This is a genomic window from Streptosporangium sp. NPDC020145, from assembly GCF_040631275.1.
Classification (GTDB): Bacteria; Actinomycetota; Actinomycetes; order Streptosporangiales; family Streptosporangiaceae; genus Streptosporangium.
This window is the reverse complement of record NZ_JBEXZT010000001.1, coordinates 399563-457233: the sequence shown is the minus strand read 5'-3', so window position 1 is coordinate 457233 and position 57671 is coordinate 399563. Positions and strand designations below refer to the sequence as shown.

Genomic DNA, 57671 nt, shown 5'->3' with positions numbered 1-57671 from the left:
CCCCGCGTTCGCGCGCGGCCTCCTCCGACTCCAGCACCAGCGCGGCGGCGCCGTCGAACAGCGGCCCGACCAGGTGGGTCACCACCTCGTTGACCGGTTCGACGCCGACCACGAGCATCCGCCGCGCCCGCCCGGCGTCGATCATCATCCCGGCCCAGTACACCGCGTCCAGGCCGGAGGTGGGCCCGTTGCACAGGGTCAGGTTCACCCCGCGCAGTCCGAACGAGATCGCCAGCCACGAGGCCGTCACGTTGCTCGCGGTGGCGGGCAGCATCATGGGGCTGGTGGCGCCGTAACCGTGCTCGGCGATGGTGGACACCGTGGCGCACACCGTGTCCACGTTGCCGAAGTTGGAGCTGACCACCACGCCGATGCTCTCGCCCGGCACCGCGAGGCCCGGATCGAGCAGCAGGCCGGCGTCGGTGAGGGCGTCCCTGCCCGCACACAGCGCCAGCTTGGTCGCCCGGTCCTTGTACCGCAGGCCACGCCCGCTCAGCCCGGTGATCGGATCCTCTCCACCCGGCGTCGTCGTCAGCAACAGGTCCGCCGGCCGGGCCACCCCGCCGATCGCGGTTCCCACACCGGTGATCACCGTCATCGGTCCGCCGCCTTCTCCACAACGGCCACCGCGTTCAGGCCGCCGAACCCGAACGCGTTCACCTGGGCGAATCGCACCGCGGCGCGCACCGCCCGGTCGCGGACCAGGCGCAGTCCCGCCATCTCGTCCATGACGTCCGTGACACCGACCACCGGCGGCACGACCCCGGTCCGCATGGACTCCAGCGCGACGAGCAGGCTGTGCAGGCCGGAGGCCCCCGCGGTGTGCCCGGTCATCGACTTGATCGCCGTCATCCAGGGCGAAGGACGGACCTCGCCGAAGACCTCGCCGAGGCTGCGCGCCTCGGCCTCGTCGTTCAGCGGCGTCCCCGTACCGTGGAGCAGCAGCAGGTCGATGTCGCCCGGGGTCAGGCCCGCGCGCTCGTGCGCCTGCCGTACCGCCAGGGCGATGCTCTTGGCGTCGGGCGCGGAGGGGTGGTAGGCGTCGCAGTTCACCGCGACCGAGCGCACCAGCCCGTACACCTTCCCGGAGGTGGCCTGTGATGCCCGGCGCAGGACGACCGCGGCCGCCCCCTCGCCCTGGAGCATGCCCCTGCGTCCCTTGTCGAAGGGGCGCAGGGCGTCGGGCGGGTCGGAATAGCAGCGGTCGAGCAGGCCGTAGGTGCTCTCCGAGATGTTGTCGACGCCCGCCACGATCACCGCGTCGGCGGCGCCGGCGTTCAGCAGATCGGTGCCGAGCGCGAGCGCGTAGAGCGAGGCCGCGCAGGCGTTGGCGACCGTGAAGGTCTGGGAGGCGTTGAAGCGGCGGCGCAGCGCGGTGCCGAAGTGCAGCTCGTCGGTGTCGAAGGCGATGCCGTCGCGCCAGCTCAACTCGACCGAGCGCAGCTCGCGCAGGGTGGTTCCCACGAGGATCGGCACGTCACGCAGGTCCTCGCCCAGACCCGCGTCGCGGGCCGCGACCTCCACCACGTGCTCCAGCCACCTGGACGAGCGCAGCGGCACGTCACCGCCCTCTTCGGGCCGGTCGTCGATCTCGAAGGCGAGCTTGGTCCGGTACTTGCTCAGATCGAATCCGCGCGGCTCGGCCGCCGCTCCCCAGCCCCCGCACAGCGAGGCAAAGATCTCCTCCACGTCGACACCGGCACTGGCGACCGCGCCGACACCGCAGACGGCGACCATCACGCCCCCCGGTACTTGCCGAGGATGAGCACGGCGTTGTTGCCCCCGAAGGCGAGCGCGTTGTTCTGCACCACGTTCAGCTCCGCCGGGCGCGCCTGGTTGGGCACGCAGTCCAGCGCGCACTCCGGGTCCGTTTCGACGTGGTTGATCGTCGGCGGGATGAAGCCCTCGGTGATGGCCAGCGCGCACGCCGCCGCGGCGAGGGCGCTGGCCGCGCCCATCGAGTGCCCGATCATCGACTTGATCGAGACGGTGGCGGGCGGCCTGGTGCCGAACACCTGGTGGATGGCGCGCGCCTCGGTGATGTCGTTGGCCTTCGTCCCGGTACCGTGCGCCGAGATGAAGTCGATCTCCTCCGGCTTCACTCCTGCGTCCCGGTGGGCCAGGCGCATGCAGTCGGCGATGCTGTCCCGGTCGGGCGCGACCGGGTGGTGGGCGTCGCAGTTCAGCCCGAACCCGAGGATCTCCGCGTAGATGCGCGCGCCGCGGGCCAGCGCCGACTCCATGCTCTCCAGCAGGAGGATTCCCGCTCCCTCGCCGGTCAGGATGCCCTTGCGGCCTCGGTCGAACGGCTGGCAGACCTGGGGGGCGATCGTCCCCAGGCGGTAGAAGCCCGCGAAGGTCTTGCGGCACAGCGCGTCCGCGCCGCCGCACAAGGCGACGTCGACGTCGCCGCTCTGCACGGCGTCGAAGCCGTGGCCGATCGCGTAGTTGCCCGCCGCGCACGCGGTGGGCAGAGTGACGGCCTCGACGTCGGTCATGCCGAGCTCACGCGCGATGCTCGACGAGAGCCTTCCGGCACCGACGCGCCCGCTCAGCGCGGGATCGAGCCGGTCGAGGCCGCGGTCGATTCCCTGTCCGGCCAGGTTGTCGAAGTCCCGCCCCTCACCGTTGGTGGTGCCGACCGACACCAGCGCGCGTCGCGCGCGCAGTTCCCGCGGCTGCAGGCCTGCGTCCCGCACGGCCATCCCCGCCGCCGCCACCGACAGCTGACTGGCCCGGCCGAGCTCGGCCGGGTCGAGACGGTCGATCGACGCGGCCGGATCGAAATCGGTGACCTCGCATGCGTTGGCGTATTCGAACCCGGTCGTGTCGAACGCGGTGATGGGTTTGACCCCGCTACGCCCTTCTCGTAATCCGGAAAGGAATTCCTGCACGCCGATGCCGATACTGGTGATCGCACCGATACCGGTGACGACCACCCGTCTTCTGAAATGTTTATCCGTTCGCGGTCCGCTCATCAACGCCCTCCTGTCCAGCCGCCGTCAGAGGTGTTATCGGGCGGACGCCTCCGTGACGACGGTGTAGACGCCCTCAAGGTTGGTCATCCTGACCAGTTCCTCCTGGTCGATGCTGACCTTGAGGGTGCGCTCAAGGGCCGCGAGGATCTCGATGGCCCGCAGGGAGTCCGCGCCGTGGTCCTCGCTGAACAGGCTGGTTTCGGTGACCCCGTCCGGGTCGATCTCGAGGATCTCGCAAATGAGGCTCTTGATCTGGGCGCGTTGCGCAGGAGCCAGACCGGCGGGCACGTTGAGTTCGGTCATTGTTCCTCCATTAATGGCGTGAGCTCGCCGCCGCGGGCACATCGAACCGGTTAAGTGGAAGAAATATTCTGCGGACCGCTATACTTTTCCTATACAACCTCGGCTGCGGGAAATCATCGAGAATGCCGTCACGCGTCCGGGGCCACTGGAACACACTCCGGGTCGTCAGGCCGCCCGTCCGCTCAGCGGTCGCGGTACTCCCTGATCAGTTCGAGCAGCGCCGGGCCGGTCGGGCGCCTGCCCGGCCTCAGGTCGCAGGTGACGGCCTTGCCCTCCTGGATGTAGACGTTCGGGTCGAGCACGAGGGGCAGCAGGTCGTTGGCGGCGTCGCCGGTCACCAGCCCGCCCCCGCCCCATCCCCAGTGGTACGGCAGGCCGACCTGGTGGACCGTACGGCCCTGCAGCCGCAGCGGCCGGACGCGTCGGGTGACCAGGACCCGGGCCTCGATCGCGGTGCGGGTCGTCACGATCGTCGCCCAGCCGCCGTTGACCAGCCCGGTCAGTTCGGCCAGTTCCGGTGAGACCTCGCAGAACAGCGCCGGCTGCAACTCGGCCAGGTAGGGCAGCGGCCTGCTCATGGCGCCCGCCGTGTGGTGCTCGGTCAGCCGGTAGGTCGTCAGGACGTAGGGGAAACGTGGTGACTCAGGCGGGTTGTACGGGCTCTCCGGGCGGTCGTAGACGCGGCGGGCGGGGTTGGCCCGCCGGCCGTACAGGGGGTTGGGCAGCGGTGACTCGTGCGGCTCGTAGTGGGTGGGCAGCGGCCCGTCGGCCAGGCCGGCGGGGGCGAACAGCCAGCCCTTGCCGTCGGCCTGCATGATGAACGGGTCGGTCCCGGCCAGGGCGTCCTCGGCCTGCGCGCCCTGCGGCGGCAGGTAGCCGGGCGGCTTGGCCGGCTCGAAGTCGGGCACGTCGTGGCCGGTCCACTCGCCCTTTTCGGCGTCCCACCAGACGTAGGCCTTGCGTTCGCTCCACGGGCGGCCCTCGGGGTCGGCGGAGGCCCGGTTGTAGAGCACGCGCCGGTTGGCGGGCCAGGCCCAGCCCCACTCGGGCGCCACCCAGCTCTGCTCGTCGCCCGGTCTGCGCCGGGCGGCCTGGTTGACCTCGTCGGCGTAGACGCCGCAGTAGATCCAGCAGCCGCACCGGGTCGAGCCGTCCGCCTTGAGTTCGGTGTAGGCCGACAGCGTCCGCCCGTCGGGGCCGGTGCCGTTGATCTCCCGCAGCACGGCGGGCGCGGACGGCTCGGCGCGCTCGCCCTCCTCCGGGTAGTCCCAGGTCAGCTCGCGCAGCGGGCGGTCGATCTCGTCGCCGGTCAGCGCGGCCTTGATCCGCTTGCCGAGGTGGTAGTAGAACCACAGCTCGCTGCGGCAGTCCTCCGGCGCGTCGAGTGCCTTGTGCCGCCACTGCAGCAGCCGCTGGGTGTTGGTGAAGGTGCCCTCCTTCTCGACGTGGCTGGCGGCGGGCAGGAAGAACACCTCGGTCGCGATGTCCTCGGTGCGCATCTCCCCGGTGGCCAGTTCCGGGCCGTCCTTCCAGAACGTGGCGGTCTCGACGAGGGTCAGGTCCCGCACGACCAGCCAGTCGAGGTTGGCCAGCCCGAGCCGCTGCGCCCTGCCTCCCGAGGAACCGATGGCCGGGTTCTCCCCCACCACGAAGTAGCCCTTGACGGTGCCGTCGATCTGCCCCATCACGGTCGTGTAGTGGCCGTGGTCGCCGGTCAGGCGGGGCAGGTAATCGAAGCAGAAGTCGTTGTCCGGGCTGGCGTGCTCCCCCCACCACGCCTTGAGCAGGCTCACCATGTAGGAGCGTTTCCTGCCCCAGAAGCCCGTCTCCGCTCCGGCCCCCCGCAGGTAGTCGTCGAGGGTGTCGTGCCCGTGGGCGTTCGGCATCGGCAGGTAGCCGGGCAGGATGTTGAACAGCGTCGGGATGTCCGTCGAACCCTGGATGCTCGCGTGGCCGCGCAGAGCCATGATGCCGCCGCCCGGCCGTCCCATGTTGCCCAGCAGCAGCTGCAGGATCGAGGCGGTGCGGATGTACTGCGCGCCCACGGTGTGCTGGGTCCAGCCGACCGCGTACACCCAGGCGGTGGTGCGTTCCCTGCCGGAGTTCTCGGTGATCGCCCCGGCCAGTTCGGCGAAGTCCTCCCTGGAGACACCGCAGACCTGTTCGACCAGCTCCGGGGTGTAGCGGGCGAAGTGGCGCCGGAGGATCTGGTAGACGCAGCGCGGGTGGCGCAGCGTCGGATCGGCGGGCGGCCTGGCCTGTTCCCGCGCGCCGCCGGAGCCGTACTGGTCGGGACCGGCCACCTCTGCGTGGTAGGCCCCGCCTTCGAGCTGCTCGCCGCGCAGCCCGGCGGCGGGTTCCTCCTCGGTTCCCTCGTAGGCCCAGCTCGACGGGTCGTACTTACGGCTGTCGGGGTCGAAGCCGGAGAACAGCCCGTCGAGGTCCTCGGTGTCCCTGAAGTCCTCGGAGACGATCGCCGAGGCGTTGGTGTAGGCCAGCACGTACTCGCGGAAGTCCAGCTCGTTGACCAGCACGTGGTTGATCAGCGCGCCGAGCAGCACGATGTCGGTGCCCGCGCGGATCGGCAGGTGCCGGTCGGCCAGCGCGCTGGTGCGGGTGAAGCGCGGATCGACGTGGAACACCTTCGCGCCCCGCGCCTTGGCCTCGACCACCCACTGGAACCCGACCGGATGGCACTCGGCCATGTTCGAGCCCTGGATGACGATGCAGTCGGCGTTGACGAGGTCCTGCTGGAAATTCGTCGCGCCGCCGCGCCCGAAGCTGGTCCCCAGACCGGGGACGGTCGAGGAGTGTCAAATACGGGCCTGGTTCTCGACCTGGATCGCGCCGAGGGCGGTGTAGAGCTTCTTCATCAGGTAGTTCTCTTCGTTGTCCAGCGTCGCCCCGCCCAGGCTGGCGATGCCCATGGTGCGCCGGACCGTCCTGCCCTCCTCCTGCTGCTGCCAGGTCTCCCGGCGGGTACGGAGCACCCGCTCGGCGATCATGTCCATCGCGGTTTCGAGGTCGAGCGGCTCCCATTCGGTGCCGTGGGGGCGCCGGTAGAGCACGTGCCGCTGCCTGCCGGGGTGGGTGACGAGCTGTTTGCTCGCCGAGCCCTTCGGGCAGAGCCTGCCGCGCGAGATGGGCGAGTCGGGGTCGCCCTCGATCTGGGTGACGCGGCCGTCCTTGACGTAGATGAGCTGGCCGCATCCGACCGCGCAGTAGGGGCAGACGGACCTGGTGACGCTGTCGGCCAGCTCGGTCCTGGGGCGCAGCGCGTCGGTGCGCGCCGAACGGGCGGCGCGCGACCTGCCGTCTTCTCCCCTGAGCTGCCGGACAACCGGCCAGCGGGAGATCCATCCCCCCTGTGCCACGTGGCGGTCCTACCCGCCGATACGGTCACTAACCGCCATAACGGCCATCACGTCAGCGACGCCGTACCCCGTGGACGACCCGGCCGGGCTCGCCGCTGCCGCCGAACTCCCACGGCAGCCGCAACGTCCACAGCACCCGGTCGGCGTCGGCCTCCTCGACCGGCATGATCATCTGGGTTCCGCTGAGCCTGCCGCGCAACGCCCTGTCGTACGGCCTGCCGTCCAGGACGTCGGCCTTGCCGCCCGCGGCCCTGACCGCGTCGAGCACCAGGGCGCGGGAGCGCCGGTACCGTTCGGCCCACCAGCTGTCCGGCACGGGCAGCGGCAGCGGGAAGAACGAGGAGACGACCTCGTCGACCCAGGCCAGGTATCTGATCTCCAGGTCGCTGCCCGGCTGCAGCTCGTCGAGCTCCCGCAGCCTGGTCCACGCCCGCTCCCGGTACTGACGCCGGGTCTCGGCGTCCAGCCTGATCGGGGCCTGGGCGTCGCGCGCCATCTCGTCGAGACCGTGGTAGACGCCCGGGTCGAGCTCGGCGACGGCGAACATCTCCACCAGGATGTCGTACATCCTCTCGGTCCTCGCCGAACGCCAGTGGTCGCCGCCGGGCCCCTTGGGATCGCCGAGCCCGGGGAAGCCGATCGCCGGCAGCGCCGGGACGACGGCCTCGCCCGGCTCGCCGCCGAAGGTCCGCGCGAAGTGCTCGCGCTGGAACCTGGCGATGGCCTCGGGCAGCCGCAGGCAGGCCACGTGCAGGCCGATCCACAGCTCCTCGGCCGTCTCCGGGGCCTCGTCGGGTTCGCCCAGGTAGACGACGCTGTCCTGGTAGAGGCGGTCGTACTCGTCGCGCAGCCGTACGGTCAGGTCGCCGGGCCCCCTCCTGCCCGTCTCCTCGACGGGCGCCGCGACGGGGGCCGTGGGTTCCACGGACTCCACGGGCTCGGCCGGCTCCACAGCGGCCGGGGGTTCCCTGCGGGACTCCTGGTGCGGGGCGGGGTGCGTCAGGCCGAGCAGCACGCCGACCAGGCCGAGCACCAGGTCTCCGTCCGCCTCCTCCCGCTGCCGGGGGCCGTCCCTGTGCAGCAGGATGATCAGCTGTCCGGCCAGGTCGCCGAGCGCGCTCCACAGCGGCACCCGCAGCGGGCTGGCCGCGTCGTCCAGTTCGGCCTGCACCGCCCGGTGCACCTGCCTGCCCGGCACCCGGCAGACGGTGCGCAGCCGGCCGATCAGGTCCTGTCCCCGCAGGTAGAGGTCGGTCGGCACCTGCGCGGCCCGCTGGTCGAGGTGGGTGTCCAGGCGGGTGACGACGTCGCGCAGCAGGTCACGCAACGGCCCGGCGAACGGCGCCGGCCGCCCGTCCAGGCCGAGCAGGGGTTCGAGCAGATCGTCGAGCGTTCGCATGGAGTCGTCCTGTCGAAGGTCAGTGGTCACCGGTGAAGGGCTCCCACTCCGGTTTGCCGAACGGTTCCCCCGGCTCCATCGGGGAGGTGAACACCGCGCCGGGGTAGTCGGCCAGGTCGGTGAGACTGCGGGCGGCCAGGTAGCGGGGGTATCCGACGTGGATCCGCAGCCTCCCCAGGTGGTCGAGGGTGACGTGGTAGCGCACGTGCGCGTCCCTGCGGGGCGCGGACATCCGGAACAGCGGGGAGAGGTTGCCGCGCCCGTCCACCCAGAGGAACTCCCAGGTCGCCGCGCCGTACGCCTGGGCGGGCGGGGGCAGCCAGGCCGGGGAGATCGCCCCGCTGAACACCCGGCCGTCGCCTCCGCTCTCCAGCAGGTAGGAGCGCAGGTGCCGCCGGGTCTCCTCGCCCGGCGCCAGGATCGGGAACAGCTCGACGGTCGCCCTGTCGTCGAGCGCGTCCGGGGTCCTCCTGACGTGGATGGCGGCGGGCAGCCCCGTGGCCTCCAGCGGGACGCCCCGGCGTCCGCCGTTCAGCGCCGTCGCGACCTCGCCGTGGTCGCCGTCGACGAGGTAGACGGGGTTGCCGCCGTGGCACAGGTGGATGACCGGTTCCAGCTCCTGGTTGATCTCGATCTGGAAGCGGATCCTGCCCCAGTCGACGTTGGCCCTGGTGAGCCTGTCCTGCCTGCTGTCGAAGGTGAACCTGCCCCACTCGATGGACTCGCCCCGGTCGCCGCCCAGCTCGCGGTGGATGTGGATGTCCTCCTTCATCGGGCGCCAGGCCGTACGGACCGACAGTCTGCCGGTGCGGTCGGCGACGTCGAGCTGGTCGCCCGCGTTGAGCAGCATGCCGACCCGCGTGTCGGCGTTCTGCAGGGAGAAGTCGCACGGCAGGCTCTGGAACAGGTTGTCCACGGCGATGCCGACGACGTTCTGGCCCGCCCGCAGCCGTTCGCGGCCGTCCACGTGGCGTTCGGCCTCGCCCGAGGGTCCGCCCGTTTCCTCGCTCTCGATGTCGGCGTAACGGCTGAAGCTGTGCGCCCAGCACGCGCCGATCGAGGTGGCCTGCTTGGCGTAGCGGCGCTCGACGACCAGGCGGGGAACCGGGACGGCGTCCGTCCCGTCCGTGGCGTTCAGGGTCAGCTCGCGCAGCCGTCTGGCCACGATGCGTTCGACCAGGGGCATGGTGCTGGTCTTGCCGGACAGCGCGACGATGTCGATGGGCTCCTCGGGCTCCCGGCGGCGCTGCGCGCTGAAGGTGGTGAGCGCGATGTCGACGGCCGCGGTGATCACGGGTGTCGCCAGGTGCTCGAACTGCTCGGGCAGCAGGGTGACCACGGTGTGCCCGAGCCGTTCGACCAGCGCCGCGGGCGGCCTCGACCGGCCGTCGACGTTGTTGAGCACCTCCTGCAGCTTGTTCTTCGGCAGGGTGTACTCCCGGCCCGCGCCCAGCAGCCGTTTGGCCTGTTCGGCCTCCTGCCACAGCCGGAAGAACGCCCGCCCCGGCGCGGCGCGCCCGCCCGCCGCCAGCGCCGGGCTGTGCGTCGGCAGCAGTTCCCGCAACGCCGTCCAGACCCGCTCGGGTCTCGGCCCCGGATCGGGGTTGGCGATGAAGGCCGGGGCGATGGGGCGCGGCACACCGTCGGCGCCGACGTGGGAGGACGGCCAGTGCCCCAGCCACGCCTCCTCCTCTGCGCTCCCGGCGGCGGTGTCCCCGCCGCTGCGGGTGGTCAGGGCCATCAGGGCGTCGGCGATCTCCGCCTTCAGCCAGTGGAACACCCGCAGGGTCAGCAGGTCGCCGCCGAGCTGCGGGTGCCCGGTCGAGCCACGTACCTCGGGGCGGATCACGTAGTGGCGGCCGAAGAACTCCTCGGGGACGTCCTCGGCGGGCACCTGCCGGTCGAGCAGGTGCAGCGCGAACAGCGCGACGTCCGTCGTGCCCCCGCCGATGTCGATGACCAGCATGTTCTGCCGCCAGGCGGGGCGCCCCGGCCGTACCCGCCGTGACCTGGCGCGGAACGGTTCGACACCGGTGTCGGACTCGCCGCCGAAGTCGCGCATCACGAAGAACAGCGCGGCGGCGACGGCCTCGTCGAACGTCGTGGTCACCCTGGCCATCCTGAGACTGGACTGCGCCAGTTTCTCCAGCGCGCGACGCCCCGACGGCGGAAGTGTGGTCGGGTAGGTCAGCACGAGGTGGTTCAGCCCGCGGATGCCCCACTCCGCGGAACGTTTCTCGTTACCGTACTCGATGGTCTTGTCGACCAGGTCGTTGTAGGCGTGCATCAGCAACGTGTCCGTCGTCACCGGAGCCCCGCCCTCGCCGCGCAGTTCGGGCAGCTCACGGGGCCGGGAGAAGGCGCGCTTCAGCCCCGGGTAGGCGCGCGTCACCCGGTCGGCCCGGTCGCCGAGCACCGCCCGCAGCGGGGAGCCCTCAAGCACCTTGATCTCGCTGGAGATCTCCGGCGAGTCACCGTCGAAGACGACCTGGTGCAGGTACAGCGAGCCGAGCGCGGGCGTGCCGAAGGCGTCGGCGTAGCAGCCGTCGAGGCTCATGGCGTAGGCCGTGCCCAGCTTCTCGTCCATCCGGGAGATCGCCACGTCGAGCTCCTTGCAGAGCACGTCCCGGTAGCGGACCTTCGGCACCGGCAGGTGCTGGAAGCCCGGCTGGAGCACCTCAAGGCCCTCCCTGGTGACGGTGACCCGGACGGAGTCGCCGGTGCCCGACAGGCCGAGCAGCGAGTTCAGCCGGGTGGTCAGCCCGCGCACGATGTCCTCGCGCGCCTGCGCCCAGTCGGCCTCGTGCGTCCCGGCGGGGCCGTCGAGCAGCAGCCGGTCGAACCCGGCGAGCAGCACCTCGAACTGCTGCTCGTCCATCTCGACGCGTTTGCCGCCCGTCCTGTCGTACAGCGTGACGGTCGAGGAGGAGGTGCCGAAGTCGACCGCCGCGTGCCCGAAGAAGCTCACGTGCCGCCGGGGCTCGCCGATCGGGGCGACCCGCCGGGTCGCGTCCCGGTTGACGCCGCTCCTGGAGGGACGCGCCCCCGGCGGCATCAGCCGCAGTTCGAGCGTGAACTCCCTGGGTCCCGATCCCGCCTCGCCGATCCACCAGGCGATCCTGACGGTCCGCTCACCGCCGAGCCCGAGGTCGGCGGCCGGGAGGGCGGGCCCCTGGACGAGCAGGTAGCGTCCCGGCATCGGGCGCGGGCGCCAGCCGGGAAGGGTGTACAGCTCGGCGATCCGCGCGGCCAGTTCGTCGCCCGGTGGCTGCGGCCCCGGCCCGTGGACGTCCACGGCGTTCGCCACCCCGTCCGGTTCGGCGAACACGTCGGGCAGGCGGTACTCCCCGTTCACCTCGAAGATCGTGAACACACCGGCTGAGGTCTCGTCGTCCCCCTCGCCGTCGTTGGGTCCCGCGAACAGCAGGCGCACGGTCATCGGGCGTTACCTCCGGGCTTTGCGTCCCATTCGTCGAGCAGGTCACGGACCGGGCCGTCCGCCGGGGCCCGTCCGCCCTCGTGCGTCCCCCGCCGGGTGAGGCGCCGCACGCTCTCCTCAGCCGGTACGGCCTCACGCAGCTCCTGCAGCTCCACGCGCAGTTCCCGGCCCAGCCGGACCGCGTCGGCCAGCAGATGACGCCGTACGTGGTGGCCGACCGCCGCGACGATGTCGCCGCGCACCCGGAAGATGTTCATCTGGTGGGTGACGATCCTGGCCCCCGCGTCCCCGGCGATGTTGCGGCGCCCGCCGTTCCAGGGCAGCGCCTGCGCGGTCCGCAGCGGGAACCGCTCGGCGATCCGTTCCCTGTCCTCGTGGGAGTCCCCATAGGAGCCTCCATGGGGGTCCCCGTGGGAGCGGTCCCCGTTGGACGGCGGGACGGGCACCGGCAGCAGGCCCGCCGCCGCGTCGGGCAGCCAGTCCATCGAGACCAGGCTGAGCAGGTTGTGCCCGCGCGCCTGGCCGTCGTCCTCCGGGTCGAGCGCGGCCAGCAGCCGCCCGACGGACTCCGCCGTGTCCGGGGCGCGCAGCCGTTCGCGCACGTGGGCCAGCTCCCGGTGGCGCCGTTCCGCCCAGGCGGCGACGGCCTCCAGGTAGATCTCCCTGGCCTCGCCGACGGCCCTGACGCAGGTGGGCTCGAACCTGGCGAAGAGCCGTTCCGTGGTGTCGGGGGCGGTCGCGTCGGCCTCGGTCGGCATGCGCCGCGCCACGCCGAAGCCCCGGCCGCCCGCCGCCCTCCCCCCGCCGAGCGGCGGCCCGATCCGGCCGTCGTCACCGACCCGGTCCCGGTACTGCTGCCATTCCCGCCAGGTGAACACGTCGTAGGTGGCGCCCGCCCGCGCCAGGTCGAGGACCGCGGAGCCGCCGGGGACGACCTGCGTGCCGTCGGCCGCGAGGCGTTCCGGGTCGGCCAGCAGCCCCAGCGACCTGACCGTGTGGGAGGTCTCCTCCTCGATCATCCGGAACAGCGCGGTCAGCGAGCCCGTGTCACGTACCCCCGCCTGGGCGCCGCCGAGCGCCGGGCGCAGCATCCGGTCCAGCGCCCGCAGCGCCGCCAGCAGGTCGGTGGCGATCGGCACGACCGCCTCGTGCTTGAGGAACACGCCGTAGGTCCGCACGTGCCGGTCCAGCATGTCCCGCAGCCCCGCGACACCTCCGTCCCGCCCGAACCCGCCGAACGCCGCGGTGTACGGGTGGCCCGGATCGGTCAGGGCCAGGTCCGCGGCGATCCGCTTCCACCGCTCCGCCTGCGCCCCGGCGGCGCCGAGCGACGCGGTGATCTTCTCCCCCTCCTCACCGCCGGTCTCGTACGGCAGGCCCTGGGCGGCGATCGCGACGAGCGAGGAGGTGAAGGCAACCCGGTCCTCCCTGCGCCCGTTGAGCGTGGTGGCCATCCGGTGCAGGGAGGACAGGTCGCGGGAGGAGGCCACCAGGTCGGCCACGCCCGCGAACGGGACGTCCGGCGGCTGCAGCAGGTCGAAGCAGTTGGCCGCGACCAGGATCGACTCGCTGAGCGCGCCCTTGCCCCTGCGGTTGCGTTCGAGCAACGAGTAGAACTGCCGCGCGTCGTCACGCTCGGCCCGGTGCGAGGGCAGCACGATCACGATGGCGTCGATCTCGTCCAGTTCCCTGACGCTGAGGTACTCGTCGCGGACCGCGGTCGCGCCCAGCCCGGGAAGGTCGCACAGCTCCGCCGCGGTGCCGTCCCCGGGCAGCGGCCCCGCCCAGTCCCCTTGGGCCACCGAGACCTGGCAGACCACCCTGCGGATCAGGGTGAAGGTGGTCCGCAGGGTCTGGGCCGTCAGCGGGTCGCGGGGCGAGAGGGGGAAGCCCTGCGCGGTCCTGGGAAAGGCGCGCGGCAGGTCCCTGATGTCCTCGATGTCGAGCGCCTGGCGGAGCATGTCCGGCTCGACCGGCAGGGTCAGCCCCGTGTGGCCGTCGAGCACGAACTCCCCGGCGAGTCTGAGCGCGTCACGGATCCTCGTCAGTTCGAGCGTGATGCCCAGCAGCCTGGAGTTCTCCATCGCCGCCCAGTCCAGCGTGTTCTCCGCCCACCGGTTCAGGACGTCCCAGCCGTCCCTGACGGGGTTGTAGCCGCCCAGCGCGGAGACGTCCCTGCCGCCTCCGGCCCGCTGCACGGTCCTGACCAGCTCGTCCATGATGTAGCCGACCGTCTCGGCCAGCTCGTCACGGGTGAGGTACTCGATCCTGGCCGCGCGCACCCGGGTCGGCTCGCCCGGCGGGGCGGGCTCGACGCGCAGCACCGTCACGTTCCCCGTGGTGGGCGAACCGGAGACCGGCAGCAGCCCGGGGGCGCCGAGCAACGTGCCGAGCAGCATGGACTTGCCCGCGCTGTACTCTCCGACGATCCCCACCGAGACGGGTTTCGCGCAGCGTTCCCTCAGTTTCACGGCCAGTCCCGCGGCCCGGTCGTGGGCCTGGCGTAAGGCCGCCGCCTGCGGGACGTCCTCCTGGCCGAGCGCGGTCATCGCCCGGTCGGCCAGCTCGCGGTAGCGGGCGATCGCCGTACGGTGGCCGGTGGCGGATGAGGAGGCCGATCCGCCCTGCCCGGCGTGGAAATCGGTCAACGAGACTCCTCAGGTTCTCAAGGAGATGGATTGCGGTCGATCCGGGTCCCCGAGACGCTCCGGCCAGGGCCGCGGATGTCCTCGCGTCCCCGGTCGTAGCTGTCCCGTGTGTTCAACCGGTCGAGGTCGTACCTCATGTCGATCTTGGCGATGTGCGAGTCGCGCAGGCGCTGCGTCTCGTAGGCCTGGCTGTAGGCCAGTTCGCGCAGCCGCCTTTCGTAGACGGTCGGGCCGCCGAAGAGCTTGACGCTGAGCGGCAGCAGGTCGAGCAGCAGGATGGTGACCCGCAGCACCCACGGCAGGGCGACGACGACGGCGCTGCCGCTGTTGTCGATGAAGTCGTGCAGGGCCTGCTCCTGGGCGACCCAGCCGACGTTCCTGCGCACGTCGGCGCGTTCGGCCTCCCGGTTCGCGCGTTCCTGGCCCTCGTAGACCTTGAACTCCCTGCTGACCGAGTCGCGGGCCAGGTCGCACCTGCCCTGGGCCGTGACGTACTCCCGCTGGGCCTTGTTGTAGTCGGCCTCCAGCTTGGTGGCGATCGGGCCGAACCCGACGGTGCCGCTGAGCCCCTCGCCCCTCCTGCCGAGCGACTCGTCCTGCTTCTTCTTCAGCGCGGCGTCGCGCGCCTTCTCCTTGCTCCTGGCGGTCGCGCACAGCTCGACCCGGTCGTACTTGGCATCGAGCTGTTTGCGTTTGTCCTGGTCGGCCGCCTTGAACGTGGCGTCGAGCCGGTCGGCGCGCGCGTTCTGGTTGAAGGCGAGCTGGTCACGGACCTCGGAGTGGAAGATGAGCAGGGTCACGGCCTCGGCGATGACGAAGGAGACGCCCAGGGCGAGGACTCCACGCATCACGTAGGTCAGCCAGCCGGGCTTCCTGACCTTGCCGACCGGGTCGAGCAGACCGGTGGCGTCGGTGCCGGACAGCACCTTGCCGTAGCTCGGCTCGGCGACGATCGACCGGTCGACCCAGAAGATGAGGACGCCCCAGATGACCGCGAACGGCAGGACGGCCGGGGAGAAGCCACCGCCGATGACCGAGGCGAAGACCGCGAACATCGTGGCGGCGACGAAGGAGACCAGGCAGACGAAGACGCCGATCGTCGAGTACCGGTACAGCTCGCTGCGGTTCGGGATGAGGGCGGGGTCGGCGCCCGCGCACCACAGGAAGGGGCGCGACAGGCGGGGGACCCGGTAGGCGGTGATGCCGGTGAAGTCGGTGTCGAGCCGGGACGGGGCACGCACCGGCGCCGGCTGCGGCGTTGTGGGCGGCGGGGACTCCCGTCGCCGTCTCAGCCCGGACAGCCTCCCGGAGAGCGATCCCGACAGGCGTTCGTAGGCGGCGCCGAGTCCCCGGGGGCGTTCCTCCTCGTCCTCGTGGACGGGCTCACGCGTGCCGGGACGGTCACGGCCGGCATCGCGGTCTGCGCCGCGGATCGCGGAGAACACGTCCGTCGGGTCGTTGGCGGTCCACTCGCTGTAGTAGGAGCCCGGGCTCGGCTCCGGGGCCGTCGGGGCCTGCGCCGCGCCCGGCACCGCGTCGTCCGGCTCACCCACGCCGGAGACGGCCCGGCGACCTGCCGGGCTCCGGTAGGCGCGTGTCCCGTTGGGACCGCCGGGCTGGGGATGCTCAGGACCGCTCTCTGGCCCGTTCCCGTTCGCGGGCCCGTTCCCGTCCGCGGGCTCGACGCCGGAGTCGCCGCCGGTGAGCACGGTGCCCACCCGCACGGGCTGGGTCTCGTCTTCCTGAGAGGCCGGGGGGTTCGGGGGGCTCTGACCGTTGCGCGAGGGCGGCGACCAGGTGAAGTCGCCCCCCGGCGCGGCGTAGTCACGGAACCGGTTGTCTTCCGTCATCGGCTCAGCAGCACCTCAGGTCCGGTGTCGAATCCATCGTGGGGCCCGGCCTCGTGCTTCCCGGCGTCCGGCCCCCGGCCGTCCTCGCCGGAGGGCGCCCCTCGCCCTGCCCAGGCACCTGCCGGTCCCGGTCACCGCTCCGTGCGGCCGCCCCGGGGCCCATGCCGGAACAATGCAATATGCCCACCGATCTAATGCATATATATGAGGGTTTATAGTACGGCCCACATTTACCCCAAACGAGGGACCCCCGGGAAGAGTTCCGGGGCGTGGCCCAGAACCTTGCTCACCAAAAGCCGCAAATCACCACTTCTCCGGACCCTACCCCCCAGAGGGCCGGGACGCGCGGAGAAGTCTCGCGGCGCAGGTCACACCGCATGCCTGGCACTACGAAGCCGCTCAAAAAGAACGTACATCACCATAATTACCAAAAGTGGCATTACAGGATACCCGGCCGTCGCGTTCCGGGCGCGACCCCGGCGGCCTTTCTCCAATCGACAGGACCCTCTCGCTTTACAATGTAGATTTTGCGAGATCCCCCATGCCCCCTGCCACGGAGCCGGGGCCGGATTAGGGCGGCCCACCGGGGGGAGGCAGGCAGAAAGAGCGCGCCGGAGCCCCGGACGCCCCTCACCTGCCATTGGAGACTGCGATGACCGAACGTGCGACGGCACCCGGCGACCTGGGCCGACGGGTGACCGGCAGACGCGAGGAGCTCGGCATGACCCGCGAACGGCTGGCCGCGCTGGCCGGGATCGACTCCGGATACCTCGGCTATCTGGAGGAGACGACCGCCTCCCCGACCGCGGAGACCGTCAGACGGCTGGCCGCCGCCCTGGACACGAGCCCGGAGGAACTGCTCGGCGGCACCGTCGACCTGCCGCCCGGCCACGGGGCTCCCGGCCCCCACGCCCGTCTCGAACCCCTGGGGACCGAGGAGTGCCTGCGGCTCATCGCCCCGGGGGGCGTCGGCAGGGTGGCCTTCGAGGAGGCGGGCGGTCCCGCGATCCTGCCGGTCAACTACGTGCTGCGCGAGGGTGCGGTGATCTTCCGTACCTCCCTGGGCGGCACCCTGGACGAGAGCCTGCGCACGGGTGTCCGGGGCGTCGAGTTCAAGATCGCGTTCGAGGTCGACCGGATCGACGACGTCAACCGCGAGGGCTGGAGCGTGCTGGCGCGCGGCGGCGCCCACCACGTCACCGGCGAGGAACGGGAGGCGGCGGCCGGATCCGGGGTCGCCCCCTGGGCCGGCGGAGAACGCGACCTGTACATCAAGATCGTCCCAGTGGAGATCACCGGGCGGCGGATCAGGAACACCCCGTGACCCTGGGCGGGAGCCCGGCCGAGATGGACGCCTGGGTCGTCTCCCGCCCTGGGCCGATGGCCACGCGCCCCCTGGAGCGGGTCCGGCTGCCCGTCCCGGAACCGGGTCCCGGGGAGGTGCTGGTCGAGGTCGAGGCGTGTGCCGTCTGCCGTACCGACCTGCACCTGGCGGAGGGGGACCTGCCCCCCAGGCGGCCGGGGACCGTGCCCGGCCACGAGGTCGTCGGCCGGGTGGCCGGGCACGGCCAGGGGGCCTCCCGGCTGCCACGCGGCACCCGGGTCGGCGTGGCCTGGCTCCGCTCGACCTGCGGGCGCTGCCGCCACTGCCTCAGGGGGGCGGAGAACCTCTGCCCGTCGTCCACCTACACGGGCTGGGACGCCGACGGCGGCTACGCCGGATACCTCACCGCCCCGGAGGACTACGTCCACCCGCTGCCGCAGGGGCCGTCCGCGGAGAAACTCGCCCCGCTGCTGTGCGCCGGGATCATCGGCTACCGTGCCCTGCTCCGCAGCGACCTGCCCCCCGGCGGCAGGCTCGGCGTCTACGGTTTCGGCGCCTCGGCGCACCTGACCGCGCAACTGGCCGTGGCGCAGGGCGCGACCGTGCACGTCATGACCCGCTCGGCGCGGGCCCGCGAGCTGGCGCTGCGGCTGGGGGCCGCCTCCGCGGCCGGGGCGGCGCAGGCCCCGCCGGAGCCGCTGGACGCGGCGATCCTGTTCGCGCCCGCCGGAGAGCTGGTGCCGGTCGCGCTCGAAGCCCTGGACCGGGGCGGCACCCTCGCCGTCGCGGGCATCCACCTCAGCGACATCCCCGTGCTGGACTACCGGCGCCACCTGTTCCAGGAGCGGACGCTGCGCAGCGTCACCGCCAACACCCGCGCCGACGCGCGGGCCTATCTGGAGCTCGCCACCGGACATCCCCCCGAGGTGACGACCGTCGCCTATCCCTTCGAGGCCGCCGACCGGGCGCTCGCCGACCTGGCCGCCGACCGCGTCGAGGGCGCCGCCGTACTGCTGCGCTGACCCGCGCACGCGAAACGGTCACCCGCCCTGGGGCGTGTGACCGTTCCTGGAAAAGAGGTACGGCGGGCGGCCATGCCCGCCCGCCGTACCCGGTCTTCAGTTGTGCGATCGATCAGTCAGCGATCAGACCGGCTGCCACAGAGCCGGGACGTTCGGCGGCTCCCAGCCGGGCAGGGAGGTGTGACCCTGGAGGCAGCGGTAGCTGGCGCCGTTGTAGGTGACGATGTCACCGGCGTTGTACTGCTTCCACTCCTGCCAGGTGGTGCCGCCCGGGTCGCTGCTGACGGTCAGCGCGAAGCTGGTGCCGTGAGCGGCGGAGGCACCCGTGCCCGTGAGGGTGATGGTGTAGTTACCAGCCGGGACGCTGGAGGAGGCGGAGATGTTGACCGTGGAGGACCCACCGGCGGTGACGCTGGCCGGGCTGAAGCTCACGGTGACCCCGGAGGGGGCGCCGCTGGCGCTCAGCGAGACGTTCTGCGCGTTACCGGAGGTGACCGCGGTGGACAGCGTGGCGCTCGTCGAGCCACCGGGCTTGACCGTCGCGGAGGCCGGGTTCACCGCCACCGAGAAGTCGTCCTGGCCGGGCTGGCCGGTGACGGACAGCTTGAAGGTGGTGGAGTGGCTGACCGAGCTGCCCGCACCGTTGACGGTGATGGTGTAGTTGCCCGTCGGGGTGCTCGCCGAGGTGGCGATGCTGACCGAGGACGACTGACCGGCGGTGACGCTGGCCGGGCTGAAGCTCACGGTGGTCCCGGCAGGGGCACCGGTCGCGGTCAGCGCGACGTTCTGCGCGCTACCGGCGGTGACCGCGGTGTTGACGGTCGCCGAGCCGGACGCGCCGGCCTGGACGCTCACCGTGGCCGGGTTCACCGCGATCGAGAAGTCGTTCGGGTTCTGGATGGTGCAGGTGGCCTCACCGGAGACGGCCGGGACGTTGACGGCGGTCCAGGCGGCCTTGACGGCGTTGAACTCGGTGCAGCTGTTGGGGAACTGCTGCTTGGCCGCGGACAGCGTCGCCGAGCGAGCCCGGGCGTGGGTCAGGCTGGAGGTGGTCCGCAGCTGCAGCGAGGCCAGGTAGATCTGGCCGGCCTTCTGGATGCCGATGCCGGTCAGGCTGGACGGGCCGGAGCAGACAGGGCTGTTCGGCTTGCCGCCACCGGGGTTGGTGCCCTCAGCCAGCAGGTAGAACCAGTGGTTCTGCGGGCCGGCCGCGGCGTGCACCTCGGTGTTCGGGATCGAGGAGCTGTAGCAGTCCGGGTCACCGTTGGTGCTCGGCTTGTACATGTAGCGGATCGGCCCCTGGCCGACGAGGTTGACTTCCTCACCGACGGTGTAGTCACCGGGGTCGTTGGGGTTGTTGGCGTAGTGCTCGAGCAGGGCGCCGAAGATGTCACCGGTGGACTCGTTGAGGCCGCCGTCCTCGTTGCCGCCGCCGCCACCGCCGCCGGAACCGGCGAACTGGTAGATGGCGTGACCGTACTCGTGGCCGACGACGTCCATCGGGGTCGCCTGCTGGGTGTTGGCCTGGTTGTGGCCGAAGTTGGTGTAGGAGCCGTTCCAGAACGCGTTGACCTGGTTCAGGCCGACCCGCGCCGGGAAGCCACCACCACGGCCGTTGAAGCCGTTGTAGTTGAACCAGTCCTTGAGCATGTCCCATTCCTTCTGCGCGGCCCAGTAGGCGTCCACGCAGGCGGTCTCAAGGTTGGTTCCCTGACCGTTGCCCCAGCTGTCGGTGCTCTTGGTGTACGGCGTGCCGCCCTGGCCACCACACGCCAGACCGCTGCGGGTGTTGTCCCGCATCGTGTAGGAGGGGGTGGTGGCGATGGTGACCTGGCCGTTGTAGAAACCGTTACCGGTTCCCATCTTGACCGCGTCCCAGTTGCTCAGGATCGAGCCGTTCAGCGCGTCGACGTAGACGTGCTGGACGCTCGGGGCGGTCTTGGAGCTGCCGCTGACGACGACTTCCCAGGCCAGGCGGGGAGCGCCCGTCTCAGCCAGGGCGTGCACGACCAGCTTGGGCGTGGTGACGCTTTCGACCTTGGCCACCAGGGTGCGCGCCTTGTTCGCGGCCTTGCGCGCCGAGAGCGAGGGCTTGACGTCCAGGTTCAGCTCGGTCTTCTGCGCGGTCTCAAGGGTCGAGACCGTCAGGCCCGCGCCGTCGGTGGCGACGACGACGCCACCGCCGTAGACCGGCAGCCCCTTGTAGGTGCGGTTGTAGGCGAGGTACTGCGCACCGCCGACCGAGGTCGCCTTCTCCAGGGTGAAGACATCGTCCTCACTCTTGGCGAGGCTCTTCTCCTGGGCGGCGATGGCCTTGCCCGCGAGGGCGATGGCGTTCTTCTGCCCCTGGGGGGTCGGCTTGGTGAAGCCGGGTGCCTCCGCCGTTATAGTGCGGGCCGCGGTGTTCGCCGGTGCCGCGGTGGCGCTCGTGGCGCTCACGATCGACGTAGTGGTCATGGCTGCGGCCGCCAGCATGGCCACCGCGCCCAGTTTGACCTTGGGATTCACGCGGGGTGACTCCTCTCGGTGTCCCTTGGGGGGTTAGAGGGATGCAAGGAGCCCTGACAGTTGGGCTGGACCAAAGCTGACACCGAGGAGGTATGGCGGAGTACCCCACGAATTTCCATAACTTCGCGATATAGAACGACGGGGCATTGAAACATGGCTGATGGGGTCGGACGCCCCGTCCGATTCCGGTCGCCACCGGCGGGCCATCTCATTACGCCATACCTTCTTGAGCATCCTGCCGCGGCAGACACCCTCACGCGCAGGCCGCCCTGGGACATGCCCGGGAGGAGGGGACCAACCCTCCCGTTTTTCACCACTAAAGTAGCAGGAAATGCGCTTTATCCCATAATGTGGGAACAAAACCACGCAAAGCAGGCGATAAGTCCGGACCTCAACCCGGTGACATGCGGATATTTCCTATATCGTGGGAATATGGAGAAGAGCGGGGTCCCGTCCGGCACGCAGGCCGTACAGCGGGCCATGAGCGTGCTGGCCTGCTTCAGGGACGGAGGTCCCACGCTGAGTGCCTCCGACCTCGCCCGCAGGACAAGGCTGTCCACCTCGACCGCGCACCGGCTGGCCCGCGCGCTGGTGTCGACCGGCTTCCTCGAACAGGACGCGCGGACCTCCAGGTACCGTCTCGGCCCCTCGATGACGGAGCTCGGCCGTCTCTCCTTCCACCAGCGGGGTCTGCACCGGGTCGCGCCGGAGCTCGGCCAGCTCGCCCACGCCACCTCCGCCACCGTCGACCTGGCGATCCGCAACGGCCCCCACGCCGTGATCCTGATCGGCGGCTCGGTCGACCCGGATGACGGAACGGGCCTGCGCAGGCCGCTGCACTCGACCGCGCTCGGGAAGGTCCTGCTCGCCTGGGCCCCGCCGGGAGAGGACGACGTCGCCGCGCTCGGCCCGCTGCGGCCGCAGACCGAACGCACCATCGTCGACCCGGAGGAACTGCGCGCCGAGATAGAGCGGGTGCGCAAGGCCGGATACGCCCTCAACGACGGCGAGTCCTCCCACGGGATCAGGACCCTCGCGGTCCCGGTCCTGGACCGGGCGGAGCAGGTCAGGTACGCGCTGGCCGTGCGCTCGACGCCCGAGGTCATCACCGACACGCGGATCGGCTGGTTCGCCATGCACGCGCGGGCCTGCGCCAGGGCGCTCGAAGTGCTCCTGCTGCCGCCGGAGGAACGCAGGATCACCGACTTCTAACCCGTTTCCGGGGAGCGGCCGGAGCCGAAAGCGCCCGCCCCGAGGAGCGCGCCCTCGGGAGAGAGCACGGCGTTGACGGCGGAGAGCACGGCGAACACGGACGCGGTGAGCACCGAGGCGTCGAGTCCGACCCCCCAGCGGGTCACCCCGCCGATCCGGCACTCCGCGTAGGCGGCTGCGTGGCTGTCACGGCCCTGTCCCAGCGCGTGCTCGGCGAAGTCGAGGACGTCGATCTCGATCCCCACCTCCGCCAGGGCCCGGGTCAGGGCCGACAGCGGCCCCTGCCCCGTCCCCGTGTGCTCGGCCCGTTCCCCGCCGACGCGGAACTCCCCGGTGAAGAGGTGCGTGCCCGGCTCGGGCTCGCTCACCCGCCAGGAACCGAGGGTCACCGGGCCGCGCCGGTCGAGATACTCGGCCCGGAAGAGGTCCCACAGTCCCTCCGCGCCGATCTCGCCGCCGTCGCGGTCGGCCGCGCGCTGCACCGCCCCGGAGAACTCGATCCGCAGGCGGCGCGGCAGGTCCAGGCCGTGGGCCGTCCGCAGCACGTAGGCGACACCGCCCTTGCCCGACTGGCTGTTGACCCGGATGACCGCCTCGTAGTCGCGGCCCACGTCCGCGGGGTCGATCGGCAGGTACGGCACGTCCCAGGGGGCCCGTTCCACGGGGACGCCCAGCTCGGCGGCCCGCCTGGCGTGATGGGCCAGCCCCTTGCCGATGGCGTCCTGGTGGGTTCCCGAGAAGGCCGTGTAGACGAGGTCCCCGCCGTACGGGTGGCGTTCGTGGACCCGGATGCGGTTGCAGTGCTCGACGGTACGGCGGACGCCGTCGATGTCGGACAGGTCGATCATCGGGTCGATCCCCTGGGCGTGGAGGTTGAGCGCCAGGGTGACCAGGTCGACGTTGCCGGTGCGCTCACCGTTGCCGAACAGGCATCCCTCGACGCGCTGCGCCCCGGCGAGCAGGGCCAGTTCCGCGCACGCGACGCCGGTGCCCCGGTCGTTGTGGGGGTGGACCGACAGGATGACGCCGTCACGGCGCGCCAGGTTGCGGTCCATGTACTCGATCTGGTCGGCGTAGACGTTGGGGGTGGCGATCTCGACGGTCGCCGGGAGGTTGTGGATCACCGGCCGGTCCGGGCAGGCGTCCCACAGCTCCGACATGGCGTTGCAGACCTCCAGCGCGTAGTCGGGTTCGGTGAGGTTGAAGACCTCGGGGGAGAACTCGAAGCGCACCGAGCCCTCCGGCATCGCGTCCGCACCCCTGGCGACGTCCCGGCCCGCCGCCAGGATGAGGTCGCGCAGCTCGTCACGCTCCCGGCCGAGGACGACCCGGCGCCAGGTCGGCGCGGTCGCGGTGTACATGTGCACGACCACGCGGCGCAGGCCCGCGACGGACTCGTAGGTCCGCCGGATCAGGTCGGCGCGGGCGGCCGTGAAGACGACCACGGTGACGTCGTCGGGCACCAGGTCCTCCTCGGCCAGGTGGCGGACGAAGTCGAAGTCCGTCTGGCTGGCGGAGGGGTAGCCGACCTCTATCTCCTTGAACCCCATGGCGAGGAAGAGCTCGAACATGCGGCGCTTGCGGGCGGGGTCCATCGGCTCGGCGAGGGCCTGGTTGCCGTCGCGCAGGTCGACCGGCACCCACAGGGGGGCGTGCTCGATCCGGCGCAGAGGCCAGGCGCGTTCGACCGGCGGCAGCGGGACGCGCTCGTGCGCCGGGCGGTAACGGAAGGAGGGCATCGCGCTGGGGCGCTGGGTGTTCCAGATCACGGGGGTTTCCTTTGGGCCGTCGTGGTGACCGGCGGCACAGCGGCACTCCGCGACGGGGTGCCGGTCAGGTCAGGCCCCGCCGCGGCGGCCGAGAAGGAGAGCACGCGGTGTCATGCCGGGTAGACTAACCCCGAAACAACTCCTCAGACAACCTGAGAGGTTTGGACAGGTGACACTGAATCCCCTGACCCGCAGCCCGCTGGCCGACCAGGCGGCGCGGACGCTGCGCGAACAGGTCGCCTCGGGGCGCTGGCCGGTCGGCACCAGACTCCCCGGAGAGAACGAGCTGGCCAAACAGCTCGGCGTCGGCCGCTCGACCGTGCGTGAGGCCATCCGCGCGCTGGCCGGGGCCGGGATGCTGCAGACCCGGCAGGGGTCCGGGGTGTTCGTCGTCGCCGTCCGGCCGGTCGAGGATCTGCGGACCACACTGCGCCGCGCCTCGGCCGTCCACCTCTTCGAGGTCCGCGCGCTGCTGGAGGTCGAGGCGGCGGGGCTGGCCGCGCTGCGCAGGGACGACGACGACCTCACCGCCCTGGACCACGCGCTGGCCGCCCGGCACGCCGCGGCCCTCGGCGGCGACGAGGAGTTCGTCGCCGCCGACGTCGCACTGCACGCCGCGGTCGTGGCCGCCGCGCACAACCCGGTGCTGACCGAGCTGTTCTCCGCCTTCGAGCCCGCGCTGCGCGACGGCCTGGTCGACCTGGTCAGGCTGCTCCCCCTGCGCCACGACCGCCCCGACCCCGGCGCCGACAGCCACACCGCCCTGGTCGACGCCGTACGGCGAGGCGAGGCCGGACGGGCGAGCGAGATCATGCGGCAGGAGGTCGAACACAACCTGACCCTGCTGAGAGACGCGAACGACTGATCACCAGGACGGTCCCGGCTAAGGTGTCGCGGCGAGGAGGTGCGTCGCCGTGGACGGTGAGAGGCCGGTGAGGGAGCTGCAGGAGAGAGCGGCCCGCGCCCTGCCCGTCGAGCACGTCAGACCCCTCGGAGAGTGGTCGCTGCGCCACACCCGTGGCCCCTCCTGGTGGGCGGGAACGGTGCTGCCCCACGGCGACCCCGGTCCCGGTGACCTCGCACGGGGAATCGTCGAGGCGGAGGCGTTCTACGCCGGTCACCGTACGAGATCGCGCTTCCAGATCAGCCCGGCGTGTCCCGGAGACCTCGACCCCCTCCTGGCTGAGCGCGGCTACCTCAGGGTGAACGCGGTGTCGTTACAGGCCGCGCCCACCACACGGGTGCTGGAGCGCCTCGGGGACGCCCCGCTTCGGATACGGCTGGACGAGCGCCCGACAGCGGAGTGGTTCCGAACCTGGCAGGCCGTGAACGGCCGGGGCGGTTCCCGTGCCGAGTGGGACATGCTCACCCGTCTGGACCTGCCGTGCGCCTACGCCTGCGCGGTGGCCGGCGGCGGGGTCGTCGCGGTCGGCAGGGCTGTCGCCGACACCGGCTGGACCGGGGTGTTCGGGATGGCCACCCTCCCCGGGGCCAGGGGAAGGGGCGCGGCCCGCGGGGTACTCGCCGCGCTGGCCCGCTGGGCCGCAGAACGCGGAACGGCCCGCATGTACCTACAGGTCGAGCCGGGCAACGCCCCGGCCCTGCGACTGTACGGAAGGGCGGGCTTCGAGGAGGTGTGCGCCTACCACTACCGCGCCGCCCGCCGGGAGAAGGCGTCCGGCGTTTCCGATCCAGTAGCGGAAAAGCTTTAACGACGGCATTGGCGGCACAGGTTTTCTGACTTCTCGAATCAGCGCGGATCATGCAGTCTTTGGCCTTGCGCGTTCTTCGGTCAAGGAATTCGCATCGGCCCGGCCAAAACGCCCGGACGATCCGCCCAAAACAGAGAAGAGACCACCGTGAATTATGGAAAAGAACCGGGGAAAAGGCACGTTTTAAAAACGGCCGCCTTCACCCTGGCCCTGACGGCCGCGCTGGCCGTGCCCTCGCCTTCGGCCGCGGCCGACGAGGAGGTCGGCTGCGGCGCCGTACTGACCTCGGACGTGACCCTCACCCGGGACCTGAACTGCGCCGGTGACGGGCTGACGATCGGCGCGGACGGCGTGACCGTCGACCTCGCGGGCCACAGCATCGCCGGAGACGGTACCGGCAGGGGTGTCGCCGTCGGCGACAGGAAGGGCGTCGCCGTACACGACGGCGTGATCAGCGGGTTCCGCCTGGGGGCCGAGGTCGTCGGCGGCGCGGCCGTCTTCTCCCGGGTGAGGTTCGCAGGCAACGCGCTGAGCGCGGACCAGGCCGCCTCCCTGACCCTGGTCGGCCCGCGTTCCGCCTGCCTGGCCGAGGGGATCGACGTGACCGGCTCCTCCGTCCTGACGATCGACCGGTGCACCGTGCACGGACGGCTCCAGGGGACGAACGGGCACGGGTGGACGGTCAAGGGCAGCGTGCTGAGCAACGGCTACCTTGAACTCGCCGAGAGCGGCTCCAACGTCTTCAGCGGCAACCTCTTCGACGGCTTCCCGGTGAACCTGACCGAGCGGAGCAACGACAACGTCTACACCGACAACGTCTTCACCAACGCCCAGGTCGGCTTCCGTGCCGAGCACTCGACCGGCGCCCCGAACAGGGTCGAGAACAACGTCTTCAAGGCCAACCGCTACGGCATGACCTTCTGGGTCAGCTTCTCCAACGTGTCGGTGAGCGGCAACAAGTTCGAGGGCAACCGGGTGGCCGGAATCCTCATCGACCCCATCCGCTTCACCGGGGTCACCCCCTACCCGGTCAGCGGGAACACCTTCGTGCACAACGGCCTGGCACCGCTCGGCGCCGTCGACAGGGACGGCGACCCCATCAAGGACGGTGTCCACGTCTCCGGCACCGAACAGGCGCCGGTCGAACTGGCCCGCAACGACGGCACGGACAACGGCGGATTCGTCATCTGGGGACGGGCGGGCGAGGTGACCGACGGCGGAGGCAACCACGGCCCGTGCGGCCCCAGGAACGACCCCGGCCTGAACTGCTCCTGACCTCAGACCCGTTTCCAGGAGTTGCGCATCCACCGGGCCTGGTCGTCCGTACGGTCGAGGAAGGTCTGGAGGAATCCGCAGGAGACACAGGCATAGAGATCCACCTTCTCGGTGTGGAGCATCCCGAACAGAGCGGTCGGAGTCTCCAGACGGGTCGACGCGGTGTAGATCTCCTCGCCTCCGCAGACCGCGCAGACGCCGTTTCTCATGTCTGTCATTGCCGCATGATAATGCGCGCGTGTGAGAGGAAGGGAGTGTTCTCCGGGCCCGGAGGGGGCCGTGACCATAACCTTTTGTCATTCGATTAGAGCGTGTCTTCCGTGAAACGGCCTCCGCGGGAATTCCAGCGGAGGCCTGAACACGCGGCCACGATGACGGTCGTGTGTTCACCGCCCGCTGGACGCAGGAACGCCGGCCCGGCGGCGGGTCAGAGCCTGGCGGCGAACCAGCCGACGGGCGCCAGGAGAACGGCCATGACGAGCAGGAAGGCCAGCGACGCCGTCCACGTGCCGGTCGCGTCCCGCAGCAGTCCCGCGGCCAGCGGACCGGCGGCGGCCATGAGATAACCGCAGCCCTGCACCACACTCGACAGCCGGTCGGCGTGCGAGGGCCCGCCCGCCTTGGCTGTGATCATGGCCAGGGCCAGCGGGAACGAGGCGACGCTGAGCCCCAGCAGGAGCGCCCACGCGTACGGCGCCGCCCCCGGCGCGACCAGCAGCCCCGTGAACCCGGCGGCGCCCGCGACCCCGCAGGCCGCGGCGTACCACGCCTGGCTCCGGGAGGTACGCGCCAGGATCGACACCGTCAGGCCCGTGGGCAGGCTGACGAGCTGGACGAACGACAGCGGCAACCCCGCGTCGGCCGGGGCGGTCCCCGCCTCGGTGAGGACGCGGGGCAGCCAGGCGAGCACGACGTAGAAGACGACCGACTGCAGCCCGAAGAAGACCGCCAGCGCCGCCGTGGTCAGCCGCCGCACCGGCCGCCGACCGACGTCCGCCTTCTGCGTGGCCTGGGAGCCCGGTACGGTCACGGCGCCGCGCGGGGTGGCGCGGGCCAGAAGCGCCAGGGGCACCGCGGCGGCCAGGGCGGGCAGCGCCCACACCGCCAGGGCCGGGCGCCAGCCGTGTGTCAGGTCGTCCAGCGGTTTGGCCAGGGCGGCGGCGAGCATCGCGCCGCCGCCGATCGCGGAGGCGTACAGGCCGGTCATCGCCCCGGTCGCCGTGGGGAAGCGCCTCTTGACCACGCCGGGAAGCAGCACGTTGCCGATGGCGATGGCGATCCCGACCAGGACGGTCCCGAGGAGAAGGGCCGTGGTCGCGCCCGCGCCGCGCAGCAGGATGCCCGCCGCGAGCAGGGGCATCGTCGCCATGAGCGCCCGCTCGGCGCCGAACCTTCGGCTGAGCGCGGGGGCGAACAGGGCGAAGACCCCGAAGCACACCAGCGGCAGCGTGGTCACCAGGGAGATCGCGCCCGCGCCCAGCCCCAGCTCGGTCCCGGCCTCCCCGGCGAGCGGGGAGAACCCGGCCAGGGCGGGGCGCAGGTTCAGGGACAGCGCGACGACGGCGGTCACCGCGACCACCGTCGTCACGATCTCCGCCCGGCCCCTCCCCCGGGCCGTTCCGTGGACCCCCTCCTGAGCCGTCGTCTCCTCCACGCCGCCTGTCATGGCTCCCCTTCTCCCCCGCCGGGCTCCGGCGTTCCCGCTGATTCGCCCGGGTTGTCCGGTGCCACCATGCCAGACCGGTGACACCGGCGGAGAGGGTCAGTCCCCCCAGACGGTGCGGACCTCCTCGAAGACGCGCTGGTCGTGGGAGATCTCCACGACGTTGCCGTCCGGGTCGCGCAACGCGCAGACGTAACCGACCGGCGGGGGCAGGTCCATGGGCTCCCAGTGCAGGCAGCCCCGCCTTCTCCCCTCGGTCGCCGCGCGGTCGACGTCCTCACGTTCGGGCACCTCCATGCCGAGGTGCGCGAACGGGAACAACTGTGGCTGCCGCCTGCCCCGGTCGGCGGCGAACTCCACCAGCACGAGCACGAAGGGCGTCTCGACCTGCCCCTCGTTGGACAACCAGGCGTTGCGTCCCTGGTCGTCCTCGTGCCGGGAGACGACGACCAGCGGGGTCATCGTGGTGTAGAACTCGATCGCCTCGTCCAGATCGCCGCTGGGCAGGGCGACGTGCGTCCAGCGTGCTCTGGTGAGTCTCTTCTCCGGCATCCGCCCCTCCTTGGACCCTCCCTCGCGCCGTACAGCCGATGTGGGTGGTCCTTCCCCGGCCACACGCCGGAACGCCTGGGGTAGGGCTCACCTCACCCCCGCGCGGCGGAAGAGGCCGGCCTGTGCCGTGGGAGCGGCCCGCCCGTGCGCTCTTTCCGCGTCCCCGTTCGCCTCCGCGGGATCCGGGCGGACGAGGCCCTGACGTCTCCGGGACCCGGCGGTCCGATCCGTGAGGGAGGGCGGCCGTTCGGCCGCCCTCCCCGTTGTTCCCGTGTCGGCCCGGCGGAGAGCGACGGGGGAACGCCCGGAACCTCCGGGCGGGGCCCGTCTCACGCCGCCTGCAGGCTGGGGTCTCCCTCGGTTCCCGCAGGGTCGATCACGATGCCGCTGACGCCGAGGTCCTCCAGCATCCTCCGCAACGCGCGCTCGGTGAGCCACATCCAGGCGTGGCCGTCGCCGAGTGCCCGGACGAGCCGGTCCCGCGAGGTGAACGCGACCGCCGTCCTCTCCCCGGTCGCCGTCCGGAACAGGCGCAGGGCCAGGCTCCCCCGGCCAGCGCGTACGGGCACCAGCAGCGGGGGGTCGTTCCGGCGCGAGATCTCCATGGACTCCTTCTCCTTCAGGTAGCGAGGCGCGGTGGCCGCGCGAGAAGCACGCTATGGCGGCCATCGATCGGAAAAAGTGATCCAAACGGGATTCTTACGCCCGCAGAGCCATCTCTGACAACCCTTTGACAGGGAAGATCCCGAGATGGCCATGGATGCCTGACTTCACCGGACCGTACGGCTCGCGCCCGGGGCACACCGGACGGCGGGAGCGACCGGCGCCACCCAGGGGTTTCCCGGTGATCCCCGAAACGTTCCCCGATTCCCTTAACGATCCCTTAACCGGCACTCAACGAGCGTTCAACACCCCTTGCACATACGCGAGAAAGGCGGAGGCTTCTCCCAGGCGGGACTCCTGTCCTCGTGACACTCCCCCGGCCCGGGGCGAGCACCCCCCGCGTGACGGCTCCCCGTCACGGCCTCGTCCCGGGCCTCACCCCACACGAGGATTTACTGTTAGGAAACTTTCCTTTATATTCGGAGTCACCCCCCAGCAAAGGAGCACCACATGCGGAGAACGACAACCCTCGCATCGGCCTCGATACTGGCCATGGTGACCACCGTCTTCATGGCGACTCCTGCCGAGGCACACGGTTACATCTCCTCCCCGCCGAGCCGTCAGGCGTTCTGCGCCCAGGGCAAGATCTCCTGCGGGCAGGTCAAGTACGAGCCGCAGAGCGTCGAGGCCCCCAAGGGCTCGAGGCAGTGCAGCGGCGGCTCCCGCTTCACCGAGCTCGACGACGACAGCAGGGCGTGGCCGGTCACCAGCGTCGGCAACACGGTGAACTTCACCTGGACGCTGACCGCGCGTCACGCCACCAGCACGTGGGAGTACTTCATCGGCGGCTCCAAGATCGCCTCGTTCAACGACGGCGGCAGGCAGCCGGGCTCGACCGTCTCCCACAGCGTCAGCCTGGGTGGCAGGACCGGACGCCAGAAGGTCCTCGCCATCTGGAACATCGCCGACACGGGCAACGCCTTCTACGCGTGTGTCGACGTACAGGTGGGCGGCGGTAACCCCGACCCCACCCCCACCGCCACGCCCACCGTTACCCCCACGGTGACGCCGACGGTGACCCCGACCTCCAACCCCGGCGGCACCTGGGCCGCGGGCACCGCCTACCGCGCGGGTGACCAGGTCACCTACGGCGGCTCCACCTACCGCTGCCTGCAGGGCCACACCGCCCTGCCCGGCTGGGAGCCGGCGAACGTGCCGAGCCTCTGGCAGAAGATCTGACCCCTCTGGTCGTTTCTTCGGACGGACCCGCGTCTCACCAGGACGCGGGTCCGTTCCCTTTCTCCAGAGCCCGTAAGTAAGGCCATTTACGCACCCAAAAGCCGAAATAACGGCACAAAATGGGTTTTTCCCGGCGGGTGAGAACGGGCGGGCGAGGGCACCCGCAACGACCCGGTCACGAATTTCCATCCGGCCCCGGGAACGCGTTCCCCCGGCATATTTTGCTGCTGTGCATCCCGAGCGGGTCCGGGCCAGGCTGGACCGGTCTGCGACCACGGCCCTGCGCCTCGGCCACGAGATCGGCGGCTGGATGCGGCGCGGCCACGACGACCGGCGGCTCCACCGTTTCACCGGCCACCTCGACGTGCTCGACGGGGTCCTGTCGCGGATGCTCGGCGCCGTCGTCCGTGAGATCGAGGCGATCGACCCCCGCGCGGCCTCGGGGGAGGCCTACCGGCGCTGCGGCGAGCTCGACGGGGCCGTGTTCACGATCCGGCGCCTGTTCGACTGGTACGCCGCCAAGTACGACCAGCGCCGCGACCCCGTCCTGGCCGGGATCCTGGCCTGCGCCGACGAGGTCGTGCTCAGCTGCTGGCGGCAGCCGTTCGAGGATCTCGGGCGTGAGCCGCCGACCGGGCCGCTCGCCTACGTCGAGCCGCGTTTCGACGCCTTCGCGACTCCGCGCGTCTCCGTGCCGCCCGACCTGCGCCTGCCCGCCGACTCCCTGGTCGCCGAGTTCGTCGGACGGCTGCCCGTCCCGGTGGTCTGCCTGCCCGAGTGGACGGCCGTCCAGGCGTGGTGGCTGACGCTGGCCGCCCACGAGGTCGGCCACCACGTGCACAAGGACCTGGACCCCGGGCTTGAGAACGCCAGCAGGGACGCCCTCGCCGAGGCGACGGGTGACGAGAGGTGGCGCCGCTGGGCGCTGGAGTCCTTCGCCGACGCCTACTCGGTCCTGATGCTCGGCCCCGCCGCCGCGTGGATCGTCGAGGAACTGGGCCACGGCCCTCCCGAGTCCCTGACACGGGCCCACTGCGGCTACCCGCCTCTCCCGGTACGGCTGGCGCTGATGGCCGAGGTCGCCAGGCAGGCGGGCCTCGGCGGCGCGGGAGCCCCCGGGCTGGCCGGGGCCGCCGGAGCGCTGCTCGGCCTGCGGGCCGGTGGCCGTACGCTCGTCGAGCTCAGCGGCCTGTCCCCCGGGTGGTTCGCCGAACGGGGCACGGTGCGGGCGCAGGCGCGCTCGCTGGCCGGATCCGATCCGTTCCTGCCCCGCCTGGCGGAGCCGTACTCGGCGCGGCTGCTCCTCGCGGCGGCGGCGACGGTCGTTGACGCGGGCCCGGCCGCTCCGTCCGCGCTCCACGCCAACCTGCTGCGACACCTGCCCCGGTGCGGCCCGCCGGGCAGGCTCGGCGTCTCCCCCGCCGGGCCGCCGGTCGCCCGGCTGGCCGAGGAACTGACGGGACGACTGCTCGGGAGCACGCGATGAGCGCCCGGCTGCTCGTCAGCGTGACCGGTCCGGAGAACACGGTGACGGTCCTGCACGAGGGCAGGCCGTTGCCCTGCGACGACGGGGCCTTCTCCTATCCGCTGGAACGCGGGGCCGGGCCGTCGCTGACGGCCAGGGCCGCCGCCTGCCCCGACGCCCGCTCGTACGGCACCGCGCTGTTCGAGGCCCTGCTGCGTCCCGTCTGGCGGGCGGTCACCGGCCTGACCGGGAACGGCCGGGGGATCGAGCTGGCGTTGCGGCTGCCGATGGAACTGCAACCCCTGATCTGGGAGGCGATGTACACCGAGGACGGCCCGCTGGCCGCCCACCCCCGCCTGCTCGTGGCCGTCACCCGGCTCATCCCCGCCCCGGGGCCCGGCGGGCACCGCACCGTGCGGGGAACGCCCAGGATCCTGTTCGCCTCCGGCGCGAAGCTGACCGACCCGGTGATCCGCCCGGGAGCGATGTTCCTCGGCCTGGTCAGGGAGTGCGAGTCGCAGGGGCTCGCGATGACCAGGATCTCCGAGGAGACGACCGCGGACCGGCTGCGGCGGCGCTGCGCGTCCCTCCGGCCCGACCTGGTGCACCTGGTCGCCCACGGCAGGCCCGACCCGGTGGACGGGGAGACCTGGGTCGAGCTGGCGGGTGAGTGGACCAGGGGCGGCGGCCTTGCCTCGGTGCTGGTCTCGGGAGACGCTCCCCCGCCGCTGGCCGTCGTCCTCAGCGTCTGCCACAGCGGCGCGCACGGCGGCCTCGACCGCACCTCGGGGCTGGTGGAGACCCTGGTGCGCGGCGGGGTACCCATCGTGGTCGCCGTCGCCGGGGAGGTGACCGAGTACGCGTGCCGGTTGTTCTCCCGGCGGTTCGTCCAGGCGCTTCTGCACGGGGACGCGGTCGCCGAGGCCGCCGCGCACGGGCGCAGGGCCGCCCTTCTCGGCGAGCCGAACCCCGACGACCGTCTCGACTGGGCGATGCCGACCCTGTTCCTCGCCGAGACGCTGCCCGCGGACTTCAGGGCCGTCGATCCCGGGGAGGTCAACCGCACCAGGAGCATGGCGGGAAGGCTCGAACTCCTCGAAGGACCCGCCTACGTCGGCAGGGGACCCATCTTCGACACCCTCGACGGGCTGATCGCGCCGGGAAGCGAGCGGACCTTCCTCGGCGTCACCAGCGGCGGCGCCTTCGGCGGCATGGGCGGCACCCGGCTGCTCAGGGAGATCGGGTTCCGGCTGCTGCAGGCGGGTCACCTTCCCCTGCTGCTGGCGCCGTTCAACGACGTCCAGTCCGCGCCGCACAGCCTGCGCCAGGTCGTCGGGGAGGTCCTCGCGCAGGTCGTGCGGACGGGCGAGCGTCTCTCGCTCCCGGTGCCACGGCTGCGGTCCCTGTGGTCCGGACCGCCGCGGAGCGGAGGACGGCACGGTCCTGACGCGGACGAGGACGAGGCGGTGGCACGGCAGCGGGTGAAGTCGGCGGTCGCCCGGTTCGCCACGGCGGCGGCGCCGCTCGTGCCCAGCGCGGTCGACACGCTGCTCGCCGCCGACCTGGCCGACCTGGCCGGTGCGGCGGAGACGCTCGGTCCGCCGTTCGGCGCCCACACCCGCGTGGTCGTCCTGGCGGAGGCGCTGCACCTGTGGGTCGGGGCCCTGGGCTGGACGGAGCCCTCGCAGGGGCTGCTCGACCTGCTGACCCCGGACGGTCTCGGCACCGCCGCCAGGCCGGTCCCCGTGGTCGCGACCGCCGCCCTCGGTGAGTGCCCGCCGTTGCGCAGCTTCCGCGAGGAGAAGGCCGGAATGCCGTGGTGCGCCTTCCACGACCTCGAACCGCTGTCCGACGAGGAGGCCTCGCTCGGCTTCCAGTGGGTTCTGCTGCAGCCGTGGCACCCGAGGGAGCGCTTCCGCCTGACCTACTACGCCGCGCCGGGCAGTGATCCGGCGGTGCTCAGGGAGAGCTTCAGGCTCCACCTCGAAGGGCGTCCCGGTTTGATCAAGACCGAGCTGTACCGGATGGCGCAGCTCCTGGCCCTGCACAAGGTGTTCCTCACCCACGACGACACCGAGGGCTGGAGCGTCTACGCCCGAACCCACGGCCTGAGGTACGAGCCGTGAACCCGGCCGACCTGGGCGCCGAGCTGGAACGGCACGCCGCCGCGTGGCGGGCCGAGCAGTTCGGCCGTTTCGACCCGGCCCGGCTGGCCAGGCTCGCGCTGCTGCCCGAGTGGACCACGGAGCTGGCCGTACGGCTCTCGCTGGCCCCCGAGGAGGAACTGTCCGGGTTCCTCGACGACCTCGACGACCTGGGGCTGGTCGAGTCACGGACCCTGCCGACCGGGCGGGAGGCGTTCTGGGTGCGCGCGAGCAGGCGGCCGGAACTCGGCTCCCACCTGCGCCAGGCGCACGGGCGGCTGCTCGACGAGGTCACCGGAGAGCTGCTCCAGCTGACGTACCGCGTCGCCGAGCTGGGCGACTGGCGGCGCGCCGCGACCGTCTACCGCGGGGACCGCTCGGGCGCCACGCTCATGGCGGACGTCTCCGGCCTCGTCGAGTCGGGCGCGGTGAGCGAGGCCGCCCAGCTCGTCGCGACCGCCCGGATGCTCGGTGAGGTCCTCGGCGAGCCGCTCGCCGGCGCCGCGCGGCGGGCGCGGCGCCGGGTCGACCGCGCGGCCCGCGAGGCCGAGGACGCCCGTTTCCTGCGCCACTACCTGCCCCGCGCGGGTATCGAGGCCGCCCTCGCCGACCTGCTCGGCGACGACCCGCCGTACTGGGCGCTGCACCTGCTGGGCGCGGGCGGGACGGGCAAGACGATGGTCGTGCGCCACCTGGCCTCCGGCCGTTACGCCCGGGACCGGGGGCCGGCGCCCGTTCCGGTGGCCAGGGTCGACTTCGACCACCTCGACCCCCGCTATCCGCAGGACCGTCCCGGGGAGATCCTGCTCGCCCTCGGCGAGGAACTGCTGGGGTTCGGCATCGGAAGGGACGCCGAGAACGCCCACCGCAGGTTCGTCGACTCCGTCACCGGCCTGCACGAGGAGCTGGCGCGCGGCAGGCGCCTGTCCGGCAGGGCGGCCCCGATGCTCGACCACATGGTGAGGGCCTTCGCCCGGTTCGTCGGGGAACTTCCGGTTCCGGTGGTGCTGGTGCTGGACACCTGCGAGGAGCTGGCCAAGCTGTACCCGCCGGGGGCGCCCGCACCGGCGATCGACATGACCTTCGGCCTGCTGGAACGGCTGCGCGAACGGGCGCCCTCGATCCGGGTCCTGCTGGCCGGGCGCCGGTGGCTCGCCACGCCGTACGACGCCACCGGGGAGACCGGGGAGACCGGGACGTCCGCGGGGCCCCTGCTGCGGCCCAGGCCGTACCTGCGGGTGGTCAGGACGCACGGCTTCACCCGCGCCGAGGCGGACGACTACCTCGCGGCCCGTGAGGTGCCGCCGCCGCTCAGGTCCGCCGTGCTCACCCGGTCGGCGAACGGGGACGTCTTCAACCCCTTCGACCTGGCCGCCTACACCGAGTGGGCGCTGAGCGAACCCGGGCTCGATCCTCTGCGGCTGCGCGACGCCGAGGGTGATCCGTACGTCGAGCACCGGATCATCGGCCGTCTCGCCGACCAGGGGGTGACCCGGGCGCTGGCGGTCGCCGCCGAGCTGGGCAGGTTCGACCGGGCACAGGTCCGCCCGGCCCTGCTGCGCCTTGGCCTGGACCCCGACGCGGTCTTCGACGGCCTGGCCGCCCAGGAGTGGGCACGCGTCACCGAGACGGGACGGGACGGCCGCCCCCGGGTGGTCGAGCTTGATGAGCAGGTCAGGATCCGCCTGCGCCGCGTGACGGCCGCGGACCCGGGCAGGTTCCCGCTCAGGAGGGACCTGCTCGGCCGGGACGCCGCCGCCGTCGCCGACACCGCCCCCGTCCTGTCCGAGGTCTCGGCGGCGACCGTGCTGGCCGCCGTCCGCCTGCTGCCCGCCGGGGAGGCGGCGGATTTCTGGCGAAGGGTCGAGAACAGGGCCGCGACGCAGGAGGCCTGGCCGTGGGCCGAGCAGGTCACGGTGCGTGCCGCCGCCGAGGAGGCGCCGCGGGCCGGGGAGCCGGGGCCGTCGATCCTGGCCGCGATCCTCGCCACCCAGGCGGCGGCCAGGACGCACACCGGGACCGGGGGCACCGGCGAGCTGTGGCGGCGGGTCGCCGAGCACGCGCCCGGGCATCCCGATCCGGCCCAGGCCGTCGTGCTCGCCGATCGCGCCCTTCTCGGCCTGGCCGCGTCCGGGGCCGATGTCCCGCTCGGCGACGTCCTGCCCGGCGTGGTCGCCCGGCGCGCGGCCCCCGAGGGTTCCTTCGTCGCCGCGCTCGACGGTTGGATGCGGCACGGCGACTGGTCCGTCCTGCGGGACGCGGACCTGCGGCGGATCGGCGAGGGCCTCGACCGCGCCGAGGAGGGGCGTCCGGACGCCGCCGCGCGGACGGGGATCGCCGCCGCGGTCACCGCCCAGCGTGCCCTGCTCGCCCTGCACCACGGTGATCGCGAGACCGCCGGCCGGCTGGCGGCCCACGCGTTCGCCGCCGCCCTGCCCGCCGTGCGAAGACCCCTGCCGGACGCCCCTGAGGGGAACGCCACCGCCCTGTCCCTGGCGCTGGTCGCGGCCGCCTCCCCCGGCGACGCGCCCGCCCCCGCCTGGGCCGACTGGCGCGTCCCCCGGCGTCTGGACGCGCGCTGCCTGCTCGTGTGGCGGCTGGTCACGGCGGGGCTTGAGGAGCACGACGACCTCCAGACCCCGTGGCACGCCTTCTCTGCCCCGATCGACGACATCGACGTGGAACGGCTGCTCTCCTGGCGGGTGCGCGTCCACAACGGGAGACGGCCGCTCGACCCGCACGTCCTGGAGTCGCTGACCGTCCTGGACGCCTACTCCCCGGCCAGACGCGCGTCGGTGTGGCAGCACCACCGGGTACGGCCGCTGGTGGCCGAGGTGGCCGAGGCGTGGCTGACCCTCGGTGAGCCCGCCAGGGCCGCGGAACTGCTGCGCGGGCGCGTCGAGGCGGCGGTCGCCGCCGGGGACGACCCGGACACCGTCGAGCAGTGCCAGCTCGCCCTGATCCGGGCCTGCCGCCGCGTCAGGTCGCTCGCCCTCTGTCCGGAACTGGCCTCACTCGCCGCCTCGGGGACGCCCCTGGTGCGCGCGGAGGCCTGGATGACCCTCACTCTGGTGACCGGGACGCGGCCCGCCTCGCCCGAGGAGGCGGGCAGCTGGTACGGCTGGTGGCAGTGCCAGGACAGGCGTTCCCTGGCCGGTGGCCGGCCCTGGGGCCCGCCGTCCACGGCCGAGCCCGGCATCCCCTGGGAGCTGACGCTGGCCGCCCGCGAGGAGTACGCCGGGAACCCTGAGACCCCGGCCGTTCGTCCCCCGGTGCCGCCCCCGGGACCGGGAGGCGAGGGCAGACGGCTGCTGGAGAAGGCCGAGACGCTCGCCCTGCGCTCCCCTGACCTGGCCGGGCCGATGCTCGACGAGGCGGCGGCGCTGCTCGACAGGGCGTACGACCGGCGTGGCGCGCTTCAGGCCCGGATCCTGGCGTTGCTGGCCCGGGTGCGTGTCGGCGACCCGCGCGAACGTCCTCCCGTCGCGGTCCTGGACGCGCTTCCCCTCGGGGAGGTGGACCTCCCGCCCGGCTCCGGCTGGCCGGAACGGATCGCCTACCTGCGCGGCCTGCTTGAGGACCCCGCCGCCACCGGCTCCGACCTGCCGGAGCTGGCCCTGGACCTCGCCGCCTCGGCTCCCCTGTCCCCCGGGGCCTCCTCCGCCTTCGCCGTCGGCGGGTTCGGCGGCGCCGTACGAGGGGTGGCCGTCGTGGCGCTGCTCGCGCTGGCCTTCGCGGCGGGGCTGCTTCCCGTCGCGGACCGTCTGCCGTCCGTCCTGCGGTTGCTGTCCGCCCTGGTCCCGTTCACCGCGGCGGTCGTCCTGGTGCTGCCCTCCGGCTGGGAACGACGCGTGCCGGTGGGCACGATCGGTCTCCTGGACCGGCTGATCCCCCGAATGCTCGTCGTCACGGTCATGGGCGTCGGGCACCGTCGCGCGGTGATCCGCGTCGTCGGCCGCCGGTCCCTGCGGAACCGGAGGCCGGACTGGGCCGACGTGGCCTGGAGCGGGCCCCCCGACCGCGGGGAGTTCGCCATGTGGAAGTTCCAGCGCCCCTATTTCGCCGATCGTCTCCGGTCCCTCGTCCGGCTCGAACTTCCCTCCTCTCTCGACGACGAGCCTTGGGAGTCACGCCTTCCGCCCCACGCCCAAGTCTTCCGGGGCGCCGCCGCGCCGCCCGCGCAACCGCCCGTCCCTGAGCGGAACGCGGACGGGCAGGTGGTGCGCCGGACGTCCTTCTCCCTGCTGCACGTCGTCGGCACGGCCGTGACGACGGCGGCGGGACCGCGGATCCGCCTCAACGGCGACCTCCAGGGCAGACGGTCCGAACTGCTCGGCCCGATGTCGATGGAGGCCGGGACGAGGACCCTGGTCGCCCTGCAGGCCGACCCGGTCGACGGGCCCCCGGCGCCGCTCGCCGAGCAGCGTGGCCGTTTCGCCGCCATGGCGAGAGAACTCCTCGCCATGGGCACCCGCGCCGTGCTCGTCGTCCCTCCGCTGCCCGACACCGTCGCCGACCAGGCCGTGTCCCTGGTGCGGTCGAGGGCCTCCGGGCACGGAGCCTCGCTTCTTCCCCGGCACCTGCTGCGGCTCCAGCGCGACCTGCGGGCCCTCGTCGGGAAGGCGGGCGGCGAACGGGAGGCCGTCTGCGACGTGCTGCTCTTCCTTCCGACCACCTTCACAGGAGAGGACACCCCCGGATGACCATGTGGCAGCGGATCGAATCCTGGTTCCACGCCGCCTCGGAGCACATCACCGTCGGATTCGTCCCCGAGGAGGGCGCGGCGGCGCCGGCGCCGTACGAGGGATACGTCCGGCTGTTCGTCGCCGAGGGGTTTCTCGCCGACCGGCGCAGCTGGGCCGCCGACCAGTATCCGGCGCTGCACGGCGGGGTCTCGCTGTCCTTCCTCGGCGGGGAGCCGCTGGCGTTCACCACGATGGCCGGGCAGTCCTCCTGGATGGCCCCCGGCGTCACGCTCGGCGAGCCGATCACGCCGCTGCTGCCGTACGGCGGGGGCACGGTGACGGTGCAGGCGGGCCTGTACCGCGTCTCGGGAAGGGGGCCGCTCGGCACCGCCGTACAGATCGCCGGGGGGCTGGCCGGGCTGGTGGCGCCGCCGCTGGCCGCCGCCGCGACCATCGCGACCAAGGTGTCCGAGGGAATCGACAGAATCCTGGGCGACCTGGGCGAACAGCCGGTTCTCGGCGTGCACTGGACCATGGTCGCGCCCGTGCCCGGCGTCTCCGGCTCCGGCGTCAGGACCGTGCGCGCCGGGCACCTGGTGGTGATCGACTCTCCCGAGCCGCCGGGGACGCTGTCGATCGAGGACGGCAGGCTGCTCGTGGACGGCAGGCCCCCCGTCGGGGCCGACTTCCTGGTGCTGCGGATCGAGTGCAGGGCCGAGCGGGACGACTGGCGTTTCCCCGAGCTGGCCCAGCTGATCGACCGCGCCGGGGAGGAGTATCTCCGGCGCGGGGAGACCCAGACGTTCCGGGACCTGCGCTCCGACGCCGTGGTGCGGGCCTGGTGTTCGCCCGACCTGACGCCGCTGGACAGGAAGCGGGTGGCCACGCTGGTCGCCGGGGAGATCGACGAGGTCAGGCGGCTCGGGGTGGTTCCCGGCGGGGAACGCTCGCTTGAGGAGGCCGTCGCACTGCGGCTGCCGTCACGGGACGCCCCGGAGCTGGACGGCCTGCGCCTGGCCGACCTGCTCGCCTGACCTCCTTCTCAGCCGGGACGCTCCGGCTGCCAGGAGGCCCTGACCAGCGCCCGTTCGGTGGCGGCGAGGTGGAGTGCGGCGGCCAGCCACGCCCAGGCGTACCGGTCGCCCCCGGTGTCCGTCAGGCGGCCGAACACGTCGCGGGCACGGCGGTCGGCCTCGGCGCCGAGCGCGCCGACCAGCTCCGCCGCGGTGCCGAAGCCGGCCCGGCGGAGCGAGGCCCGCTGGGCGAGGCAGTCGCCGCCCCTGGCGGACTCGGCGAGCGCCCGTCTGCCGCCGGTCACGGCCAGCTCGACCAGGCGGCGCACCCGCCACAGTGGTGAGCCGGTCACCGGGTCGGGGCCCGGCGCCTCGTCCCCGGCCGGCCCGTCCTGCGCGCAGGCCTCGCGAGGGGGCAGGTGGGAACCGCTCAGCCGGTCGTAGCCGAGATCGGCGTGGCCGTGCCACTCGGCGGGCAGGCGAAGTGTCGGACCCTCCCCCGGGACCGGCCCGGCCGCCAGCGGGCGCATGGTCGCCGCCCTGTCGGGGTCGAGCCGTCCGAGCACCCTGACCCGCAGCCCCGGCCGGGAGGCCAGCTGCCGCAGGTTGGCGACGTGGGCGAGGCCGGGGTCGGAGCTCGCGGCCATCAGGCGGATCAGCGGCCCGTCCTGCGCCGCTCCCCCGGGGGACAGCTCGCGGGCGAGCAGCAGTTCCCCGACGGCTCCGACGACCATCAGGTCGCAGCCGACCGGCCGGTTCGTCTCGTCCGTCTCCCGTGGTTCACGCCAGGCCTCCTCGGCGAGCCTCAGGTCCGCCGCCTGGGCCAGGGGCCGGGAGAACAGCGCCGCCAGCGGCCCCTGCGACCAGGACGGCCTCGTGACGGAGGTGGCCCTGACGCCCTTGCCCGAACCGAGACGCCCTTCGGGGGAGACCGTCGCGCCGGAGATCAGCAGGCCTCCCCTGGCCAGTTGCGCGTGGTTCAGGGCCGCGGAGCCGAGCGCGACGGCCGCCGTGCCCGCCCCCTTCGCGCGGGCCGGTCCTCCCGGCCTGACGTCGGCGACGGAGAACCAGCGGCCGTCCTCGGTGACGAGGTGCGTGACCACCCCGCCGTAGCCGGTCGCGCTGATCACCGGTTCCCGGCAGACCCCGTAGACGCGCAGTCCCTCACCCTGACGGTAGGCGCGGCGGGCGGTGCCGACCAGAGCCGGGTCGGGGTCGGAGGCCGCGAGCCTGCCGGAGGTCAGCAGCAGGTCGCCGAGCGCGGAGACCAGGTCGGACAGGCGGTGGCCGTCCTGGCGTTCGCGGGCGGCGCGCACGCCGCGGACGACGCGCAGCGCCGCGGCCTCCGCCCTGGGCAGTCCGGCGAGCCTGGCGGTGTGCGCGGCCCTGAGCAGCTCGGCCTGGAGCAGCGCCCCCGCTCCCGGCACCCCGGCCGCCAGCACGACCGTGCCCGCGGCCCACAGCTCGGCCGCCGCCGCGACCTGTCCCTGAACGGGTCTCCTGGCCTGCGGTTTCTCAGCCGGGGCTGTCTCGGCCTGGGGTGTCTCCGCGAGGACGGGCTCGACCGCCGCCGCGACCGGGTCGCCGTCGGAGCCTCCCTCCACGACCGGGCAGGCGCTGAGGACGGCCGCCAGGTGCAGACAGCGCGGCGCCAGCAGGCAGCTGCACAGCGCCGCCGCCGGGTCGGTGACGACGCCCGTCCCGGCCGGGCTGAGGGTGACCACCGCGTCCTCCCCCCAGCTGACCGAGACGCGGCCCTGCTCCTGGGTCACGGGCAGGCCCGCGCAACGTCCGACCGCCTCCTCCAGTCTCCTGCGCAGCCGGGGGGTGAGGTTCTCGACCGCGGTCGCGGCCACGTGCGGCTCGACCTGCGGCAGCCGTACGGCGGGCGGGGTCAACGGTTCTCTCCTCTGAGGCGGTCGCCGACCCAGCGGGCGAGGGCGAGCGGGCTGAGCGCGGCGACGGGCATGCCCGCGGCGACCAGTTGCTGGGCGACGGGCACCGAGTAACGGGGTGCCCCCGTGTCGTCGAGCGCGGCGCACCCCAGCAGGTGCACTCCCGACGAGACGAGGGAGCGGACCTCTCCGAGCAGGCCCCCGATCGGGTAGCCCTCCTCGAAGTCGCTGACCACGACGACGAGCGTCCGGCTGGGCACGGTGACCAGGGACCGCGCGTGGGCGAGCCCGGCGGCGATGTGGGTGCCCCCGCCGACCTGGACCTCCAGCAGCAGGGACAGCGGGTCGGCCACCTGGCCGGTCAGGTCGATCACCTGCGTGGAGAAGGCGAGGAAGTGGGTCGAGAGCGTCGGCACGCCCCCGAGGACGGCGGCGGTCAGCGCGGACCAGACGACCGAGGCCTCCATCGAACCGGACACGTCGACCACGAAGATCAACCGCCAGTCGGCCTCCTTGCGGACCGAGGTGTCGAAGATCGGCCGTTCGGGGACGACGACGAACCCGCCGTCGGCGTTCCTGCGGGTGTGCGCCAGGTTGGCCCTCAGGGTGGCGGGCAGGTTGAGCCTGCCGTTGCGGCGGCGGCTCCGCCGGGGCGTCGACAGGCCGGTCAGCGCGGGGCGCAGGCGGGTGGCGAGCTCGCGCGACAGTTCGGCGACCAGGCGCCGCACCAGCGGCCTCAGCTTGGCCAGCTGCTGCTCCGGCAGGCCGCCCGCCAGGGACAGGACCGAGGTCAGCAGCTCCACCGAGGGGCGCACCGCGTCCGGGTCGAGCACGGACAACACGTCGGTCCTGCCCTCGTCCGCGGCCCTGGCCAGCACCTCCTCACGGACCTCGGGCCCGAACAGGGCGTCCAGCTCGGCGGCCCACTCACGGGCCCCGGGGAAGGAGGCCCCCTGGCCACCGGCCTGTCCGCCCTGCCCGGCCGTCAGGTCGTCCGCCCCCTCTCCCCGGCCTCCGCCGTACAGCTCGTCGAGCGCGTGGGCGTAACGGCGGGCGTCCTCGGGGAGCCGTCCGGTCTCCCTGCCGAGCAGCAGACGCCACCTGTCGGCCGGGGTGAGCCTCCGGGCCGCCCGTGACGGCGTGCCGGGGTCGCGGGCGGTCGGCGGCCCCTCGTCGTCTCCGGTGTCCGTTTCCTCGGGGCCCGGAGACGGCAGGGGGACCCCGAGGGCGCCGAGGGCGGCCAGCCCGGCGGCGTCCGCCGCCGTCCACAGCGCGAGCAGCGCCGGTGGCGCGCCCAGTGCCAGGTCGATGCGGTCGCCGAGCCGGTCGGTCACCGCCAGCAGCAGCCGGTCACGGGCGGCCGGGGTGAGCGTGTCGAATCCTCCGCGCAGGGCGGGCAGCCGGTCGAGGAACTCACGGTCGGCGAGGCCGTCGACGCGGTCGAGCAGCGGTTCGAACACCGCCGTCGCCGACTGCAGCAGCGGCCCGGCCGCGGTGAGCAGTCCGGTGACCAGGCGGGACAGGCGGTGACGCCCCTCGGGACCGGTCGCGGTGTCGATCCACCCCGCGGCGCGGGTGCCGAGGGTGTGCGGTTCGTCCAGGTCGAGCAGGACCCTGGCGGCGAGCGCCGCCCCCTGCATGAGCGGGGACCCCTCCTTCGCCAGGGTGGCGAGCACGTCGTCCATGCGCATGCTGAGGCGATGCTCGCCCGCCCGGGTCACGAGCGCGACCAGGGCGGCGGCGTCCTCGTGCCGGTCGCTGCCGACCAGGCCGGGCAGCGCGCGGACTGCGGCGTCCAGCAGGGTCGCGGCCAGTTCGGCCGCCTGCTGTCTGCTGTGCGGGGTGGTGCCCGGCAGGTGCCGTCTCCGCAGCGCCTCCAGCAGGTCGAGCGCCCGCAGCAGGTCGGGGAGTCCGGCGGTCGCGGGGAGCACGGCCGCGGCGTCCTCAAGCCGGTCCGTGACGAGGCCGGGCAGGTCGCAGACGGCCGCGGCGCGCAGTCCCGTCAGGATCAGCTCGCAGGTCGGACCGCCCTCCGCCGACTCCCGGCGGAAGTTCTCACGCAGGGTGCCCGCCGCCGCCAGCTCCGCGGTGACACCGCGGATGCCCGCCAGGTCGAGCAGGGCCGCGACGGAGGGGGTCCATGAGAGCCGCCATCGGGTGGTGAGCGCGGAGGCGTCCCCCGTCCCGGTGACCTCGATCTGTTTGCCGTACCCGACCCCGCATACCAGGAGGCGTTGCAGCAGGACCTCGCGGCGGCCGTCCAGGTCGGAGCGGAGCGGGTCGAGCCGGACCTCCCTGGCGTCGGGGTTGTCCGGGCAGGGCAGTTTCAGCGCCGCCAGTTCGGCCTCGACGGCGGGGCCGAGCCCGGAGCGGGGCGTGCCCGGGGCGGTCCTGCCGCGTTCGGCGCCGACGAGGACGGCCTCCAGGGCGCGGGCGAGCGCCCTGCCCCGGCCCAGGGGTTCGCCCTGGCCGAGCACCATGGTCACCGCCTCGACGATCTCTCCCCGGCCCGGCGCGGGCAGCCCGCGCAGGCGCGCCAGGTCGCAGGCGACCCGCAGCGTCTCCACGGCCTCTCCGGTGCCCGCGGTGTGCCCGGCCTCGCGCAGTCTCCTGCACACGCCGGTGATCGCGCGGGCCGCGGCGTCCCTGACCCTGTCCGGGTCTCCGCCGGCCGCGAAGACCTCCTGCTGCCAGCGCGGGTCCCGGATGCCCGCCGGGTAGCCGGAGCGGGAGTCGAGCAGGTCGAAGGCGTACGGCACCAGCGACGTCGCGGCCGGGACGGCCTCCGGGGCGGGGACCCGTGCGGCGGCGCGGGCGTGTTCTTCCGCCCGTGCCGTGGCCTGCCCCTGTGCGGAGGCCACGGCGCCGGGTTCCTCATCCGCGAGGAGCAGCGCGGGGGCGTGGAAGGCGCCGACGACCGCGGCGACCCGCGCCCCACGGGCCAGGGCCCCGGCGATCACCTCGCGCATGTGCGCCTCACGGGCCAGGTCGGCCGGGGGCACGCCTCCGGCGGACTCGGCGTCCTGACGCAGTGCCCAGCCGACGCCGAGCGCGGCCCGGCGCACCTCCTCGGGGGAGCAGCCGGGGGCGAGCACCTCGACAGCGCGGTCCCACATGTCGTCGCCCTGCCTGCCGGTGCAGGAGGCGGCGAGCCCGTCAGCGAACGCGTTCCCCATCGGGAGGGCCGTGTCCCGGGCGTCCCCGTGGTCCGTGGGGGTTCCGGGGGGCTCGGAGGTCTCGGGCTCCTCGGAACCCGGCCTGGCGGCGACCCCGGCCCGGCCCGCCTGGGCGCGGGAGGACGGGACGCGCGCCCCGTCCCGTGTCCCTTCCCGCGCCGCGGCCGGGGCGGACAGCGGAAGGTCGCAGCAGAGCACCTCGGCCCCGTGCTGCCTGGCCCAGCGGACGGCGGCCAGCTCCGGGGAGAAGTCGGCGAAGGGGTAGAACCCGAGTCTGCCATCCTGCCCGGTCCCGGCCAGGGCCACCGGCGCGACGGTCGCCGGATCGGCCAGGTGGACCAGCCACGGCTGGAAGTCGGCGGGCAGCTCGACGCAGACCACCTCGGCCCCGGCCTCCGCGAGCAGCGCCGGAACGGCCGCCGCCAGCGCGGGGCTGTGGTGGCGGACCCCCAGGAGGTACGGCCGGGCGCAGGCGGCCAGCGTGTCGACGGCCCGCCGGGGGCCGTCGGCCGCCCTTCCAAAGCCTCCCGCCGCCCGGGAAGCGCTCTCCGGCTCCCGGAAGGCGTCCGTCGTGTCCTCGGGGGCCCCGTTCCCCCGGCCTTCTCCGGTGGTCAACGCAGGTTCTCCCGCAGGTCCCACAGGCGGCGCCACATCGCGGAGCCCTCCTCGGCGCGGCGCCGTACCGGGCCGTCCCAGTAGCCGAGCAGCCTCGAATGGTCGGCGGGGTCGTCCTTGCGGACCACGCCGAGCAGGTGACCGGGCACCAGGTCGAGGACGTCCCCCGAGGGCAGGTAGGCGGCCGCGACCCCCAGGGAGGCCGCGACCTGCACCGCCTCGGCGGTCGACATCACCGTTCCCGGCCGCTCGACGTCCCAGCCCTCGGCGGAACGGCCGGAACGCAGGTCGCGGAAGACCGTGACCAGGGCGTCCAGCACCGCGTCGTCCACCCGGAAGGCGGCGCCCGCCCGCCCGACCACGGCCGTGGCCTGGCCGCGCACCAGGGCGGCCTCGGCCTCGGGGTCGGCGATGGGGTTGACGGTCTCGAAGTTGAACCGGCGTTTGAGCGCCGCCGACATCTCGGAGACACCCCGGTCACGCAGGTTCGCCGTGGCGATCACGGTGAAGCCGGGGGCCGCCGCGACCTGGGCGTCCGGGGTGCCCGCCAGTTCGGGCACGCTGACACGGCGGTCGGACAGGATCGACACCAGGGCGTCCTGCACCTCGGGCAGGCAGCGGGTGATCTCCTCGACCCTGGCGACGCGCCCGGAGCGCATGGCGGTCAGCACCGGGGAGGCGACCAGCGCCTGGGGGCTCGGCCCCTGGGCGAGCAGCAGGGCGTAGTTCCAGCCGTAGCGGAAGGCGTCCTCCGTCGTGCCCGCCGTGCCCTGCACGGTGAGAGCGCTCGTGCCGCAGACGGCGGCGGCGAGCAGTTCGGAGAGCATCGACTTGGCGGTGCCCGGTTCGCCGACGAGCAGCAGCCCGCGCTCGCCCGCGAGGGTGACCACGCAGCGCTCGACCAGGGCGCGCTCACCGACGAACTTGGCTTCGACCACGAGCCGGGACGGCGGCGCCTGGCCGTCGCCCGGGGTGGTGACGCCGGCGCCGGAGCGGCGCCCCTTCGGCAGCTCCAGGGCTTCGCCGCCGCTGCCGCAGATGAACGTGACCACCGCCCGCGGGGTCAGCGCCCAGCCCGGCGGGCGGGGGCCGTCGTCGTACGCCGCGAGGAAGGCGAGTTCGGTGGCGTGGCGTTCCTCGGCCGGCTGTGCCTGCCTGGCCGGGGGAGCCCCGTCCGAGGTCGCGGCGGGCGCCGCCTGTCGCGTCGTGGTCATGGAGGGAGGTCCTTCGGGTCTCGCGCCCCTCGGGAGGGACGTGTCGTGTGGATGGTGCGGTGGCGGGGGCGGTTTCGACATCCGTCCCGGGGTCGTTCCGCGCCCCCGCCGTCGATCCCGGCCGGGACTCAGGCGAGAGGCTCGGGCCGTGACGTCATGGGGTTCAGCGGCGCCTGCCGCGCCGGATGCGGAGCTCCTCGAAACGGGGGACGTCCCCGTCGCGGACGCGCCGCCACGCCCTGGCGTGGAGGGCGGCCGCAGGCTCGATGGGCACGACCACCCCGAGCTGCGCGCTCTCTCCGCTGATCAGGTCGTACAGCGGGGCCTTCCACTGCTCGAACGGCAGGCGCGGCGTCCTGAGGTCGGTCCAGGCGCCCGGCAGGAAGAGTGAACGCCCCGCCCTGACCCGGCTGGCCTCGACCACCAGCTCCGTCGCGGCCAGCTCGGCGCGGGCCGCCTTCAGCCGGGCGGGCTTCCAGCCGGTCCACCGGGCGACGTTCCTGTCGGTGGGGTCCGGCATCGCCAGCAGGATCAGGTAGAGCGTGGCCGCGTCCGCGCCGATGCCATACTCGGCGACGGCCTCGGAGACCAGCTCGGGCGCCGAACGGGAGGGGTCCTGCGGCCACCAGGTGCCGTCGGCCGCCCGCTCCCCCGCGGCCGGGTCGCCCGGGTCGGCCAGGAGCGCCTCGAAACGTGTGTCCCTGGCGGCGCGCAGCGCCAGCTCGACCGGGAACGGCGCCCCGGCCTCCCCGGCGAGGGCCCGCAGGGCGGGCAGGTAGGGGTCCTCCCCCGAGGCGTCGAGCAGGGCCATCCTGATGCCCGGAGCGGGCTGGTTGTCGTGGGTGGCCATGATCACGGCGCCGTAGCGCTCCCACCCGTCCGCGACCTCGCTGGGGGTCCCCGCGACCTTCCTGAAGCCGGGCAGGTTGACGTAGCGGCCCAGGCTGAGCATCAGGTCGGGGTTGGCCAGCCGTTCCCTGACCGTGGCAAGCGCGGCGGGCAGCACGGCCCGCACCGGGTCTCCCGCGGGCAGCCGGTGGGCGAGCCAGGCCATCACGGCGACCACGCTGACGAGCGTGGACTCGGTGAAGCCCACGGTCCCCTCCTCGATCGGGGAGACCCGGTCGCGGTACACCCGCCAGCGCAGGTCTCCGCTCAGCTCGGGCGCGGAGACGGGGTCGAGCAGCGCGGGAAGCGCGCGGCTCGGCTCCCAGGGGGTCCGCACCGCGCGGGAGGCCTCGGAGACGATCCACTCGGGGACGGCCACCCGCCTGCCGACCTTTTCGTTCCACACCCGCGCCGCCGCCGCGACGTCCGGGCCGTCCGTCCACAGCGTCGCGAGGTCGGCGGGCAGCAGCGCCGCGACGACCTGCCTGCGGACGGTGGCGTCCAGCTCGCGCAGCTCGTCCCTGGCGACGACGGCGTCGGCGGCCTTCAGCCCGAGCCCGGTCCTCACCGCCGACGGCAGGAAGCCCCGGTCGTGGCTGTCGACGTACGGCAGGCCGGCGACGACCAGTCTGGCCGTCGTCAGGGTGACACCGGTGAGGCGGGCGAACTCCTCCGCGGCCTCCGGCCGCCAGGGGGCGGGGCCGTGTTCGGCCCACAGGGCGAGCAGCCCGTCGATCCAGCCGTCCTCGCGGTCCTCACCGACCGGTGCCGAGAGGCGCGCGGTGTAGGGCGGCGGGACGTCGAAGCGGCCGGACGGGTCGTGGAAGAGCGCGGTGAAGTCGCAGCCGCCGTTGTCGAGGGAGTTGTTCTGGAAGGCGATGAAGGCCCCGTCCGGCAGGGGCAGCACTCCGCACCAGGTGCCCTCGCGCCGGTTCCCGCCCTCGTCGACGAGCCACTTGTCGTCGAGGTGCAGTGACATGCGGCGCCAGACGGCGGGTTCGGCGGCGGAGCCGAGGCCGAGCGCGCCGATCTCACGGAGCAGGTCGTGCGTCGCCTCGGTGTGCCCGGGTTCGAAGGCGGCGGAGACGGCGCGGTAGGCGACGGCGGCGCAGCGGTCGAGCAGGGGCTCCCATCTGAGGGAGGTCTCCGGCAGCCGCGGCCCGTCGAAGTGGAGGGCGACGCCCTGGACCGCGGCCGGGCCCTCCTCGGGGACCGTGTCGGCCGAGGCGGAACGCAGGACCCCGCCGATCGTCCTCAGCTGATGGAAGGAGTCGTGGGAGGCGTTGCCGTACCACCAGGGGCCGGAGACTCCCAGGCCGTTGAGGGCGCGGGCGAGCACCTGGTCGGGGGGGCCGGACGGTGCCCGGTCCTCGTGGCCGCCCGCCAGGGCGCGGTCGAGCCTGGTCGCCACGGCGTCCAGGGTGATCTGCTGGGTGGCGGCGAACCGGGCGACCCCGGCGATTCCCGCGATCAGCGCCTCGTCCCTGACCTGGGGCAGCAGTGCGCGGACCTGCGCGTGCAGTTCCTCCCGCACGGCCTGGGCCGGCTGTCCCTGCCGTTCGCACTCGGCGCAGACGGCGGCCTTCAGCAGGGCGACCGCGGTCTCGGTGTCGATCCGGCGCAGCGCGAGGGAGCCCTCGGGGTCGCGGGGGCGCAGGCAGCGCCAGTAGCGCGGCGGCGGCAGCATCGCGGTGCCCTCGGCGAACATGCCGGGCTCCCGGCCCACGGTCACGGCCGCGACGACGACCCCTTCGGGATCGACGAGCTTGATCCTGGGGTAGCTCTCGACGAGGGCGCGCGGCCGGTCGTCCCCGGGGAAGGTCACGGCGCCCGAGAGGGTCTCCCGGTCGCCGGGCAGGGTGACGACGCGTCCCGCGAGGTCCTCTCCGCGCAGTCCTCCGCCGGGCAGACGGACCACCCGCCAGCCGAGCAGCCCGCCGACCGGGACGGCGACCGGGGTCGCCTCGGCCGAGGGGAGGGGCAGCAGCCAGCCGCCGTCGAACACACTGCCGGGCGGAGCCGAGGGCACGGCGTCGGCGAGGAAGCCGGGAAGCCCGGGCCTGCCGTACGTCCCACTGACCGGGTCGTACTCACGCCAGCCGTCGCCCTGCTGGTCGGGCACCCAGAAGGAGGCGCCGTCGCTGATCAGGTTGCTCCTGGCGGGCACGACGGTGTCTCCCTGGTGGATGACGCCCGCGCCCGTCGTCCGGCCGCCGCCGGGCAACGGCAGGGTCACCAGGTCGTTGCGCAGCGCCCATATCCCGGCCCGTCCCTGGAGGGTGCGCAGTGACCCGGCCGAGGAGTGCCAGTATCCGCGTAGCTGGTCGCCCGCGCCGTAGGCGTTCCAGTAGACCAGCAGTTCGCCGTCCACGTAGTGGAAGCCGGGGTCGCCGTAGACGTCGGCGGGAGGCCTGCGCAGGTCGTGGACGAGCACGGTGCCCTCGGTGCCGATGACCCTGGCCTGGGAGGGGCCGGAGACGACCAGGTGGGGCCAGGCGTCGGCGACCTCGATCTCGTCGAGGTCCTTCGGGCTGACGAGCGCGGCGATCGCCTCCTCCCAGGCGGGCCAGCCGAGTTCGTCGACGAGACCGCCGCGCAGGGTCCTGGCCAGTTCGGCGGCGAGGTCCGCCCGCGCGACCGCGGCGACCTCCTCCGCGGCCAGGACGAGGCCTTCGGCGGGCAGCCAGGTGAGCCTTCTGAGGGCGTCGGGCAGCTGCGGCAGGCCCATGGTGAACGAGCGGCCCGCGACCTTCCGCATCCAGCGGGCCAGCATCGGCCTGCCGCCCGGGGAGGCCGCGAGCACACGCACGGCCCGCCTGCCGTCCTCGTCGTCGCGGAACCGGTCGGCGGCCTGGTCGAAGGCCGCGGTGAAGCGAGGGTCCGCGGCCAGGGCGAGCAGGTCGCGCTGTCCTTCGCCCCGCGCCCACGGTTCGAGCAGCAGGGCGGCGTCGTCTCCGGGGGCGGCGACCGGCACCCGCTGGGCCAGCAGCAGGTCGAGCAGGTCGACGTCGAGTTTGATCGTGAGACTCTCGCCCGTCTCGGCCAGCTCGGCGCGCAGCCGTCCCGCGATCTGTTCCACCAGGTCGTACAGGCCCATCAGGCGCGGCTCCGCCTGCCAGCCCGGGCTCCAGAGCCGCTGGAAGCGCCTGAGCCAGCCCGCGGCGCCGTCGCTGGGCCGTTCCTGCGGGGTCACCTCCCCCTCGCCGAGGCCGGCGTCGGCCCCCGACTCCTTGAGGATCTCAAGCCAGAGGGCGGGCAGCTGCCGCTCGTCACCACGGGGCATGAGGTTGAGCAGCGCCCCGCGCACGGAGGCGTCCCGAGCACCGAGGGCGACCAGGGCGGAGCGGTGCGCCTTCCACCAGCCGAGCGGAGCCCCGGCGGTCGCGGGCAGGCCGAGCAGTTCGGCGAGGTAGTCCTGCTCCTCGGCCTCGGCGTCCCTGCCCGCCGCCTTGGCCAGGCGCCGCAGGTCGCCCGCCATCTGGGTCGACGGTGCCAAACCGCCCGCCGTACGGCGCACGCACAGGCCGCGGAACCTGCGCAGCGCCTCCTGGGCGGGCACCCTGGCTGCCAGCTCCTTGGCGTATCCGGACAGCGCCTTGACCGGCAGCGCCCCGGCGAGCGCGAACTCCAGGAAGACCGCGTCGAGGCGTTCCTCGTCGACCGGCAGGCCGTGCTCGGCCTCGGCTCTGCGCGCCTGGCCGAACATCTGCGCCGCGTAGGTGACGCTCTCCGCGGCGAGGAAGGCCCGGCCCGCCTCCTCGAAGAAGGTGGGCAGGAAGTGCGGGACCGATCCGGCGAGCTGTGCGGCCAGACGCAGGTAGGCGTCGAGGGCGGCCTTCGGCTTCGTCCTTGCCTGTCTGGCGGTTCGTTCGAGCTCGGGCACGACGGCGAGCGCGTGGTGGCCGTCGCGGGGGTGGTGCACCAGCACCCACTCGGGGAAGCCGAGTGAGCGCCGCAGGCCGACCCCGACCACGACCGGCTCACCCGCGGCCTCAAGCCCGAGGAAGCCCGCAGCGGCGTCCTCCGCGACCCCCAGGTCCTCGGTGACCAGGCGGACGACCACCCGGCCGTCGAGCCCCGGGTGCCGGTAGGGGCGCGCGGTGAGCGCGACCGCCCGTTCGTCGCCGCCGTCGGCCCCCGGGAGGAGGACGGCTCCGGCGTCGAGCAGCTCGTGTGCCCCGTCTCCCGTCGCCGTCGCGGCGCCCTCAGTCGGCATGTCCCCGTTCACGCGTCTCTTCCTTCCTCGACCGTCCGCCCCGCGTAGAGGGCCGCCGCCATCCGCATCCCCTCCGACCAGGCGACCGGGCCGACCTCGCGCTCCGACAGTCTCCTGCCGTCGTGGCCCTGCCAGGTCAGGCCGCCCGTCTCCGTCTCGCCGTCCCAGTAGGGTTCGCCGATCCACACCGACGCCTCGGTGACGCCCCCGGCGTCGCGCGCCGCGCAGGTGACGTAGCCGCCGGAGACCCGGTAGCCCAGCGAGGCCGCCCTGGCCGCGAGGCCGAACCGGGAGTCGAAGCCGCCGCCGGAGAACTCCGTCACCTCGGCGACCCGGTCAGCGGGCTCGGCGGGCCTGGACCAGGTCGCCCGGTGGATCTGCTCGACGCGCTGGACGATGCCCAGCTCCGCGGCGAACTCCCTCAGCTCGTCGAGGTCGGGCAGCAGGACGGGGTGCGGCAGGGTGACCGTCAGCGGCGACAGCCGTACGGTCTCGCCGTCGAGGTTGACCACCCGCAGCTCGCCCGTGGCGGTGACGTCGCGCAGGAAGCCCGCCTCCTCCTGGTCGTCGCCGACCACCACGAGGTCGCGCAACACCGACTGCCAGGCCTCGTCGGGCCAGACCGCGGCCACCAGGCCGGTGGGGACGGGCAGGGAGGAGACCATCCAGGTGTCGGCCTGTGCCAGGCAGGCGGCGGCGTGCCGGTCGAGCCACTCGGTGAGACGGCGCAGCCGCTCCGCCTCGGGGTGCTCGCGCACCTGCTTCGGCAGTGACCTCAGCTGCCTTCCCGCAGCCTTTCCGGAGGTGGACCTCGCCACCACCCGGCCCTCCACGAGGGCGACCTCGTACCCGTCGCCCGCCGACAGCCAGCCCAACGCTCCCCACCTCTCGACACGACACGAATCCGCCCTCAGGGATCGGTACCTGTGACGGTGATGCGCGGAACGCTAATGCCCCGCACCGACAATCCCGTACTCGACGGCCTGCCACGTCGGCCGTACGCCCCGGTTTCCGGTGTGGAACGCGCCGGGGCCCGTGCCCGCGCGTGCGCCGCGCGGGGTCCTTGTCCGTCCCCTGTCAGGAGTGCCGGGCGTCCGGCCTCCGGCCCCCGGGCACGAAGGGCCGGGGGCGGTCGCGGTTCAGGGGGTCACCGCTGCCGAAGCCGCCCGTCACCGGCGTGCGGGAAGCGGCGTCCGGCCGGACGGCCCGGTTTCCCGCGCCGTCGTCCCCCGAGATGCCGAACATCGAAACCAACCGGATCGTCCTGGTCACCGGACTCCCCCATGCGCCCCGTCTCCCTGTTTCCGTCCACCACAAACCGGCTCAACACCTAAAATAACCATTTATCGAGACTTAGTAAATAAAAGACATTTCTGTCATACATAGTTTGTTTCACGCGCTTACCCGAAGCGACACGGAGCCCTACCTCTCGGGCGCCGTCACGGCCGGTATCCGGCCGGCCCCGGGCGACCACGGCCACTACCGCCAGGCGAAACACATTCACATACGGTCGCCACCGGCCGAAAGCGTGCCCAATTACCTTTGACCGGAAATCGTCGGCGCCCGATGAACACCGCCCTGACTTTCCGATATGGCGGACGGTGAGGAGCCGGTCAAAACCCGTGACCGTCACCGATGGCGGGGTGGCGAAACCGCTCTGTGAAACTCCGCCCTTGAGCGACATCCGAACGGCCGACGGCGACGGCGAGCCGGTTCGGGCGGAGCCACCCCTCGCGCCGGCGAAGCTTGGGCGAAGGCGTCACCGGCCTGGCAGCGGACGAAGGTCCAGGATCATGTCGAACGACCGCGCGCCGTCCCTCCCGGTGAAGGAGCCGACCAGCCGGAAGCCGTGCTTCTCGTAGTAACGGATGGCACGTGGGTTGTCGGCGAGAACGCCGCCGAACAGGATGATTCTCTTCCTGCCGAAACGTTGTGCGACATCCACGACGAGGGGGAAGATCCGCGTCCCCACCCCCCTCCCCTGGTAGTCGTCGGCCAGGCTGAGGCCGAAGCGACAGTCCGTCGCCTCCAGGTGGATGCCGGCCTCCCGATAGCGGGCGATGCCCGCCGGATGGAGATCGAGACTGAATTCGACGAGGCCGACGATCCTGCCGGACGACACGTCCTCAAGCACCAGCCTGAGCTTGTCGTAACGCGCGATCGCGTCACACAGCTTCCGGGCAGCCCCGAGGTCGTACCCGTCGAAGGGACTCAGTCGCCTCGATTCGGCGGACAGTTCCTCAAGGAGGCCTGCAAGACGCTCCGCGTCGGCGTGCACAAGCGGCCGGAAGACGACCTCCGAACCGTCGTTCAGGTTCAGGCGACGCGTCAGGACAAGCGGGTCTTCGGCGACCGCCGCCAATGTGAGCACCTCAGCAACCCCTTCCCGCCCAATCCCCGGTGGCGTGAACCTACTGATCACCGACCTCCGGTGGCAACGCGCGGTGTTCGATGTCACAGGGCGCCGTGGGCGGAACACGGCAGGCATCCGGCCAGGAGAGCCCTGGTACTCGGCGCGTTCGCAACCTCCGCCCTCACCGCCGCGCGCCCCGCCCGCGCACTGAGCCTCGCGGCGATCTTCCACGGCACATAATGAGCCCATGTGGCACTTGTCCCTGCCCGGGGAGTTCCTGCTCCTCGCGCACCAGAAGTCCGGCAGGGTGCGTGACTCCGAGCAGGTGGCCTACGGCTGCGCCGCCGCTGAGCTCGGCGAACTCGCGCTGCGCCGCAGGCTGCGGGTACGCGTCCGCAAGTCCGAACTGTTCGGTTTCGAGGTCTACCGCCTCAGCGGCATGATCGAGCTGCTGGACACCGGCCGCACCGGTCTCGGCTGGGCCGACGACCTGCTGGACGCGCTGCAGTCCGGCTCGGAGATGCACAAGTGGCTGCGCCATCGCCGCCGCGCGGCTCTCACCCTGCACCGCGACGCGCTGATCGAGCTGGGCCTGCTACGCCACCGGCCCGGCAGGTTCCTGGCCGGAGAACGTCACCATCCTGATCCGTCGGCCCGCGGCTCGCTCATCGCCCGATTACGCGCCGTCTACGACCAGCGGGCCCCGCTTGACGAGCGTCTGCTGTTCCTGAGCGACCTCGTGGACGGCGCGGGGCTCGCCGGAGAGCTCGGCCTCAGACTGAGCTGGCAGCAACGCAAGGACCGCGCCCGCGGCGTCGGGGCCGTGCTGGCCTTCCCCGAGGACCTGCGTGACACCAGCACCGTGCTGGGCGGCGCCATACCGAGCCCGCGCAGCGGAGGCGGCGGTTGAGGCGGTGACGGCGGCGGCGAGGCCGGTCGGCCGCCGTAAAGAAAGCCTCTCTTCCAGACCGGAAGGCGACAGTGCGCCCTACGCATAGACCGGTGCGCCCGCAGCCAATGACGCATCAGCGCGGAACATGAGTGAATTGCCCCGGACGTTCAACGTGCCAGACGGGGAAAGCGCGGGCCGTGGAATTACCTCCTTGCGATTCTCCGCGCCGGCGAGAAAAGGGGGGCTCTCATGTTTCGGCCTAATCGCAAGATCGGAATCGCCTTGTCCACGGCGGCGCTGGTGACCGGCGTCGCCGCTGTTCAGGCGAACGCGACCGCCGCCCGGGAGCGGATCACTCCGGCGTCCGCAGCCGTCGCCGGAGGTACGGCACCGGCCTGTGTCGGCCGGGAGGTGCACGAGAACATCAAAGTGGCCCGGGTCGCAAACGGCTGTGGCGGAACGATGAGGGTGAGGATCACCATCGACAATGGCCCCGACAACTCCTGTTACTCCCTGAAAAACGGCCAGGCTCTTACCTTCCGCTGGAACCTGGGCTCCTATGACCGCACCGTGACCTGCTAGCCATGGCCTCCCCGCGCGGGCCTGCCGCGCATCCTGCCGCCGTGCTGGACGCCGGGCCGCCGGGCGATGACCGGCCTGGCGTGGGCCCGGAACCCTCATTCATCTGTTCCGCAAGGCGACCTACGCGACTCGCCGGTTTCCGTTCGGCCGTTTCGCACCTCACCAAAGGATGGAAGGGCCGCGACGCCGGGACGGGTCCCGGCGTCACCCCGGCGTCACCCCGGCGTCACAGCCTCCGGCGACCCGCTCTCAGGCCAGCTGCCGTACCTGCTCGGCGAGCCTGGCCAGGCTCTCGTCGAGCGCGCGCTCGACGTACTCGCCGGGTGGCGGGTGCTCCTCCTCGAAGAACGACAGGTGTACGGTCACCTCGCTCTCCTGGGGGGAGATGCCGGCCACCTGCAGCCAGCCCGCGTAGCTGTCGTCGTCGCGGGTGCCCCACTCCATCCGGAGCTGGTCACGCTCCGCCTGGAACAGGCCTCGGGCGTCGCGCCCCGTCTCGTCCTCGTGCACCGTGACGGCGGGCAGGTCGTCCGGCCGTACGTGCAGGTCCCTGGGCAGCCAGCGGTCGATACTGTCCAGGTCGCTCGCCCGGTCGAAGACCTGTTCCGCGGAGGCGGAGATCCTGCGGGAGCGCTCATGCTCACTCATCGTGTTCACCTTCCTCTCTGCCGACACCTGATCCGTGTCCCGAATGTCGGGTTCTAACCGCCCAACCGCACCCGAAAAGAGAGTAGGTTAGCCTTACCTTTGTTTCGCCCCGGGACCGTCTCCGGCGGCACACGCAGAGGAAGGCACAGCCGATGATCGACCCGTTCCGCTTCTTCCACGTACAGGTGAGCGGGCTGCGGCGGCTCAGCCCCTCCTTCCTGCGGGTCACCTTCACCGGCGACGACCTCGACCTGTTCGCGGACAACGGGTTCGACCAGCGCATCAAACTCGTCCTCCCCCACGAAGGGCCTCGCGAGAAGGCCCGTGGAGAGCACCGCTTCGCCCATCTGCCGACCGGCTCCGACTGGTACGCCCGCTGGCGCGCCCTGCCCGCCGGGCTGCGCAACCCCTTCCGCACCTACACCGTCAGAGCCGTACGGCACGGCCTCCGCGAGGTCGACCTCGACATCGTCATGCACGAGGCCGCGCACGCGACGGCGCACGCGGCCGCGCGCGAGGCCACGCATGGAACCGGGAGGCTCACCCCGACCTGCGCTCCCGGCCCCGTCGCCCGCTGGGCCCGTGCCGTACGGCCCGGTGACGAGGCCGTGCTGCTCGGGCCGGACGCCCGGCACGGGGGCGAGCCGACGGGGATCGAGTTCCGCCTGCCCGAGGGGGACGGGCCGATACTGCTGGCCGGTGACGAGACCGCCGTTCCCGCCGTCGCCTCGATCCTCGAACGCCTGCCCCGCGACCGGCGCGGCGAGGTCCTGCTCGAGGTGCCGTGCGCGGCGGACGTCCTCGACCTCGACGCGCCGGAGGGGGTGGCCGTCACGTGGCTGCCGCGCGACGGCGCCGGGCACGGCGAACTGCTGGTGCCCGCCGTACGGGCCGCCGCCGACCGGCTGCTGCCCACCCCTGGCCGACCGGCCGCCCCGCAGGGTCTTCCCGAGGTCGACGTGGACAGCGAGATCCTGTGGGAGGTGCCGCCGGAGGGGCGGGAGGCCGGTTCGGT

General features: G+C 72.8%; 37 protein-coding genes (2 of these 37 running past the window's edge). 14 read left to right on the top strand and 23 right to left on the bottom strand.

Translation table 11 applies throughout. The features are described 5' to 3' along the window. From ABZ463_RS01865 to ABZ463_RS01825, 9 genes are all read right to left on the bottom strand, one after another. Window positions 1–598 carry the 5' portion of a beta-ketoacyl synthase N-terminal-like domain-containing protein gene (locus ABZ463_RS01865; protein ID WP_362771989.1) on the bottom strand. The gene continues 332 nt to the left of window position 1, outside the view, so the window shows 598 of its 930 coding nt (coding positions 1–598); it begins with the start codon at window positions 596–598; its stop codon lies beyond the left edge, outside the window. Continuing rightward, window positions 595–1737, bottom strand: a complete 1143-nt coding sequence (locus ABZ463_RS01860) for a beta-ketoacyl synthase N-terminal-like domain-containing protein (protein ID WP_362771987.1) — start codon at window positions 1735–1737, stop codon at window positions 595–597. Before ABZ463_RS01860 ends, ABZ463_RS01865 begins: the two co-directional genes overlap by 4 nt. Beyond that, window positions 1737–2978 (bottom strand): beta-ketoacyl-[acyl-carrier-protein] synthase family protein, encoded by a 1242-nt coding sequence (locus tag ABZ463_RS01855; RefSeq protein ID WP_352015744.1) that lies wholly within the window; start codon window positions 2976–2978, stop codon window positions 1737–1739. Before ABZ463_RS01855 ends, ABZ463_RS01860 begins: the two co-directional genes overlap by 1 nt. A gap of 33 nt (window positions 2979–3011) precedes the next feature. After that, window positions 3012–3281 (bottom strand): acyl carrier protein, encoded by a 270-nt coding sequence (locus tag ABZ463_RS01850; protein WP_352015745.1) that lies wholly within the window; start codon window positions 3279–3281, stop codon window positions 3012–3014. Between the two features lie 182 nt (window positions 3282–3463). Beyond that, a complete protein-coding gene (gene fdh, locus ABZ463_RS01845) occupies window positions 3464–6655 on the bottom strand; it encodes a formate dehydrogenase (RefSeq protein WP_362771985.1) in 3192 nt (1063 codons plus the stop codon). A gap of 52 nt (window positions 6656–6707) precedes the next feature. Then, complete coding sequence (locus tag ABZ463_RS01840; RefSeq protein WP_362771983.1) at window positions 6708–8054, bottom strand: hypothetical protein; 1347 nt, start codon at window positions 8052–8054, stop codon at window positions 6708–6710. A gap of 19 nt (window positions 8055–8073) precedes the next feature. After that, window positions 8074–11493 (bottom strand): hypothetical protein, encoded by a 3420-nt coding sequence (locus ABZ463_RS01835; protein WP_362771981.1) that lies wholly within the window; start codon window positions 11491–11493, stop codon window positions 8074–8076. After that, window positions 11490–14141: a hypothetical protein gene (locus ABZ463_RS01830; RefSeq protein WP_362771979.1), complete on the bottom strand. Its 2652-nt coding sequence runs from the start codon at window positions 14139–14141 to the stop codon at window positions 11490–11492. Before ABZ463_RS01830 ends, ABZ463_RS01835 begins: the two co-directional genes overlap by 4 nt. Before the next feature lie 17 nt (window positions 14142–14158). Next, window positions 14159–15991, bottom strand: a complete 1833-nt coding sequence (locus ABZ463_RS01825; protein ID WP_362771977.1) for a DUF4407 domain-containing protein — start codon at window positions 15989–15991, stop codon at window positions 14159–14161. Window positions 15992–16643: 652 nt separating this feature from the next. Between ABZ463_RS01825 and ABZ463_RS01820 the strand changes: the two genes are divergently transcribed. Next, complete coding sequence (locus ABZ463_RS01820) at window positions 16644–17315, top strand: pyridoxamine 5'-phosphate oxidase family protein (protein WP_352015751.1); 672 nt, start codon at window positions 16644–16646, stop codon at window positions 17313–17315. Beyond that, window positions 17312–18337 (top strand): zinc-binding alcohol dehydrogenase family protein, encoded by a 1026-nt coding sequence (locus tag ABZ463_RS01815; protein ID WP_352015752.1) that lies wholly within the window; start codon window positions 17312–17314, stop codon window positions 18335–18337. Before ABZ463_RS01820 ends, ABZ463_RS01815 begins: the two co-directional genes overlap by 4 nt. 123 nt (window positions 18338–18460) lie before the next feature. Here ABZ463_RS01815 and ABZ463_RS01810 read toward each other — a convergent pair whose 3' ends face one another. Further along, window positions 18461–20845 (bottom strand): M4 family metallopeptidase, encoded by a 2385-nt coding sequence (locus ABZ463_RS01810; RefSeq protein WP_352015753.1) that lies wholly within the window; start codon window positions 20843–20845, stop codon window positions 18461–18463. A gap of 432 nt (window positions 20846–21277) precedes the next feature. On the opposite strand from ABZ463_RS01810, the gene ABZ463_RS01805 reads away from it, so the two are divergent. Beyond that, window positions 21278–22057 (top strand): IclR family transcriptional regulator, encoded by a 780-nt coding sequence (locus ABZ463_RS01805; RefSeq protein ID WP_352015754.1) that lies wholly within the window; start codon window positions 21278–21280, stop codon window positions 22055–22057. On the opposite strand, the gene leuA is transcribed toward ABZ463_RS01805, so the two are convergent. Then, window positions 22054–23823, bottom strand: coding sequence for a 2-isopropylmalate synthase (gene leuA / locus ABZ463_RS01800; RefSeq protein WP_362772213.1), 1770 nt, complete (start codon window positions 23821–23823; stop codon window positions 22054–22056). The two genes, ABZ463_RS01805 and leuA, sit on opposite strands and share 4 nt — an antisense overlap. Window positions 23824–23995: 172 nt before the next feature. Here leuA and ABZ463_RS01795 point away from each other — a divergent pair, with 172 nt between their 5' ends. From ABZ463_RS01795 to ABZ463_RS01785, 3 genes are all read left to right on the top strand, one after another. Continuing rightward, the gene (locus ABZ463_RS01795; protein ID WP_352015755.1) at window positions 23996–24691 is read left to right on the top strand and encodes an FCD domain-containing protein; all 696 of its coding nucleotides are present in this window, start codon (window positions 23996–23998) and stop codon (window positions 24689–24691) included. A gap of 49 nt (window positions 24692–24740) precedes the next feature. Next, window positions 24741–25538, top strand: coding sequence for a GNAT family N-acetyltransferase (locus tag ABZ463_RS01790; RefSeq protein ID WP_362771974.1), 798 nt, complete (start codon window positions 24741–24743; stop codon window positions 25536–25538). 147 nt (window positions 25539–25685) lie between these two features. After that, window positions 25686–26813, top strand: coding sequence for a right-handed parallel beta-helix repeat-containing protein (locus ABZ463_RS01785; RefSeq protein WP_352015757.1), 1128 nt, complete (start codon window positions 25686–25688; stop codon window positions 26811–26813). Window positions 26814–26815: 2 nt separating this feature from the next. Here the strand turns inward: ABZ463_RS01785 and ABZ463_RS01780 are convergent, their stop codons facing one another. From ABZ463_RS01780 to ABZ463_RS01765, 4 genes are all read right to left on the bottom strand, one after another. After that, window positions 26816–27031, bottom strand: a complete 216-nt coding sequence (locus tag ABZ463_RS01780) for a hypothetical protein (protein ID WP_352015758.1) — start codon at window positions 27029–27031, stop codon at window positions 26816–26818. Between the two features lie 209 nt (window positions 27032–27240). Further along, window positions 27241–28479: an MFS transporter gene (locus tag ABZ463_RS01775; protein ID WP_362771972.1), complete on the bottom strand. Its 1239-nt coding sequence runs from the start codon at window positions 28477–28479 to the stop codon at window positions 27241–27243. Window positions 28480–28575: 96 nt separating this feature from the next. Next, entirely contained in the window at window positions 28576–29028 is a 453-nt protein-coding gene (locus ABZ463_RS01770) for a VOC family protein (protein WP_352015760.1), read from the bottom strand. A gap of 329 nt (window positions 29029–29357) precedes the next feature. After that, window positions 29358–29633, bottom strand: a complete 276-nt coding sequence (locus ABZ463_RS01765) for an SAV_915 family protein (RefSeq protein ID WP_352015761.1) — start codon at window positions 29631–29633, stop codon at window positions 29358–29360. A gap of 508 nt (window positions 29634–30141) precedes the next feature. On the opposite strand from ABZ463_RS01765, the gene ABZ463_RS01760 reads away from it, so the two are divergent. From ABZ463_RS01760 to ABZ463_RS01740, 5 genes are all read left to right on the top strand, one after another. Continuing rightward, window positions 30142–30870, top strand: a complete 729-nt coding sequence (locus ABZ463_RS01760) for a lytic polysaccharide monooxygenase (protein ID WP_352015762.1) — start codon at window positions 30142–30144, stop codon at window positions 30868–30870. 229 nt (window positions 30871–31099) lie between these two features. Then, window positions 31100–32356, top strand: coding sequence for a hypothetical protein (locus tag ABZ463_RS01755; RefSeq protein WP_362771969.1), 1257 nt, complete (start codon window positions 31100–31102; stop codon window positions 32354–32356). Further along, window positions 32353–34461, top strand: coding sequence for a CHAT domain-containing protein (locus ABZ463_RS01750; RefSeq protein ID WP_362771967.1), 2109 nt, complete (start codon window positions 32353–32355; stop codon window positions 34459–34461). The genes ABZ463_RS01755 and ABZ463_RS01750 overlap by 4 nt, the downstream gene beginning before the upstream one ends. Further along, window positions 34458–39182 (top strand): hypothetical protein, encoded by a 4725-nt coding sequence (locus ABZ463_RS01745; RefSeq protein ID WP_362771965.1) that lies wholly within the window; start codon window positions 34458–34460, stop codon window positions 39180–39182. The genes ABZ463_RS01750 and ABZ463_RS01745 overlap by 4 nt, the downstream gene beginning before the upstream one ends. Next, window positions 39179–40198 carry a hypothetical protein gene (locus ABZ463_RS01740; RefSeq protein ID WP_362771963.1) on the top strand — a complete coding sequence of 340 codons (1020 nt, stop codon included), beginning with the start codon at window positions 39179–39181 and terminating at the stop codon, window positions 40196–40198. Before ABZ463_RS01745 ends, ABZ463_RS01740 begins: the two co-directional genes overlap by 4 nt. An 8-nt stretch (window positions 40199–40206) precedes the next feature. On the opposite strand, the gene ABZ463_RS01735 is transcribed toward ABZ463_RS01740, so the two are convergent. The 7 genes from ABZ463_RS01735 to ABZ463_RS01705 form a co-directional block, all read right to left on the bottom strand. Further along, window positions 40207–42075, bottom strand: coding sequence for a hypothetical protein (locus tag ABZ463_RS01735; RefSeq protein ID WP_362771961.1), 1869 nt, complete (start codon window positions 42073–42075; stop codon window positions 40207–40209). Next, window positions 42072–45863, bottom strand: a complete 3792-nt coding sequence (locus tag ABZ463_RS01730; protein WP_362771959.1) for a DUF5682 family protein — start codon at window positions 45861–45863, stop codon at window positions 42072–42074. Before ABZ463_RS01730 ends, ABZ463_RS01735 begins: the two co-directional genes overlap by 4 nt. After that, window positions 45860–47077 (bottom strand): AAA family ATPase, encoded by a 1218-nt coding sequence (locus tag ABZ463_RS01725; protein ID WP_362771957.1) that lies wholly within the window; start codon window positions 47075–47077, stop codon window positions 45860–45862. The genes ABZ463_RS01730 and ABZ463_RS01725 overlap by 4 nt, the downstream gene beginning before the upstream one ends. Before the next feature lie 163 nt (window positions 47078–47240). Beyond that, entirely contained in the window at window positions 47241–52193 is a 4953-nt protein-coding gene (locus tag ABZ463_RS01720; protein WP_362771955.1) for a DNA-binding protein, read from the bottom strand. Then, the gene (locus ABZ463_RS01715) at window positions 52190–53056 is read right to left on the bottom strand and encodes a DUF4132 domain-containing protein (protein ID WP_362771953.1); all 867 of its coding nucleotides are present in this window, start codon (window positions 53054–53056) and stop codon (window positions 52190–52192) included. Before ABZ463_RS01715 ends, ABZ463_RS01720 begins: the two co-directional genes overlap by 4 nt. 202 nt (window positions 53057–53258) lie before the next feature. Then, window positions 53259–53453, bottom strand: a complete 195-nt coding sequence (locus tag ABZ463_RS01710; RefSeq protein ID WP_362771951.1) for a hypothetical protein — start codon at window positions 53451–53453, stop codon at window positions 53259–53261. Between the two features lie 487 nt (window positions 53454–53940). Continuing rightward, entirely contained in the window at window positions 53941–54543 is a 603-nt protein-coding gene (locus ABZ463_RS01705) for a GNAT family N-acetyltransferase (protein ID WP_362771949.1), read from the bottom strand. Window positions 54544–54781: 238 nt separating this feature from the next. On the opposite strand from ABZ463_RS01705, the gene ABZ463_RS01700 reads away from it, so the two are divergent. Both ABZ463_RS01700 and ABZ463_RS01695 read left to right on the top strand, forming a co-directional pair. After that, window positions 54782–55444 carry a GPP34 family phosphoprotein gene (locus ABZ463_RS01700; RefSeq protein ID WP_362771947.1) on the top strand — a complete coding sequence of 221 codons (663 nt, stop codon included), beginning with the start codon at window positions 54782–54784 and terminating at the stop codon, window positions 55442–55444. A gap of 264 nt (window positions 55445–55708) precedes the next feature. Next, window positions 55709–56008, top strand: coding sequence for a hypothetical protein (locus ABZ463_RS01695; protein WP_362771945.1), 300 nt, complete (start codon window positions 55709–55711; stop codon window positions 56006–56008). A gap of 249 nt (window positions 56009–56257) precedes the next feature. On the opposite strand, the gene ABZ463_RS01690 is transcribed toward ABZ463_RS01695, so the two are convergent. Then, window positions 56258–56656: an SRPBCC family protein gene (locus ABZ463_RS01690; RefSeq protein WP_362771943.1), complete on the bottom strand. Its 399-nt coding sequence runs from the start codon at window positions 56654–56656 to the stop codon at window positions 56258–56260. A 152-nt stretch (window positions 56657–56808) separates the two neighbouring features. Between ABZ463_RS01690 and ABZ463_RS01685 the strand changes: the two genes are divergently transcribed. Next, window positions 56809–57671: the 5' portion of a siderophore-interacting protein gene (locus ABZ463_RS01685; RefSeq protein WP_362771941.1), read on the top strand. The gene runs 133 nt beyond the window's last position; only the first 863 of its 996 coding nucleotides appear in the window; its start codon is at window positions 56809–56811; its stop codon lies beyond the right edge, outside the window.

Bases quoted from the DNA above. Each gene is read 5' to 3' on its own strand.
- ABZ463_RS01855 (WP_352015744.1), bottom strand. From the start codon at position 2,978: ATGAGCGGACCGCGAACGGATAAACATTTCAGAAGACGGGTGGTCGTC.
- ABZ463_RS01740 (WP_362771963.1), top strand. From the start codon at position 39,179: ATGACCATGTGGCAGCGGATCGAATCCTGGTTCCACGCCGCCTCGGAG.
- ABZ463_RS01775 (WP_362771972.1), bottom strand. From the start codon at position 28,479: ATGACAGGCGGCGTGGAGGAGACGACGGCTCAGGAGGGGGTCCACGGA.
- ABZ463_RS01840 (WP_362771983.1), bottom strand. From the start codon at position 8,054: ATGCGAACGCTCGACGATCTGCTCGAACCCCTGCTCGGCCTGGACGGG.
- ABZ463_RS01700 (WP_362771947.1), top strand. From the start codon at position 54,782: ATGTGGCACTTGTCCCTGCCCGGGGAGTTCCTGCTCCTCGCGCACCAG.
- ABZ463_RS01690 (WP_362771943.1), bottom strand. From the start codon at position 56,656: ATGAGTGAGCATGAGCGCTCCCGCAGGATCTCCGCCTCCGCGGAACAG.
- ABZ463_RS01725 (WP_362771957.1), bottom strand. From the start codon at position 47,077: ATGACCACGACGCGACAGGCGGCGCCCGCCGCGACCTCGGACGGGGCT.
- ABZ463_RS01780 (WP_352015758.1), bottom strand. From the start codon at position 27,031: ATGACAGACATGAGAAACGGCGTCTGCGCGGTCTGCGGAGGCGAGGAG.
- ABZ463_RS01770 (WP_352015760.1), bottom strand. From the start codon at position 29,028: ATGCCGGAGAAGAGACTCACCAGAGCACGCTGGACGCACGTCGCCCTG.
- ABZ463_RS01765 (WP_352015761.1), bottom strand. From the start codon at position 29,633: ATGGAGATCTCGCGCCGGAACGACCCCCCGCTGCTGGTGCCCGTACGC.
- ABZ463_RS01850 (WP_352015745.1), bottom strand. From the start codon at position 3,281: ATGACCGAACTCAACGTGCCCGCCGGTCTGGCTCCTGCGCAACGCGCC.
- ABZ463_RS01860 (WP_362771987.1), bottom strand. From the start codon at position 1,737: ATGGTCGCCGTCTGCGGTGTCGGCGCGGTCGCCAGTGCCGGTGTCGAC.
- ABZ463_RS01760 (WP_352015762.1), top strand. From the start codon at position 30,142: ATGCGGAGAACGACAACCCTCGCATCGGCCTCGATACTGGCCATGGTG.
- ABZ463_RS01825 (WP_362771977.1), bottom strand. From the start codon at position 15,991: ATGACGGAAGACAACCGGTTCCGTGACTACGCCGCGCCGGGGGGCGAC.
- ABZ463_RS01750 (WP_362771967.1), top strand. From the start codon at position 32,353: ATGAGCGCCCGGCTGCTCGTCAGCGTGACCGGTCCGGAGAACACGGTG.
- ABZ463_RS01835 (WP_362771981.1), bottom strand. From the start codon at position 11,493: ATGACCGTGCGCCTGCTGTTCGCGGGACCCAACGACGGCGAGGGGGAC.
- ABZ463_RS01805 (WP_352015754.1), top strand. From the start codon at position 21,278: ATGGAGAAGAGCGGGGTCCCGTCCGGCACGCAGGCCGTACAGCGGGCC.
- ABZ463_RS01820 (WP_352015751.1), top strand. From the start codon at position 16,644: ATGACCGAACGTGCGACGGCACCCGGCGACCTGGGCCGACGGGTGACC.